This is a genomic window from Arthrobacter sp. 05L417 (genome assembly GCF_056397865.1).
In genome coordinates this window covers 1-55524 of the sequence record NZ_JBFTOG010000003.1, presented here as the reverse complement: position 1 = coordinate 55524, position 55524 = coordinate 1, and the positions used below count along the sequence as shown (strand labels likewise).

The window sequence follows — 55524 nt, the reverse complement described above, 5'->3', positions numbered from 1 at the left end:
GAGCAGCCCGCCTCCATGCTGTCCACGGGCAATATCCGGAAGCTCTGGCTGCTCATGTGCACCGTCGCCGACACCCCCGTAGTCGCCATCGATGAACCTTTCAACGGCATGGATGTTCAAGGCATCGAGGCCCTGATCGGCGAGCTCGGCGAGTGGGCACAGCACAAAGTAGTCGTCCTTATCTCCCACACGGTTCCGGAACAGCTGGCCGTTAGCCATTCCTTCGTCTTCAAGCAGGAGTAAGCAACGTTGTAGACAGAGACCCACAACGCCGGATCACTCGGAAAGCCGTTTCTCGCGAAACGGAGACGAATCCCGGACAAGGTCGAAGAGGGCAGTGCGGGACGGGCTTCCCGTCTTGCGCAGCGCGTTGGAGATGTGGCTTTCGACGGTCCTGATACTGATTCCCAGATGCTCGGCAATCTCAGGGTTGGAGCGATGACCTGCGAGGGCTGCTATCTCAATTTCCCGGACCGTCAGGGGCGAGTAGCTTCCGGAACTAAACGCGACAGGCTCATCCGGCGATGGAAATCGTGTCGCGAAGATGGAGTACGCCCGGTCCATCGCGGCCGCACCGATGGTGTCGTCCACGAATGCATACCGCTTGAAAGCACCGCGGAGCAGCATCCGTACCTGGTAGAAATCGGCGTCGGGCTCGTAATGCTCGAGCAACGCGCCCAGCATTTGGTGGTCGTCCTCCACCACGGCAGCGGCAATTGCCAAAAGCTGATCATGTGAAGTGGAGGGGGCATACTCTTTCAAGGTCTGCCGAAGGAGTTCGAGTACCTTGCGGCCCGGGAGAAGGCACGTGAAGAACAAGGCGGAATAGATCGCCTCGAGGACATAGCCACGTTCGAGCTGCCGTTGAATGAGTTTCGCGGCTTTCCCGTCGAATACAGCCGGGATGAGGGGCCGCGCGGCGACGAGCTCGTAGACTCCTCTCGCGGTCCCGGGGAGCGGGCCGATCTCTTCAGCTTCGCGCCGCGCCTGGGTGGCAAGCGTCGCTGCAGGCAAGATCGCGGACGTCGCCGTCCTCAGTCCGGCGAGCCTGAGCATGGCATCGTGGAGGGAAGCCACCAGGAAGCCTGGCCGCCCCATGGCAAAGACACTCCCCATGAGGTACTCGGCGTCGTCGAAATAGCCGCGGTAGATCAAAGCCTGGGCGGCCACATAAGTGTTGGTAATCATCCCGAGTTGGTCGAGGTTGCGGCGAGCTTCTGCGCGCTGGTCAAGCGCAAAAACAATTGACTCCTCAATCCGCCCCGAGCTGAACAAAGCCATACCGCGGATGAACGGTTCGATTCCCGGAATGCCTCTTAATCCGCCTGAAGTAGCGATGGCTTTGAGCGCGGCAGACGGGTTGAATCGGTAAAGTTCCAGAATGCCCCGGATGCTGGATATGACACCGCTCTCAGGGTGACGATCGTGTAGCCGCGCGAAGATTTCGTCGAGATTCTCCGGCATTCGGTCGTAGGACGCCACGAGGAAATGCTCCGCCGCTTCGGCTTCGGCGGACCATTTGGGACGTTCCGCCCCGAAGCTCCTGAGGACGGCGGCTGCAGAATCCAGTCCTTTGCCTTGATGGATCGCCCAAAGCGCTTTGGTAAATGCCAGGAACAGGAGATCGCAGGATTCTCCTTCCGAGGTCAAGGTCTGGGCAAGGACACGCTCAATTCTCGATGCGTCGATAGGAGAGCCCCAGTAGACCATCAGAAGTGCCACGGCATTCGATACCGATCTGTCGGCATTCCACAGCTCGTAGCGCTGACGCTCCAGGACGGAGATTTGCTCATGAAAATGGCGCGCCGTGGCTGCGTCGTCGGAGCTCCGTTCAAGGCGCAGCGCGGCCAGAACCCTCAGCAGCGAATCGGCCGAGTTGACGTCAACGTGGGATTCCTGTGGCAAACCACTGAGGGCTCGGGCGATTCGACTCTTCAGGACCCGCCTGCTTGTGAGCACTCTTTGACCACGGAAGTAGTCGGCCAGGACGGGTGGCGTGATCGAAGCGCAGACCGTGTTGTGGAGATCCTCAATGACGGAAACGAGGCCGCGCTGTTCGAGCCTGTCGAGAACGTCGGAATGGACTACCTGTTGCAGCACATCGAGGGGCGTCGTCCCGGCGATGGCCATGGCTTGAAGGCCCGTGAGTTCGTCGGGTTCAAGTCCTTCGAGGAGGGATTCGACCGTGCCATGGAGGTGCTCATTCCACAGAGTGTCGCCCGTCATGTGCCATTGACCATGGTGGAGGACAATCAAGCCACTGAGCGAAGCCGTTTCCGCGATACGAACCACAAGCCGCGGGTTCCCTGCCGATTTCGTCAGGATCCGGGCAGTGGTGTCGGTGTCCGCCGGAGCTCCCAGAATGTCGGTCAGGAGCTCGTTCACCTGCTCGTAGCGAAGCGGATTCAGCTGAACCCTGGCTTCCGGGCCGGGGCTGAGCACCGCAGGCTGTGCCATCGAGTAGATGGAAGACTCGCTCATGGTGACGATCATGGGCCGTTTTGTCCGACGCCGGACGGCGTCCAGAACCGCTACAGTCTCCGTGTCGACGAACTCGAGGTCGTCGACTACGATCACGCGCTCCCCCGGCCTGGAGAGGCGGCTTGCCAGGGTGTCAGCCACACCCAGAACTCCCAATTGCCCTATTCGAATATCCAGGCTCAGGCTATGTATTCCACCAAATGGTATTCCGCGATGTGAGCGGAGTCCCGAAATGGAATAAACCGTTGCTCCGGTATTTTCCAGATCGGCGATAGCTTTTTGTGCGACACTCGTGCGACCGCTGCCAGGCGCGCCGACAATTCGAACCATCATTCCGCGAGCAACGTAGTCCAGCGTTCGCCGAACTTCTTGATCGAACACTCGCGATCCAACTTTCTCTGATGCGCTGATCCAGCACTCTCCGGGCCCTGGGTGGCGCGAGGTCCAGCCGATTCAACTGTTTCCTGCCCAAAGCGGGGCGTTGGCAGGCGGACTCCCAGGCACTCCGACGGAATCCCCCCCGGGGTGCGCTGACGAACCTCGTTCCAAGGGAAACCGTAAAGTCCGAAACCGCCGTCTAAGTGTCGTTTTGGCGAAACTCAGTGTGCGCGGGGAGGCGTCTACGTGTGCCGACGTGGGGTTTTGTTCCGCATCTACGTGTGCGCCGATGAAAACTCAGTGTTCCCCCGGCGTCCAAGGAGGTGAGGTTTGGCAGTGGTTTCTCCATGGCTCTCCTGGTGGTGGTCTCTTGTTTACGACGCTACGGGGGTTTCGTGGCCGCCTCTAGATCGAACCTCGCGCATGTGGATATTTATTCGAATCTTCTTTTCTGATATCGAACACAGTTTCTAATCTGAGTCAGGCGCCCTGATTCTGAAGACCCTGCCAAGAGGCCCTCTCAGCTATGTGGACAACTCCTTCTTTTCTCGCATTTCAGATGCTAAGATCTGCTGACATTTGCATCAAGAACTGAATCATGGGGGCAATAAATGAATACTCGCGCGCCTGAAAACAATGGGGCAATAAAGCACGCGTCGCACGACTTCTTGAAATCCCGCAAAGCTATTTTCAAGGTCTTTGCCATCGTCACATCAACAGCCGCAGCGCTCTCCCTTGCCGCATGCGGCGGAGCCGGCCCAACAACCTCCCAAGCGGGCGTCACGCAATCTGCGTCGGCATCCGCATCGGCGACACCCACCCCAACCCCGACACCCACCGCGCCGAAGTCCGTGTCGTGCGTGACGGAGAACGCAACGGAGAGCTATTCGCCGAAGGAATACATCTGCACAAAGTCCGACGCCGGCGCTTTGGTCTGGATGGAACGCTCAGAGTCCAAGAGAGTGACGGACGCTCGCGCCGCAGCGGCGGCGAAGGCGGCGGCGGACAAGGCTGCGGCCGACAAGGCGGCTGCTGACAAGGCCGCTGCTGACAAGGCTGCGTCCGATGCAGCGGCAGCTCAGGCTGCGGCCCAGGCGAAGGCAGACGCCGATGCTGCCGCAGCACAAGCGGCGCAAGCAGCCGCAGCGGCGGCGGCCGCAAAGCAAGCGGCACCCGCAGCGCCGTCGGGCTGTGACCCCAACTATGCCTGGGCTTGCGTTCCGATTGCTTCAGACGTCGACTGCGCGGGAGGAAAAGGCAATGGGCCTGCCTATGTGCGTGGCCCGGTGAAGGTGATCGGGACTGACATCTACGGTCTCGACAACGACGGCGACGGCATCGGCTGCGAGAAATAGGGGTTATACGACAAAACGTGCGTATGGGAAGGGCTTGCTTCCCAGTGTTGGCGGGTGAAGCTGGTTCCTCGATCTATGAACACCGTCGGATTCTGCTGGATCATTCTCTCCGCCGAAGTTGCCCCTCCCGTGATTCCGCGGGCCCGGAATTTGTCCATTCGAATGATTGGGCGGAATCCGTCATCTCAGCGGAGACGCTCCCGGGGCGGACATGACCCGCCCGGGACCGAGCGCTACAGCAAAAGCTGGGCGACACGCCAAATCCCTGTCGACACCCGTATTCAGGTGTCGACAGGGATCTAGCGCATCTCCAGGTTATTTGCGCGTCGCGAAGTGCTTCCTAGTCACCCCAACCCAAAAACAGGGCACAAAAAAGCAGGGCCGGTCAATGACCGGCCCTGCTTTTTGAAATCCGAAGCTTAGAGAGCCTGGATGTTTACTGCCTGGGGACCCTTGGGGCCCTGCTCGACGTCGAAGGAAACCTTCTGGTTCTCTTCGAGGGAGCGGTAGCCGCCCGAGTTAATTGCGGAGTAGTGAGCGAAAACGTCCTGGCTGCCATCCTCCGGGGAGATGAAGCCGAAGCCCTTTTCGGAGTTGAACCACTTGACGATACCTGTAGCCATTTTTTCAGTTTCCTTACTGAAGGTGGAGGTTGTCCCGACTGTCGGGCCTCCGGTGTGGGGTGTTCTCCACCGTTACTTCAGAAGGTCGCGGTTGATGAACCGCGGGAACTGCCTGAACTACCAAATGCCAAACACAACAACAGCTACAAGCATACAGGGCTTTGGGCGGATGGCTACTATTTCTCAAAATCCTTCATCTGCCGCGCGCCGCGAACTGGATCTCCTGCGGTCTGCGGCAACTACCGGTCGAAGCCAGAATCCCGACAAGTGCTACGATTGCTACGGAGGTAATGATGACTACGATCCCGCACCGCGAACTTCGCAACAACAGCAGCAAGATTCTGGAGCGCGTCAAAAACGGCGAAATCATCGATGTGACAAATAATGGGGAAATTGCGGCCACACTCATTCCGCCTTCCGCCTCGCCGTTCGAAAGGCTGCTGCAGTCAGGCAGCGTCCGCCCTGCTGCTGAGAGTCCCGTGGATTTCAGGCTCGTGACCCGGATCAAGAGTGAGATGGGCACCGCGGACATGCTGGCAGACCTGCGTGGCGATCGGTGATCACTTATGTGGACTCCTCGGCGATCCTCAAGCTTCTGGTCGACGAACCGGAATCTGTTGCCCTCGCTGAGTATCTTTCGACGTCCGCGGCGACAGGACACCGCCTCGTAGCTTCGATGCTGCTCTATACGGAGCTTCATTGCGCGGCGCGGCGACGGGGACTGGGCGCAGAGCCGGTCAACACCGTCCTGAGCGGCATCAACCTGGTAGACATTGCCCGTTCCGATCTGATGTACGCTGCCGCTCTTCCCGGCAGGCTGCGGAGTGCAGACGCGATCCATCTGGCTACCGCGATCAGGCTCCAAACTGATCTGCTGGTGGCCTACGACGGCGCGCTTCTCGCCGCTGCCCTTGACGCCGGCGTCACCGTCCTCGCCCCCGGAAAATAGTCCTTCCTCCCCCTCCCTTGGCGCCCCAAGCGGCGTAGAGTTCCGCCATGGAGCCGATTCGGGTGGTCCTTCTTCCGGGGAGCGTTCTTCCCGCCCAACCCGCCTATGGGGCGCTGATCCAAGCGCTGGGTCCCGACGTCGACGCCGTCGCGAAGGACCTGGAACTGTACGACGGCGATGAGCCGCCACCGGGCTGGAACCTGGACACCGAAATCGAGGGCGTCCTCCGCGAGGCCGACGCCCGCGGCTGGGAAACGTTCCATCTGCTCGGCTATTCGGGCGGCGGGGCAGCGTCTTTGGCGTTCGCCGCCAAGCATCCACAGCGACTGCTCAGCCTCACGCTCCTGGAGCCCGCATGGGCGGGAAGCTGGGACTGGAGTCCCGCGCACACCCAACTCTGGAACGAATACGAGGCGCTGGAATCGCTGCCGCCTGATCAGTTCATGGCCGCGTTCATGAGGCTGGGAGTGAAGCCCGACGTCGTCCTTCCGCCACCGCCCGAAGGCGGACCGCCGCCGTGGATGGCCAAACGGCCGGCGGGGATCAGGGCGTTTCTGCGGGACTTCAAGATTTACGACCTGGACAGGGCGCGGCTTGCCGCGTTCGACCGGCCGGTGTTCTTCGTCCTTGGCGGCCTGAGCAACCCGGACGACTATGGCGAGGTTGCCGAGCGCTTGTCCACGGTGTTCCAGGACTTCCGCCTCGAAGTGTTCCCGGACCGCCACCACTTCGATCCCCCGCACCGGATCGAACCCGATCGGCTTGGAGCGTTGCTGCGGGAGCATTGGGAACGTGCGGATCGGGTTGTCTAGGACACACGCCCCCTCAGCGGACTCGTCGCGGATCGCCCGCTGCGAACATGCCCGGGTTGATCATTGATCGTTACCGGCCGAGTGAAGCATCCTCGTCGCTGCAGCCCTCACCCGGTTTCGAAGTTCGTCGGGGCGATCGATCACCACCTCGCAGTCGAGCGCCGCAATGACGGACGGTAGCCAGTCGAGGTTCTGGGCGTGGATCTCTGCCCGATGCCAGGGCAGGGAGTCTGCGCTCGCTTGCTCTGCCGCACGGTCCAGTCTTTCGAGTCGAGCAACACTGGGCGGCAGGTGTGCCCGGATGTTGTCCTCGGTCTCTCGAATTCGCAGCACGACCTGCCATCGATAGTCCGCATCGGCGAAAAGGTCCAGGAGGCGACCTTCCACGGGTTGCTGCGGCGGCTCGAAGGTTCCGGGTATCGACCGAGCCGTTCGAATCCGGTCTACCCGGAACGTACGTTCCTCCTGCTTGTCTATGACGAACGCAACGAGATACCACCGGTCTGAGTGCGCGACCAGGCCATAGGGGTGGATCGTCCGCCGCGACGGGACGCCGTCGCCGCTAAGGTAGCGCACGTCGAGGACGCGTCGAAGGTTCACGGCCTCCGCCAGGGTCAACATCACGGCAGGGTCGGGAGCGGCTCCCCTGTGCTGGGATGTACGCGTCATCACCCCGAGCAGGGTGTCGATCCGCTTCGCGTCAGCGATCGGCAATGCTCGTTTGATCTTGGACAGGGCAGTCTGTGCGGCAATCCCGGGTTCGTGTGACGCCGCCTTCGCACGGGCAAGCCCAAGAAAGACCGCGACCACTTCCTCATTGCTGAACATGAGCGGGAGGACGCGCTGGCCGGGCGCGAGCCGGTAACCGCCGTAGCGCCCTCGCAGCGTTTCGACGGGCAGTCCCAGATCGTGCAGTCGCGCCACATCTCTGCGAACCGTCCGCTCGTCAACGCCGAGGCGTTCTGCCAGCTCGGCAACAGTGCGCAGCTGCGCTGACTGCAGAAGCTCGAGCAACTGCAACGCTCGCGCGGTTGTGTCGGCCATGACACCCATTATCGCCAAAATACCGGGCAGTTTTCGCCCGGTATACCCGGTACCGTCATGTCCATGGCTAGGTTCGTGGGCCGAATTCACGTTCACAACAGGAGGAGACAGCAATGCAGTTGACAGCCACCCGCATCATCACCGACGACGTCGACGCGCTCGTCGCGTTCTACGAAACAGCCACCGGAATCACGGGCGTGCGGCTTCACCCGTTGTTCGCCGAGCTTCGCACCCCATTCGGCACGCTAGCCTTCGCAAGCACAGCCACAGTGCCGTTGCTCGGAGACAATGCCGCCGAGGCTCGCGCGAATCACAGCATCATCTTGGATTTCCTCGTCGACGACGTCGACGCCACCTATAAGGCTCTTCAGGATGTCGTCGAAGTGTTCGTCAATAAGCCGACGGACATGCCCTGGGGTAACCGTTCTCTCCTCGTCAGGGATCCGGACGGAAACCTGATCAACTTCTTCACACCGATCAGCGAGGTAGCACAGGCCCGATTCGACACTCCTCGGCTCCCATGAAAACATCAGGTTCCCGCATATAGACTCATCGCAACGTCGCCCTGCCATGGGCGGCTCGGCCAGCCTGAGGGATACGGCTCGATGAGTGAAGTGAATATGCCGGCACAACCGCCGGTTTTGGACGTCAGCAACTTGCGGGTCGCCTATGGTGCGCGGACCGTCGTCGACGGCGTCAGTTTTCAGATTCATCGCGGTGAGATCTTCGGCCTGCTGGGTCCGAACGGTGCAGGGAAGACGAGCACACTCAGCGCCATCGAGGGCTTGGTCAAGCCGAAATCCGGGCGGCTGCTGGTGGACGGAATCGACGTTCAAGAAGAGCCTCTGGACGCGAAAGCTCGCCTCGGGGTGCAACTGCAGTCCTCCAGTTTCCAGGCCGAACTGACCATTCAGCAGATCGCAAGGCTCTACGGCGGGCTTTACGGAGTGAAACTCTCGCGTGAGCAGATCGGTACGAGCATGCGGGCCATCGGACTCGAACAAGAGCTGGGCAAGAGATTCAAACAGTTATCGGGCGGGCAGCAGCAACGGCTCGCACTGTTCATTGCCACCATCCACAACCCCCTTCTTCTGCTCCTCGACGAGCCAACCGCCGGGCTGGACCCGCAGGCGCGCCGAGGACTGTGGCGTCGCATCGAGGAACTCCGGGGTGAAGGCAACAGCATTCTTCTCACCACACACTCAATGGAGGAAGCGCAGGCCGTGTGTGACCGGGTGGCGATCATCGACCATGGGGCGCTTCTCACGGTTGGAGAGCCATCGGAGCTGATCGACAAGCACAGGGAGGATCCGCGGGTGCTCTCAGTAGCCCACGGCGCTCCCACCCTGGAAGACGTCTTCATAGGGCTGACAGGAAGTGAGATCCGTGACTAACGCCAGGGTCGATACCGCCCGCCCGCCGCTCGGCTTGGCGATGGGCTCGTTGCTTCGCGCGGACTCCATTGTGATGCTCAACAGCAAGACCTCACTTGTGTTGAGCGCCCTGCTGCCGATCGTGATCCTCGTGGCCACAACCTTCGGCAAAGGGCAATCGCGGCTAGGCGGATCCACCCTCATCGTCGGTTTGGCCTTGACCCTTGGCCTGCTCACGTCGTGCTTGCTCGGGTTCACGCTGGCCCTGGCACACGACCGGGACATCGGCGTGCTGCAAAGGTTGCGGGTCACGCCGGCACCGAACTGGATGATCATGACCAGCCGCCTCATCGTGCAGGTGGCCACCAATCTGATCGCTTCCGTCATCGTGGTAATCGTCGGTGCAATCGTTCACGGCCTGACACTGAACGTTGGCCAGTACCTCTTGGTCATCGCCGTCGCTATTCTTGGGGCCGCCGTCTTCCTGGCCATCGGACAAGCGCTCGTCGGCTTGATCCGGTCCACCAACGCCATCAGCGCGATCGGCCGGCTGCTCATGATCGCCCTGTTGCTTCTCGGCGTCCTCGGTGGAACCGGCATCCTCGGCGACACGATCAAGGAAATCTCAGACTGGTCTCCAGTCGGAGCCCTCATGACGCTCTTTTCGGACGTTCTGAACCAGTCGGCATGGAGCGGCCAGGACACCGGCTCGCTCGTGGCGTGCGTCGCTTATGTCGCGGTGTTCGCCTTCATCGGAATCCGCTGGTTCCGATGGGAATCGCGGTAGGGCCCCTACTTAGGAAATCGAAGCCCGCTTCCGATGCTTCGCGCTGGTTGCGATCCAAGCCACCGGGCCGATGGACTACTGGCGACGGCCCCGGCATTAACGCCTCACGCTGAGGCTGGCTCCCACGCGAACCCGTCCGGGTCCGTGAACGGGCCGGCGTCGCTGCCGATCGCGAGCCGGTGCGATCCGGTACCGTCGGGAGAGACGCCGGCGTCCTTGGCGAGGGCGCGGCGCGCGTAGAGCCCGAGCTGGACGGGACTCGACGGCATGGCGAACTCGACGTACTTGCCGAAGCTCTTCCCCACGGAAAGGCCCCGGTCGGCGTAGAACCGTTTGCTCGCCGATACGTCCGCGACCGCCACCAGGAGCACTATCTTGTCGACCTCCCGGGTGGCGGGGCCGCTGTCCTTCTTCGCCGACGTCGCGACCTTCCAGATCGTGCCATCCGGAGCCTGTACGACGCCGCCGTAGCCCCACAATGACTTCGCCACCGGCTTGAGCGTCGTGGCGCCGGCTTCCACAGCGGAATCGATGAGGCTGCTGACGGTGGACGGTTGCGACACGACGAGCGACAGCGTGAACCCCCGGAAGCCGTCAGTAGGAGCATCCGAGGCCCGCACGCGCACCCGCGGGCCTAATCCGAAGGCGGCGTCGTAGAAAGCGGTGGCGGCCGCGGGGTCAGGAACTTCGAGGGTGACTGATTCGATGGCGGTCATGGCAGGTCCTCCAGTGAGTGGGTTGCTTTGTGCTTTCGACTTTATGCCGGGGCCCCACCGACCGCTTCTCCGATCCTGACCGATTCTATTGGCTGGCCGCTTGCAGCGAAGCGACGCATGTCCTCAACATGGCCTGAAGCTGTTTCTGTTCGTCGCCAGTGAGGCCCGAGCGCATGGTGTCCTCCACAGCCTTGACTGCAGCACTGGCGGCTTCGAGCTGCTGGCGGCCATGCGCCGTCAGTTCAGTCGGCAGTATCCGGCCGACCGAAGCCTCGGTTGCGCGAGAAACAAGACCCTCACGCTCCAGCGCTTGCAACAGAACGTTCATCGACTGTCGGGACACAAAGGCGCCTCTCGCGAGCTCGGAGTTGGATAGCCCCGGCCGCTGGGCAAGGAGCTCCAGGCATGCGTAGTGGGTGATGCTCATGCCGAGCGGCCGCAACACACTCTCCATTGCCGTGCGAAGCGCACTGGCCGCCTCCTTAAGGAGATATCCGAGCGATGTATCGAGGCTGACTCCTGTGACGTCTTGACTCATGTCAATATTCTGACATATCCTTAGTGTCAACTAACTGACACTAAGGAGCTCCTCATGCCGGCCACCGGACCCGACTTCATTTCAATTCAAGTACGCGACCTCGAAGCATCTGCCGCTTTCTACCAGCAGCACCTCGGGCTGACCCGTTCCCCAGCGGGGCCTCCGCACGCGGTGGTATTTGACACCAAACCGGTCGCGTTCGCGGTCCGGGAGCTGGCACCGGGCGTCAGCCTTGCCTCCACGCCACAGCCCGGCCTCGGCATCGGATTGTGGTTGCACGCCACGGACACGCAAACGATCCATGACAAATTAGCGGCAGCCGGTACCGAAATCGTGGTCGAACCGTTCGACGGCCCATTCGGGCGTACCTTTACCTTCGCCGACCCCGACGGCTACCAAATCACCCTCCACGACCGCGCCTGACCCGCGCAAGCGGTGGCCCTTCGGACCGGCAAACTGCGCCGCCGGCGGGGATGCCCGAAGGATCGGTGCCTGCTGGATTCATTCCATCAGTTCACTCAGTCGGGACCGGAGGTAGCGTCGTTCGGTGTCGTTCTCGGTGAGGATTAGCGCCTCTTCAAAGGCAACCCGGGCCTCGTCGAAACGGCCCAGCCGGGTCAGGAAGTCGGCACGTGCAGCGGCAAGATACGGGTATCGGGCGAGTCGCGGTTCGGCTCCGAGCGCATCCAACTCGGCCAAACCTTCCGCGTGGCCGACCGCGAAGCCGAGGGCGATTGCCCGATTAAGTTTGACGACCGGAGAGGACCACGTCTCCATGAGCAGGTCGTAGAGACCCAGGATCTCCTGCCAGTCAGTGTCGGACCACGACTTGCTCTCGTCATGGACGGCAGCAATCGCCGCCATGAGGGCGAAACGGCCCGGCGGCCGTAGGTTCAAAGCCTCGCGCAGGAGCGCTACCCCTTCATCAATGGCCGATCGGTCCCATTTTGATCGGTCCTGGTTCTCCATCAGCACGAGTTCACGGTGCTCATCGAGCCGCGCGCCCCTGCGGGCCTCGGTGAGCAGCACGAGTGCGAGAAGCCCGGCGACGTCGCGGTCGCCGGGCAGCAGGACGCGCAGCATTCTCGCCAGCTCATGGCCTCGTTCGGCGAGATCTCTGCGCATCAGGTTCGCTCCTGATGGGGCGGTGTGCCCGGTCGTGTACACCAGGTAGACAACGGACAGCACGCCGTCGACACGCTCGCGCAGCTCGGACGCCGCTGGCACACGGTACGGGATGTGCGCGGCCGCGATCTTCTTTTTCGCCCGAGTAATCCGCGCAGCCATCGTCGCCTCCGGGAGCAGAAACGCGCGCGCGACGTCGGCCGTGGACAGCCCGCACAAAAGGCGCAGCGTCAGGGCGACCTGAGCGTCAAGCGCGAGGGCGGGGTGGCAGCACGTGAATATCAACCGCAGCCGGTCATCGGTGATGTCTTCCGTCTCGCGGCCGGGGTCGTCTAGCAACTGCACCTCCGGGTCGAGAAGTTTGGGGAGCGCCCGCTGTGCCGTCGCGGCCCGTCGGTGCATGTCCATTGCCCTTCGCCGCGCGGTCACGGTGAGCCACGCTCCAGGGTTCTCCGGGATGCCACGCGTTCCCCACGTCGACAATGCGCTGGCGTACGCATCTTGTACGGCTTCTTCCGCTGTGTCGATATCACCTGCAATACGCATGGTGGCCGCCAACACGAACGCCCACTCCCGACGGTGCGCCTCCGCGACCGCAGCAGCGACCTGTGAGCTGGCGGCCGGCATCAGCTTGCCACTCGCACGGGCCGAACCTCGACTCCGGCGCCGGCGGGAACCTCCTTGGCGATCTCCAGCGCCTCATCGAGGTCGGCGGCCTCGATCAGGTAGTAGCCGCCAAGCGTCTCCTTCGACTCGGCGAAGGGGCCGTCCGTCACCGAGAATCCACCGGACCCGTCGCGCCGGATGGACGTCGCCGTCTCCGCCGGCTCAAGTGCGGCCCCGCCGAGCAGAGACCGCCCACGGCGCTGCATGAACGCTTGGTAGTCGGCGCTGACCGTCTCGCCCGCGACTTCTTTCGTAGCCACCTCATCCTGGAAGATCAGGACCAAATACTTTGACATTTCGCAGTCCCTTCGTCTGAACTTTGATTTGGGTTTTCGCTCCATCAACACCGAACACCTTGCGGGTTCGGCTCTTCGACACGATTTTCAGTGGGCCGGCGCATTGGCATACGAGGCGACGAGCCAGCGCCCATCCTCTCGAACCAATACCCACGTGGCAATGACTTCGCGGTCGACGGGGAGTTGGGCCTCTCCCGCCATGAGAATGCCGGCCCTGCTGACTACGATCGCCGTGTGGCCACCGATAACCCGGATACTCAGAGGTTCATCGACCGCCCGGGAACCTTTGAGCGGACCTTGGAAGCCGGCGGCCATGGAACTCCGGATTTCCTGCTTGTCGCGGTGATACGCCCGCGGCATAACCACCGTGGCGTCGTCCCGATACGATGCCACGAAAGCATCCGCATCATTGTCTGCCCATGCGGCGTAGATCTCGCCGAAGAGGCTGCGGACCTCGTCGGTCGCCTCGGACTGAGCGTCGGTGGGCTCGTTCTCCAACATTGGCCTGTTCCTTTCGTCGCTGTCAGTAGGGCCTTCCATTCGGGCCCTTACTTATACGACGCGCGCCACAAGCACAGATCGACAACTGTGACCAGACTTTTACACGGAAACCGCAGCGCCTGCCCTCCCCGTCAGTCAAATCAGTCCAGGCAGAGGCACAAAGGATGACCCGCGGGGTCGAGGAACACTCGGAATGTCGTTCCCGGTTGGTGTTCGTGTTTGGTCGCGCCGAGCTCGAGCACAGCCGCCTCAGCCGTGTCGAGGTCCTCGACCACGACGTCGAGGTGCATCTGCTGCGGGACGTCCTGGCCGGGCCATTGAGGCGCCCTGTAAGAGTCGACTTTCTGGAAAGCCAGCGAATCGCCGTACTCGGCGCGGACGGACCACCAGTCGTCGTCGTTCCTCTCGATCTTCCACTCAAGCAGGGCGCTGTAGAACTCGGCCAGGGTCTTGGGGTCGGGACAATCGAGTACGACAACGGGGAAGCGTGCGATAGCCATGGCCAACACTCTAGGACCGTTTCCGGAGGATCGCACCAAGTTTGTCCGTCGGAATTGCGGTCCGAATTAGCGGTACCGCGTGGCGAGTTCCGGGCTCTGCGCTCGGAAAGCGGCGAGGTCTGCTTGGAAGACTGCGTCGAGGACTCCGCTTTCCTCTACGCCCGGGGCGCAGACGGTTTCGCCCAGTTCCAGCCCGCGCAGGCTCGCAGTGACGACGTCGGCGGCGCTTATCCGCGGCATCAGGCTCAAGTCCATGCCTTGGCGTTCGTGGAACTCGGTGGCTACCACGCCCGGGCAGACGACCTGCACCGTGATTCCGGTGCCCTCCAGCTCCGCGCTGAGTGTCTGGGACATCGCGACGAGGTACGCGAGGCTCCCGCCGTAGACGACGCGGCGGGCATCTGGGTGTGCGGGGCGGGGCCGCCGAAGGCGATCATGCCGGACACGTTGATGATCGTGCCCTCGCCACGTTCCTGCATGCCCTCGATGACTGCGCGGCTGAGCATGGTGGGAGCGAGGACCTTGACGTTGACGAGTTCCGTGGCCTTGTCGGCGGGAAGTTCGGCGAAGGTGGGTGTCGATGCCGGAAGCGCGGCGAGGTTCCTGTAGAGATCCGAGTCGAGCGTGGTGTGCCCGTGGTCGTCGGTGACGTAGACCTCGAACGTGAAGGTGCTGTCGTCGTGGTCGAGCGTGAACTCGATCGTGGGGTTCTTTACGGAAATTGTCCCCTGCGAGACGATTCGGCCGTACTTCTGCTCCGGGACACTGAGATCCGTGCCGTGCTGCGCGGGGTCACGGATGAAGTATCGGACCGTGTACGGCGCCGACGGCAGGGACCGTATGGTCGGGAAGAAGGTGAAATCCCTCGTGCCGGTCGCCGGATACACCATCGCACGCCATTGGAAGGAGGTAACGGCGGGGGTGAGCGCGTCGTCGAGGTCGCGGGTGCCGGTGCGGTTCGTTTGGGCGTCGACGCTGCGGTTGTCGAGGTTGCTGCGGCTATGGCCCAGGGCTTTGGAGACAGGTCCGAGTCCGACGCCGAGGCTTAGACCGAGCCCGATCGAGACGACCGGAAGGAGGATCGCCCACATGAGCGCACGGCGCCGTAGGCCCGTGCGTACAGCCTGCCGGTGCATCGAGAGTGTGTAGGGTACGACGCCGGCGGGCATGGTTCTCGAGTAAGGGCTGCTGCCCGCGCGGGTCCAGGCCTCAATATACGCGGCGCGCGGCGGTAAGGGAGCTTCCGTGCCTCCGGCCGGGTTCCAGTAGGACAGGAATGGAAGTGGCAGGTCCCGAAGCCGGTCGTACAGGTCCTTGGTGGTGAAGGTCGGCACCATGCGGTACTGGACTCCCCCGCGAGTGGCGTAGTGGTGTAGGTAGGCGTGGAAGTCTTCAAGCTGCATGCGTGAGACACGGACCTGGACGAAGAATGCCTTCGTCACGATCGCCTCGTCCCGTGTGAGCGTGACCCACTCCCCGGCATACCAGAGCAGGACAGCACCCGAAATCGCCGAAATTACTGCTCCCGCCAGGATGAGCGCCTCGACCCAAAACGGGATGATCGTCTTGTCGCTCTCGTTGACGAGGATCGAGCCAGCCACCGCTGCCACAGCGATCACCACGAGTCCACCACCTAGGACCGCACCAGCCCAACGCGGCATCCGTAGCGCGCGAATCTGGGCTGGAAGGTCATCCTCGCGGAAGTGATCATCGGAATTCGGAACGAACATCGCTACCCCCAACATCCAACGGGAAAGGCCCCGAGCACGATGCTTCCATAAGCTGCCCCAGCTGGTTGGGCGATTGACGAATCTTGGGCAATTCTTAGACAAAACCTTGCACTCGCGTCTCGATGCCCGTGCTTCAGGCTCCCGCACCTGAATCTCTGGGCGTAAAGTTCTGCCAAGGGACCGGAAGGATCGCTCATGGAGACTGCCCCGCCCAGACCCGCTCAACAGAACAGAGCGGCACAACAGAACCGCCCCCTCGAAATCGATACGCTCGTTGTCGGTGGAGGCCAAGCGGGACTGGCCACGAGCTACTTTCTCAGCCGGGCCGGCGTCGAGCACTTGATCCTTGAACGGCGGGCCGCGCTGGGTGGCGCGTGGCAGGATCGCTGGGACGCATTCGTGCTGAACACGCCGAACTTCTCGCTGGACCTGCCGGGAATGCCATATACGGGGCCGGAACCGGAAGCGTTCATGGCGCGTGACAACGCCGTGGACTATTTCCGCGACTACGCGCGGAGGATCGACGCCCCGGTCCGGACCGGCACGGACGTCACGTGGATCTCGACGTCGGATGGCTGCTTCAGCGTTGAAACGTCCGACGGCGGCTGGCGGGCACGCAATGTGGTGCTGGCGACCGGCGCGTATCAAATTCCGAAGATCCCGGCACTAGCGGCCGGACTCCCAAAGAGCATCCTGCAGCTTCACACGCACGACTATCGCAATCCGGAGCAGCTGCCCGACGGCGCCGTGCTGATCGTCGGAACCGGGCAGTCCGGTGGGCAGATCGCGGAGGACCTGCTCGCAGCCGGGCGCGAGGTGCATTTGGCGGTGTCGACGTGTCCGGAGGCGCCGCGCCGGTATCGCGGGCACGACATCCTCTATTGGCTCCTGCAAGCTGGAATCCACGGGCCCGAGTACGGGATCAACGCCCTGACGGTCGGGCAGTTGCCCTCCCCCGCGGCCCGATTCGCCTGCAACCCCTTGCTCTCCGGCACCGACGGCGGCCACGATATCCACCTCCGCGAACTCGGCCGCCAGGGGGTCCGGTTGCACGGGCACCTGGAAGCAGCCGACGACGGCGAGCTCACCTTCACGGACGACCTCCCCGAACGCTTGGCAACAGTCGAGGCCGGGTTCGGCCAGCGCATGGGCAGGGCCCTCGACGCCTACATCGCCGCCGCGGGCATCGATGCACCTGCGGCTTTGCCGGCGCCGGTGGACGATTGGCTTCCTGTCGCCTCGCCGGCGCGGGTCAACCTGGCCGCCGAGAACATCACCTCGGTGCTCTGGGCCACCGGTTACCAGCTCGCCCTCAGCTTCGTGGACATTCCTGTGCTGGACGCATGGAGCTACCCACGACATGTCCGCGGCGTCACCGAATGTCCGGGCCTATATGTGGTTGGGCTGCCGTGGTTGACAGGGCACTACTCGTCGATAGTCGGCGGGGTGGGCGTGGATGCGGAGTATGTTGCGGGGTGCCTGGCAGGGCGGTGAGCTCGACCGTCAGAGACCCGCCTGGCTCACTCCGTACTCTGCCTGCTCCGGCGTGTAGCCCTCGAAGATCAGCTGGTCGACCAGCCCGGAATGGGAGAAGGAAGTAAATCCTAGGTAGTCCTTGGCTTTCTTAGCTGCCTGCTGGTTCCAGTCGACTTTCACGCGATCCACGGCCCAGGTTGCATCCTCCGTGGAATACTTCTCGAACTCCAGCTGGCCGATCAGTCCGGTGCGCGAGAAGGCACTGAAAGAAAGGTAATCAGCAGCTTTCCGCAGAGCGTTCTGCTGACTGACTGTCCCGGCTGCCGCTTTGGCGGCCGCCTCGGCCTGAGCCCTGGCGGCGGCGGCGTCGGCATCAGCTTTCGCTTTGGCTGCGGCGTCAGCGTCGGCCTTCGCTTTGGCGGCAGCGTCAGCATCGGCCTTCGCTTTGGCGGCAGCGTCAGCATCAGCCTTCACCTTTGCGGCAGCGTCAGCATCGGCCTTCGCCTTTGCGGCAGCATCAGCCGAGGCCTTAGCAGACGCCTCAGCCGAAGCCTTAGCAGACGCAGCGACCTCAGCCGCTGTAGCCGCCGAGGGGGTGGCGGCAGATATGTTCGGTGCGGGGGTGGTCGAGGCAGACGTTTGGACGGCGCCCGCTCGGCTGCTGTTCAGGATGATGCTCAGGAGGATGAAGGCGGCGGTGACGATCAGCGCCACCTTCTTGTGCTTGTCATAACCGTCCAACGGACGACCCTGTTTGTCGCGGGTCTTGTTCGCCAACAGGAGGATCAGGTCGACGAGAGCCCAGATGCCGAGGCCGCCGAAGGTGAACAGCTTCAGGATGCCGGTACCGACTTTGCCGAGGTAGAACCGATCCACGCCGAAAACGCCGAGGAGCAGGGAGAGGAGCCAAGTAACGAGGAAGGACTTGCTACTGATGCCGTATCCGCCAAGGGCCGGGCCCCCCAGATAGGGTGCCGGTCCTGCGGGGGTCTGCCCGTAGGGCGGCTGCGGCTGCGGCTGCTGCGGCGCGCCGAAGGGGTCAGCTGAACTCATTGAGGTTCCTTTCAAAGGGACGCCCTTGAAGCGGGCTTCCACGTGGGAATGGTGGGTGCGAGGGTTTGTCATCCGCTGGACGGGTTACATCCGTGATTCGATGAGGATCGGCGCTGAGAGAGGCGCGCTATGGTCTGCCCATGTGTCGTATTCCCCCCCCAGAAGTACGTCTGCGCTTTATCCGCGCGTGTTTAAGCATGCGTCGATACCTGCTTCACTTGGCGCAGTATTTGCACAGGACTCGAACAGGCTTTGCACAGGTAATAACCTGGGCCGAAATGGTCCCCGCTTCCCGCCAAGAAACAGGCAGGACTAGTCAGGCGTCGAGGGGATTTTCCTCATTCCTAGTCTTCCGGGTCGACCGCGTGATTGGGCCGGATGAAATAGGTCTCCAAATCAGGATCGCCCAGTATTTCACCGATCAGGGATGCTGAACCTCCGATAAACACCGAGCGAGCATGGATGTCATTAGCGACGCACCATGTTCCATCGAGAGGCAGCCAGTTCAAGGGCAGACGTCCGGCAGGATTCTCCTCGATGGATTCCAGCGCCAGTTCGAGCGGTCCCCGCAACACATGAAGTCCCCGACCAAGGCCATTCACAATGACGGGCGAGGTTCGAACTTGGCTTTTGAGATCGCTATATCCCTCCCACACCAAAAACAAGCATTCAGGTGGCGGCTTGGCACCCTTGGATAACTTGGAAACCAACCGCTTGGCAACTGCGGAATCAACAGAACCGTTCTGGGGTTCGTAGACTTGATTCGGGTCGGGGCCGCACGCGGCGACGATGTCGCTCCATTGGGTGGCGCCGTCGACCTCAAGGTGATCAGCAGCAAGCTGTGACCAGCGCAGACGTCGCCTATCTGGCGACGTAGCGGGATTCAGCACCCGAGCATAAGCGCGATACGCCGGAGGGATTAGGCCGGCCAGCGATCCCATGGGCTTCCCGATGGTCTGCTGCAGGAACCAACGGATGCGCGATTCCGAGTCCCTGGGGGCGCTGCGCTGATCGCCGGGACCGGGCAGTCGGGCGTTCAGAATGCCAAAAGTTGCGGCAGTTGCCTGAGTGGTCATTCATTATTTCCGCGACTATGCCCAGAGGATCGATGCCCCGGTCCGGACGGGCATGGACATCACTCGGATCGCGACGTCGGACGGCGGCTTCAGCGTGGAACTTCTGGCGGAGCTCCATGCGCCCAAAACTGGAATTTCCAAAAGCCAAGGGGCAACACGTCCGCAGCGTCACCGAGCAACCGGGGCTGTATGTGCTCGGGCTGACGTGGTTGCCAGGGCACTACTCGTCGATCGTAGGCCCGGTGGGCGTGGATGCCGAGTATGTTCCGGGGCGAGTGGCGGGCGGTGAGAAATGGTTGCAGTAATCCCCCCCGTCATCGTGCATTTCATCGTGCGGGTCTTGCGTACATGGTCTAGGCCAGCAATTCCGCGGAACATGGCAGCGGGCTTCCGCGGCACGGTGATCGACCGGCTAACGGGCGGCACTACGCCAAGATTCGAGGGGGACCGTTCGATCCCGGCATAAGTGATCTGGTGACGCTCTTGCGAGAGCGTGCTGTGTTTCCGCCCAGTCCAGGGCAGGAAGTTCGAGGACGCCGACAGCGGGACCATTGGCTTGTGTATCCGGTGACCTACATCCGGAACCTCGGCGGCAGACCTGCCCGGGGCGCTAAACCCGTCGACGTCTGCAAATCAGCTACAGGACGCCACAAGATTATCGCGAGCCTACTTCAGGCCCCGGGCTGCGAACACCTGCTCGGTGGTTATCAGGAGAGGGCCTAGGGATCTGCGGGCCTCATCAAGGGTGTCAGGTTCGGGAAGCCGATCTTCAAACCACGACGGAAGATCCCGGTGCTGCAGGAGCGTCGATGCGCTCCCTACCGGTTGCGCTGTCCAGATCGGCGCGAGGGGATCCGGCAATTGGTGGCCGGGACCAAGGACCTGGACACCGTATGCGTCCGGTATCTGCCGCGCCAAAAAGTATGTTGCGAATTGGGAATCACTGAGGTGCGGCCGCGCAGGCCAGTCATAATCCTGGAAGACCTGCCATGATCCAATTCCAAGTCTTGCCCGCTTAACGCACCCGTACTCGATCTGATCAGCCAGGGAAGCCAGCAGGTCGGCCAAATCCTCCACCGCGGGCTCCCAGCGACGATCGGGATCAAGGCGGCCAAACTGGACGGTCCCCCACGCCTCGAATGCAACAATCCTGATTTCGTCAGGCCCGTTGACGCAGGCAAATGAAGTCGACGTGTAGGGGTCCCACCCGGTTTTGAGTACGGCTTTGCGCTGGCCGGCTGTGCATTTCACATGGGACCAGGCCGTGCTCACGTAATGGGTACCGGAAGGTAGCTGGCACCATTCAAGGGCCACGTCGATCAGAGCGTCCATCAGCTCAACCGGCACAATCAGTCGGTTGATGGCTTCGTAGTCTGTTTCGCCGATCAAACGCACCCCGGCTGCAAACCCAGACATATCCAACCCGGGGCGACCGACGACCCGGTGCTCCCGCGGAAGAGCCCGGAGGGCTCCGGTTACGCCTTGGGCCTCGATGCCGGCGGCCAAAGCTTCCAAAAGAGATCGCGCTCTTGCCGTCGAGTCCGCACGGTGGATGGCAACAATGGGGCCCAAAGGGTACGGTGCGACACCACCCTGGCCCGCCCCGGCTGCAGGCAGGTCCATTGTGGCAAGAACCCGTTCGAGAAGTGCAACCGCTTCGGGCTCGGGAAGGTCCGATTCGAAATAGGTCCGAAGGATCGGAACATCCACCCACGATTTCAGGATGGCCTTGGTGTAAACCTGAACAGATTCCATGAAGCCTCATCCCATATCGAAGGAGTAGGTGCCGCTGTTGTTGTTCATTCCAGCATCCCGCCCCCGGAGGCGCCATAGCCTCCTGCACCTGGGACTAGTCGAATGGGCTAACTGCTCCCAACGGCACCAGCTACGCCTACAACGCCGACGGCCTCCGCACGCCCGCCACGGGCACCGCGTTAGGTGGGGCGTGTACAAGTCAGGTATCTGTGAACGTGTCCCTCGTCAGAGGCGCACACACGTACCTGATTGCCGCCCAATCCGCGACGCAGATGTCCCGGTGAGGGATCCCTTTGCGGGATGCGTGGGTCACGGTGCCGTCGACAAGTGGGCTGCAGAGGAAGCTAAGAACAGTTGCAGACGGTCTACCACACAGTCAGTGCTTGGCGGGCAGCGTCCATGATCTGGGCGCCAATGACGTCCCGTTTTTGCGGCATGTCGTCCCAGTCATCCATGAGAGCAACCAAATGATCCAGTTCCGTGGGCTGCCCCAGTACCAGCCAACCCTTCCCGAAGACCAGACCCACACCGGTGCGCGGCGCCAAAGTGCCGCCAACAATTTCACTCAGCCAGCTTCTAACCAAGATGCGGCGGGCAACGCCGTCGTCCTCAAATGGCTTCCCCAATTCCTTCCTGGCTTGGATCCATAAGTCCCTGGCTCCCCGCGGATCATTTGGCGGGTATCCAGCCAATTCCCGGAGCGCCGGGGAATCGTAGCCACCGACAAGCAAATTTGCCGCGACATCCGGATATTGTTCGCTGGGCAGCAAGCCAACCTGATCCCGGAGAAACACCAGTCTCACGCTCTCAATCTCCTCGCCGCTCATGAGCAAATCGTAATAGCAAGAGCCGCCATCGTGTCCCGCAGGGGGATGCTGCTGGACACTCCAATGTTTACGGAGCCAAAGCACGGTGAGATGCTGATCTCGGTTCCATCAACTGCAAGCAACGACTAGGAGTCATCAAGATGCCGCTTGAATTCTTGGAAGTCCTTGCTTGGGTCATTCCCATCGTTGCTGTCGCAGCTGCAGTGGCTATTGTGTGGATTCGGGTCAAACGTCGAGGCCCCTTTCCTGGTCCTTACAAAAAAGGGATTCACATCCGACGCAACGACTGAACTGAATTCCCTACCTAAGGTCAAACGGGACAGTTTCCGCTTCAGCGTGGGTTGTCCCGCAAGCGATCCCCATCCGGGCGGATCGCCTGCGGGGAACAGGATCGGACAGGAACGTCACAATCGCCTTCCCCGACCAAGCCGGTACGGTGGTGTGAGAGCACCTTGAGGTGGATTGGAATGAGATGGAGATGCAGCCGGAATTCAGGGGAGGGCTCGCTGTCCCCGGAAAGTTCCGGGCGGGCACGCCTTGGATCCTTCTCGTGCCGACAAAGGCGCAGCTGGAGTTCCGGGCGCGGCATGGGCTAGGCAGGTTCTTCGGCCCATGGAGACTGGAGCGGGATGATGTCAGTCTGGTTTACCGGACGATGAGGGGCCTAGATACTTTTCACGGTCTGGGATTCCTGCGGCGGGACGGAACCTGGTGGACATTCTGGACCTATCACCCCGACGAGGTACTGGATTGCCTTGAGGAGCTTGGCTACCCGATGGATCCCAGAACGCGTCAGGGGCAAGGCCGATTCTTTGCCAGGTGAGTCACCGCAACGCAGCCCGCAAAGGGATCGGCTATCGGGCGGAGTCTTCTAATGCTGCACTCAAGGTCAGGATCTCGTCGACAACGTTCGCGAGCGGAGCGGTGGCGTCGATAGCGATGCCACCTCGCGGAATGTCCGCCTTCGTGCGATGCAACCGGAGTATGAGGTCCCGTTGCGCTTGCCGGCCCTGTCCTCCCCACTCGTCCTCCTGCCGGTCGTCGAGCCGGCGAGCCAAGGTTTCGGTGTCGATCTCGAGCACGAAGACGCCGTTGAACAGGTCAATAAACTTCGCGAAGTTTCGCGATCCCCCACAGAAGAATGTCACCGCCTCGCGGTGATCTGCGACGAGCGCCTTCACTTTGTCGACCCGCCAAAGGTGGTGATCGTGAACGGCAAGACCAGTGATGTCCTCCATCGGTGCCCCGGTTTCCGGATCACCCTGGTAGGCGAGTTCGCGATCGCCGTGAACGACGTGGTAACCGCGTCTTGCCAACTCCTCGCACACAGAGGTTTTCCCGGTTCCGGAACCTCCTTCAATGAGGAAGTTTCTGCTGCCCATAGTGAATGGTAGTCAGACACCGCACCACGCGAGCGTTCGAGGATCCTTCACCGGGCACCCAAACCCACCTGCACATTCCGGCGCTGTCATCGTCGCATGATCCAGTCCACGGGGTAGCCGAGTTCCTCGAGAGTTAGGAGCAGCGGTTCCGGAGGTGACGCATAGACATAGATCTCAAAGCCTTCCCCGCGGATGTGGATTCGCGTGGAAAATAGTCCGCGTGTTGTGAAAACCTCGAATACCTGTTCCCTGCCGAAGTGCCATGGCCCGAAAATGAGTCCAAGACCGAACCGAAACCTAAAATGGAGTTCCTCTGAGGTCGCGCTGAGTTCTACGAGCGGTATCGTGGCTCGGATTGTCCGGTACTCGATGCCGACATTACATCGATAAGGCTCCATCGGTCTTCGGCTCCCCGCTCGGCTGACTGAGTTCGCCAAAAGTACTGCCTCGTGCTCCTGCGCGCCATTTCCTGCGGAGTGCGGTGACCTCTTGCCGAGAGCCACCAGGATCATCCAGAGAGCCAAGGCCGCAGCGCCGACGAGTATGAGGGCGCCGCTCACCTCGGCAATCGCCGACGCCGGCTCGTGGCGTCTCCACGCGAACCAGGAGACGCCCATGAAGCCAAGCCAATAAATGAGGAACGAAAAACCCAAGAGCGGCATGGCCGGTGCGGCTTCACTCAATCCCTTGAGGTCGTTGCGCCTGAAGAGACTCAGAATCTTCCCGTAGTCCGGGGCGGGACCGGTCAGGGAGTTCACCGCGAAGATGAGACCGAGGATGACTGAAGCCCCGAGCCCGAAAGCCAGCAGCCCGAGGCGCCCTGACGGTGGAGCCATCGCGGATAGGACCGCGGAGGCGCTGCTGGATAGCGCATCTGTGATGATCACACCCAGGATGGTCAGGTTGGCCGCGGCGCAGACGCCGACGGCGACCCGCCCGATCACCGGAGTTGCCCCGACGTCTGACTCTGAGTCCCCCATGGCTGAAAGTGTAGGCCTCTGCACCGGTGGAGGATCCTGCACCGGGCACTACGAGTCGTGGTCAGGGAGGTTTGGTTCATGCTTGTGGGGCCTAAAGATCTGCAGGCTCCACGGCAGCCATCGCAAATGGCCACGCCGACCGAATTCGAGGCGGTCCACTACGCCCCCCCCCGCAACTCCTATGACTGCGGCACGGAACCTGCGCCGGTTCAGACAGACCCCCGTGAGTCGACGGATACAACCAATTAAGGTGAGCGGACGGATACAACCAATTAACACATCAAACTCTTGACCGGGTGAGGATCGCACCCTTAGAGTCTTCTGATATATGAGTCATATTTCACATTTGGCAGCAGTGATACATGACGACTCCGAAATCATCTCGCGAGTCCTGCGCCGCCATATCGGCTGGCGTCAAGCCGGTCGGCATCGTCCACCGGTCACTAAGGGCTGCGGCTGTCCGTGCGTCTAGGAAACGGCGTCAGCGGTTTGCGCTGAAGTCAGAAGGGAACAAATCTCAATGATCAATCCGACCGGGACGACGGCCTCCGTCGACACCTCCAAATCAAGAGAGACCAGCTCCAAGTTCAAACGCCGCTTCATGGTGCGGCTTGTCTCTGTCTTCATCGGCGGGATGTTCCTCGATGGTTACATCCTCGGAATCATCGGCCCCGTCAGCGGACTCATGCGGTCAGATCTCCAGCTCGACGCACTATCTCTGGGCATGATCGCTGCAGGCCCGCTGGTTGGTATCTTCGTCGGCTCCCCGCTGGCCGGCTGGGCTACTGACAAGTTCGGACGCAAGCCCATGTTCCTCGTGGACATGGGCCTGTTCCTGGTCGCCTCAGCGGCCCAGTTCTTCGTAACCTCCGGAGAAGGGGCCGTGATCCAGCTGGCCATCATCCGGTTCTTCATGGGTGTCGCGATCGGCGGCGAGTACTCAATCGGTGGGCCATTGCTATCAGAGTTCTCCCCTCCAAAGCTCCGCGGGCGATTGCTCGGGCTGACTCTGATCGCCTGGTACGTCGGTTTCATGATGGCATTCATCATCGGCACGCTCCTGCACGACGCCGGCACCCCATGGCGCCTCGTAATCGGCACGAGCACGATACTCGCATTCGTCCTGTTCCTCGCCCGCATGGGCCTCCCCGAATCGCCGAGCTGGCTCATTACGAAGGGACGGCGTGAGGAAGCACTCGCGATTGCACGCAGATACGTCGAATCGCCCCAGATGCACGACAGCATCACCGAAGAGATCGATCTGAGGATGATCCAGGAGGCCCAAGCCGCGCAGAGCAGGACCAAACTCAAGGGCGCTTCCTTCGGGATGCTGTTCTCGAGGCAGTACTGGCGCACCACCCTCTTCACCTCAGGTTTTTGGTTCTGTGCGGTCACTCCGTACTTCGCGATCGCGACCTTCGCCGACGACGTGCTCAACCAATTCGGCTTCGGCGGCTGGACCGGTGGAGTCGGCCTGTCCGCACTTGCGGCCGCGGGCGTTGTCACCACCGTGCTTCTGATTGACAAGCTCGGCCGTCGAATTCTCACCGTGCCCGGGCAGTGGCTCTGCGCAGGCATCCTGCTGATCATCGGAGGCTGGACGAACGCACCAGCGATCCTCGTGCTCGCCCTTTTTCTCGCCTTCTCCTTCTTCAATGCCGGCTACACCACGATGACCCAGGTCTATCCGGCCGAGGTATTCCCCGGCCACCTGCGCGGCATCGGCATGGGCTTCGCCGCCGCCTTCAGCCGCATCGGAGCCGCACTCGGCACCTTCGCCCTGCCATGGGCGATCAGCAACATCGGCCTGGGCCCAAGCATGGTCGTGGCCGCCGCCGTCGCATTACTCGGCGCAGCCCTCTCGCAATGGCTCGCGCCTGAGACGAAAGGGCGCACCCTCGCCGAGATCTCAGCAAACTTCTCCCACTGACACCGGGACTGCCGGTTGGGGGCCCGCCAGTCGATCCGGCCCGTGCTCCACGCCGGAGCCCAGAAGCTCATCGACGCCAACGTCCATGACGGTGTTATCGACTCGCTCGGCCAGGTCGATCGTGACGTCGTCGAGCTCCGGGCATTGATCGGCGACAGCCAAATTGGGTTATGAGTGGTTTTAGGCCAGCTACTTTGGCCAGCCTCTCTGTTGTTAGGGCGGGTTTCGGCGAGGCCGGCACCGCGTTCGAGGTGCTCGGCGACGAACTGAAGATCCAGGATCAGTCTTTCGTTCACAGCGTGATCACGTGGCCGCGAGGCGAATTCGACATTGAGTTCGCTGCCGTGGAGCTCACATTCACCCTGCTAGTAGTGAGGATCGTGCGGCGGCTCTTCGCACGCGAAGAGCCGCCCGCGGCGTCTATCAACCAGTGAAGGACACTGAATCCGGACGCAAGTGTCCGGTAAAGGATCCCTCAGCGTGCGTATCCGCGACGGGTTCCAGGACCGGCCACTTGGATTCCGCAAATGATTTCTGACCTTGAGGCTTCCGGTGGTGGCACGAGTACTGCGATCACCTAGAGTCGGTTGCGCGCGGTTACGGGGACCCGCCCCAACCGTTCACGACCGACTCGGGATCACCGACGCCGGCTGGATCCATCAACGCCTCTGGGCGTGACGTCACCGCAGACTGCAACGTCTGTCCCGGTGAGGGATCCGCTGACGGGTGGGGTCACTGCGCGTCCTTGACAATACGGTCAGTTGCCGGTCAGCTAGCGTTGGTCGAACGGCGGCAAAAGCCCGCGCGGAAGCAAGCAAAAAAGATTCTTCCGTTCGTGTCGATCCGACCTCGCGCCGTTCGACCTGTGGGTGAGAAGGTCGAAGGGCGGCCTTCCAGGATCAAGGAGCATTCGATGGCCAAGTACATGCTGATCATGCGTCCCACGGACGAGTCCTTCGCGAACTTCGCGAACACAGACTTCGCCGAAATCATGGATGCCATGGGCAAGTTCAACGACGAGTTGATTCGTGCCGGTGTCCTGCTGGCGGCCGAAGGCCTGGACGATGCGAATGAGGGCGTGGTGGTCGACTTCACCGGCGAGACGCCGGTTGTCACCGATGGCCCGTACGGGGAGACCAAGGAGCTGTTCGCCGGCTACTACATCCTTGATGTCGCGTCGAAGCAGGAGGCCGTCGAGTGGGCCAAGCGGGCGCCGCTCACGGCGGGTAGCAAGACCGAGATCCGCCGGGTGACGACGATCGATGAGTTCCCGCAGGACAACCAGTGGATCCAGAAGGAACGCGCGTGGCGCGAGCTGACCGGGCAGCTCTGACCCGACGGTGAGCAGCGCAGAGGCGCGGGGCGCCGTCGAGGCTGTGTGGCGGATGGAGTCCGCCCGCATCGTCGGCGCCCTCGCCCGTTATACGGGGGACTTCTCGCTGGCCGAGGATCTCGCGCAGGAAGCCCTCGCCGAGGCGCTGGTGTCCTGGTCCGTAAACGGGGTGCCGGCCGAACCGGCAGGGTGGCTGCTGACCACGGGCCGCAGTCGTGCCATCGACGCCTTCCGGCGGCGCGCCGGTCGCGACGAACGGTACGCCGTGCTCGCCCGCGGCCTGGACGACTCAGCACCCGGGGCGGACGTGCTGTTCGACCCTGACGCGATTGAGGACGACGTGCTCGGGTTGATGTTTATCTCGTGCCATCCCGTGCTGTCGAAGGAGGCACGGATCGCATTGACGCTGCGGGTGGTCGGCGGACTGGGCAGCGACGAGATCGCCAAGGCGTTCCTGGTTCCGGTGGCGACGATCCAGGCACGCATCACGCGGGCCAAGAAGACGTTGGCGGCCGCGCGGGTGCCGTTCGCTGTGCCCGAACGGCAGGAGTTGACCGAGCGGCTCGGCTCGGTGCTTCAGGTCATCTACCTGATCTTTACGGAGGGCTCGTTTGCGTCGGGCGGCGAGGAGTGGATCCGCACGGATCTGGCCGGCGAGGCGCGCCGGCTGGCCAGCGTCCTGGTGCGGCTCGCGCCCGAGCCGGAGGTATTCGGCCTGCTCGCGCTGCTGGAACTCACGGCGGCCCGTTTCCCGGCCCGGCTCGATGCGTCCGGCAACCCGGTGCTTCTGGAGGACCAGGACCGGAGGCTGTGGGACCAGTCGGCGATCCGGCGCGGACGTGCGGCGCTGGCGCGGGCCGTGGGGGCCGGACGCGGGCTGGGCGCATACGGCCTCCAAGCCGCCATCGCGGAGTGTCACGCGGTGGCGCGCTCGGTTGCCGAAACGGACTGGCAGCGAATCGTGATCCTCTACGAAGCCCTCGGACGGCTGACGCCTTCGCCTGTCATTGAACTCAACCGAGCGGTCGCAGTCGCGATGGCCGCCGGTCCAGCGGAGGGTCTTGAACTGGTAGACGCGATCTCGTCACGGGGCGAACTGACCGGCTCGCATCTGCTCCCCGCAGTGCGCGGCGAGATGCTCACCCGGCTCGGTCGCCGCGACGAAGCGCGGTCCGCACTCCTGCAGGCCCTTGAGCTATGCGGGAACGCCGCCGAACGCGCGGCGCTCGAGCGCAAGATCGACGGCGTCAGCCGACCATAAAGGGACCCGCTAGGCGCGATGGATCGCAGCGGTGAGTGGTGTGGCTCTGTCAACGGTTTGTGGCGGCATGCACGCCGGGTGTAGATCCTTCAACGCACGGGTGACGGCTACGGAGCGGTCACGAAACGGCCTCTGGGTATGGTCAGCGCGCTGTCGCGACAAGTAGGAGCACGAACGCTGTGACGATGATCGCGACGCGGGCATAGTGCAGGCGGTCCCAGCGCTGCTGTTGTTCCCGCCAGTCGGCCGGATGGTCGTCGGCCGTCCAGGTGACCGAACGGTTGTTGATAGGAACGAGCAGCGCGACGGACATGATGATGCTCACGGCGAGCAGTGCTGCCGCGACGAGTGACAGCGCAGCGGTCGGCGTACCCCAGGTGACAGCAGTGAGTGCTGCGATGAGGACCAGGGATCCGATGTACCAGAACGGCATCGCGCGTCCCAGCATTCGGCCGCCGTCTGCGCGCGCTTCGAGTGACGCGCCAGCCGGCAGCCGCAGCAGGATCGGATTGATGACGAACGCGACAGCGAACTCCACCCCGACCATGAGGCCGAGGACGGTCGCGGTGACGACGGAGAGAACCGGGATCATGACATTCCCCTCTAGTTAGCAATGCTATTTTTTCTAGCGGTGCTAACATAAACCCATGGAGACCCAGAGCGCAAGAGGAGGACCGATGACTGGACCCACGGCCCGGCAACGACGCAGCGACGAGCGGCGCAGGCGCATCCTCGATGCCGCACAAGAGCGCGCCGATGCCGAGGGCTGGACGGCCGTGACCACCCGGCACCTCGCGGATGCCATCGGATACACCCAGCCGGTGCTTTACCGCCACTTTCCCGGCGGCAAGACGGAGATCATGCGGGTCATCGCATTCGAGGGCTTCGTCGAGCTGACGCGGTTGTGCCGCTCGGCCGTCGTGCACACGCGCGGACCCCGCGCGATCGAAGCCGTCGCCGTCGCGTACCTGGACTTCGCCGCCGCGCATCCGGCTGTCTACGAAGCGATGTTCCAGCAACCGATCGAAACTCGCTTCGCGAGCGAGGACACCGAGCCTGAACTGCGAGCAGGATTCGAGGCCCTTGCCGATGCGGTTCGCGATGACGGCGATGGAACCAGGACCGAGGTGTTCTGGGGTGCCCTGCACGGCATCAGCCAACTCGAACGCGCCGGACGCATGCGTCCGGAAGGCCGCTCCCGACGCATCTCGGAACTCGCGGCCTGCTTCAACCAGGACGCCCCATAGCCGAAACGGCCGACGTCCGGCACCAGTTGGGCTAGTGAGTGTTTCCGCATCTGAACAGCAATTTGGCGTAGCCGAGGGTGCGCCGACCTCGTTCCGCATTGAATGAATGGGACTTCGAAAGAGCGGCATTCCTTGGCGGATATGTTTGCCACCATGGACTTCTTGATTGGGGCGTTGGCGATACTCGGTGCGCCAGCTGGCTTGGCGGGCATTTGGTACTGGTCGTCGCGAAGGCATCGACGGAGCGGCGGCAGGCGGAGAGGTAGAGGAGAGCTGCTCGGAATCGCTGATGAAATTTTTCGCCCTCAAACGCATCAGGCCCAGCAGATACAAAGCATCCAAAATGGGCTCCCAGCTCCGGCGTTGCGATGTCTTTGGTGTGCTTTGCCTGGAGGCTGCTGCCGTGCGCTGTGCGCAGGAGCGCATCGAGCTGCTCGTCATGCGCGCCGGCGGTCGACCAACCTCGTTGACGCTCCACTTCACTCTTGCCGAACGAGAACTCGCCGGCATGCTGGTGGACGGCGATCACCGTCCCTCTGGCGGGCGCTTCAGGGCTCAGAAGCAGGCATCGGACGGTGTCACCGTCGCTCGTGTCCACTTCGATCCGTTCCCGGGCGACCGAACCAACAGTGCCAAGCGCCCGACGGCGCACGGCCGTCGGGCGGTGAAGCTCAGGTGGGTCCAAGCCCAAGAGCCGACGGCCCATTCGCGCTCCTCTGACACGTCTTCCATGAGCCCATCGTCTCAGCCGGTCGGTGCTTCGGTCGCAGGCAGCCCACGCTGAGGGATCTCTCACCGCGACGGATCGCACGGCCGGAGCTGCGCCGGCATCGGAAAGGGAAGCGTGAAGTGCAGCTTAGGTGCGTCCACGGCACCCCAGTCGTCCTTCATGACTTTGATTGCTTCGGGAGAGACTTCGGTAAGGCGCACCGCTAGCCAGCGTCCGTCGTCGAGCAGGAGTTCATACGCCTCAGCGAGATAGCCTATGCCCGCTGCGTCTAGCGCTTCCTCGGCGGTCAGCCAGTCGACAACCTCAGTTCGTCTCCGGCCGAGCAAGTCCACGGCGACAAACCCATCGTCCTCGATGACTACCCATCCGAGAAGCTCGCGGTCTCCACTGCGACGGTGCTCGATCCAATCGGAGTTCATCCGCTCAGCCTAGCCTCCGCCTACCCTGGACCCCGATCCAATCCCGCCAGCATGCCAATGACAGGCCAACCGCTCTGGGTGAACCCGAGTGGCCCCATCTGCAAGCCCCATCATCTTCCGTGCACCTTGCCGACGGACACCCTACAGTTGGGATTTGCAGCCCAAGACATCGCCGTAAGCCGGTCCCGCTGGGACGTGGTCTCTGTTACGTTCGAAACATGCTCATCGTGCTGCGTGGTAACTCCGGCTCAGGGAAGAGCACCATCGCGGCAGTGCTACAACAAGCTCTGGGCTGGCCGACTGCCATCCTCAGTCAAGATCATTTCCGGCGAATCGTGTACCGGGAGCGGGAACAGGAGAGCCTCGCCCACGCAGACCTTCTCGAAGCCGCGGCAGCTCACTGCCTCCGCGCAGGGCATCACGTAATCCTTGAAGGCATATTCAATGCGGAGCGGTATTCAGCGATGCTCGAACGCATCGCGGCGCAGAGCAACGACGCGAGGTTCTTCGCCTTCGACCTCACATTCGATGAAACCGTCCGCAGGCACGCGATGCGGCCACAAGCAACAGACTTCAGCGAGGATGAGATGCGGGCCTGGTACCACGGCTGGCAGCCGTTATCTTTTGTGGGAGAAGAGCGCATCAACGCGTCGGAATCGCCGGACCAGATCGTCGAGCGCATTCTCGGCCCGTTTACGGTCTCTTACTAACCGGTCGGCCCGCGGAGCCCCAGGAAGGACACTTCTTGGCGCTAGAGTTCGGTCCATGATCGTTTGGCTCAACGGCACCCACGGGGCGGGAAAGACGACGACGAGCGCGCTCGTGCAGCAATTGCTGCCCGACGCGCGCGTCTTCGATGCTGAGAAGGTCGGTGAGGTGCTCATGGACATCAAGCCCGGACTTCCTGCAACGGACAACTTCCAGCACTGGGAGCCGTGGCGAAGTCTCGTTGTCGAAACGGCTCGGCGCGTGCTCGAGTTCACCGGAGGCACACTCGTAATGCCGATGACTGTCCTGGTCGAGAGCTACTGGAGGGAGATCAGCGATGGTCTTACTGGGCACGGCATCCCGATCCAGCATTTCGTGCTCCACGCCGACCAGGCCACGCTCCGCGACCGGATACGGAACGACACAGACCTCGGCCCCTCGACGTTCCGCTTCGCGTACTTGGAGCCATACGCCGAGGCGGCTCGCACCTGGCTGCACAATGAAGCCGAGGTCATCGACACCACACACATCACACCGGACCAAGCCGCACGCCAGATCGCAGCTTCGGTGCTTGGCCGCTGAGAGCGGTTCAGACGGATCAACTGCCGCACGGCATCAAGGCGCGTGGGGCGCCTCCTGCTGCCTACTAGGCAGGCGGTTCACCTCCGATTCATATGACGACACTACGGTTTCCACGTGAAGCGCTTTTTTGGGCACCCCATGACCTTGTGGCCGTCTATGCGGAACCGCCTGCACATCTACGCATTACCCGACTCTGACCTCCGATCGGCACTGGAAGAACGTCAGCGCGTCCTGGAGACGTTCGACTACTGCTCCATCCAGCCAGCCGACTACCTGCATGCAACAGTGCAGCAATTCGCGGTTACCTCCGACGAGGTCAGCGCCGAAGAAATGGATGCCTTCATGGCCAGGCTTAAGAGCCTCGCCGCCGAAACCAAGCCGTTCAGCGTCGATCTGGGCGAGCCGGAAGCGGATGACTACTCGCTCGGGGTCAGGGGGACCAATACGTCATCATGGGCGAAGCTAACCGCGGCGGTCCGCGACGCAGCTGCCGATACCATCAACAAGAGCCAGCCGCTGCCTAACGCCCCCTTCAGGCCCCATCTCACCCTGGGCTACGCCGTCGCCGAAGGCAGTACCGAACGCATTCAACAAGCGTCCGATCAGCTGAGGGCATCTGCGCTGCCACCGCTGACCATCAACGAGGTGCACTTGATAGCCGTCCACCAGGACGTCAACCGGGGCACCTTCACTTGGGACACCACGTCTCGCTTCCATTTCACCGACCAGCCCTCTGCCAAGTAATCGATGCAGCGCCCCCTGGCTTCCGCGGTGGGCATGCTTAGGGACCGTCAACCAGACAGACTTCAGGCCGGATTTTTGAGCGAATACAGTTTGAGAGTGAATTTCCAAGCGTTCAAGCGCTTCATCGACCTTACGCCTGCTCATGCCGATGCACAGCCTTTCATCCAGGTTGAAGAACAGAGCAGCGACTACGAATCTGGGGTCGCCAGCATCGGGGAGGAACAGTGGCGAATCCGCACCGCCCGGATCACACCGACGAAGCTCGGCGCCTTCGTCGCGGTCTGGAAGCGCGGCGACGGCGGATCGACCCGCCCATTCACCACCGACGAGTCGATGTCTGGACTGCTCGTGTTCGTAGAGGAGAAGGAACGGTTCGGGGTCTTCCAATTCACCGCGGCGCACCTGAGCTCGCTCGGATACGTCAGGTCCGACCTGCATCCCGGCAAACGCGGCTTCCGCGTCTATCCCGCGTGGTGCACCGACCTGAATCCTCAAGCGTCACGCACTCAGCGCGCGCAGGCGGATGCGTTCTCCGAGCTTCCTTCGAGTAATGAGTCGCGGACCCTAACTAAAAACGGTCGCGCACTTCAACAGCGCCCGTAAGCCCGTCCTGTAGGGGCACCTCTCTGAGCCCTGTTGACGGGGTGGGGTCGGCACGGCAGGCTGTGAGGACATCTACGGCAGGGGGACCACGATGAAGCACCCGTCGTACACGGTCGCCGTGGCGGTTGTGCTCGGGTTAGCCCTTGCCGGTTGCCAGCCCGCCGCCGGGCCGCTCACGGCGGGATCGCCCGCGGCAGCCCCAAGCCCCTCGCCGACCGAGCTCGCGGCCATCATCCAGGCAGCCGTCGAGGATCGAAACGGTACAGTCCTCGACACTCCCCCTGCCGCGAGCCTTGCCGGAGGGCAGGCGACGGCGGCCTACCTGTCCAAGCGCGAGCGGGACCTCTCAAAGGTGGCCCGTTCGAAGGCCAGATTCAAGGCAATGGGCTTCTGGTACACGTCATTTTCGACCAAAATAACGGTCGAATCGGTCGAGGTGACTGGGTCGGAGGCGAGCGTCCGGTTCAAGGAAATGACCGAGGAATACCAGGCCTCGACGGCGAATGGGCCAAGCCGCATTCCGTCGGGCTACTCGCTACCTCAAACCGCGACGTTCCGGTCCTCTGGGAACGGCTGGCAGCTGGACAGCGTCGCCCCCAACGTGCACGGGGGCGGCCTGCCGATGTCCGTCGTCGATGGCTGAACTTCCCCGTGGGTACACTTCAGGGGGGCTCATCGAGTCCTCGAAGAATGGTCACAAAATGTAGGCGCTGACAGGGGGACAGGCGTGGGCGGGAATTTAACGGACACCGAATGGGGCGAGCTCGGCCCTGCGCAGGCGTGGAACGCCGCAAAACGGTATGCGTCGTTGGGAGACCGGAGCCGTGCGCAGAGGGCCAGCATCGTGGTTTCCGCCACCGTCTCCCTGACACTTGCTTCCCTCGCCGGCATGGTTGTCGGCCGCGGTCCGGTCGCGGCCATAGCAGGGACGGAGCGCGCGTACCGCGGGTTGGCCGTGTTCAGGGGTCTGCTCGCGGCAGCCATCGGCATTGCACTCGGAACCCTCGTGTCCACGACTGTTCCCGCCTCGAGCAGTTTCGCGGTGATCGTGGCCCTCGAGTTGATGATCATCGGCTCGATGGCGGCCGTCTTGCCCTCTCTCAGGTTCCACCGATCGCGTGGCCTTAGGCTGAATGGGCGGAGGTGGAAAAGAAGCCATGGAGTCAGACATCTGTGGATCGTCGGCGCCCTGGTCCACGACCCGGAAGCCACCGTCGACGATCTCGAAGCCGCGTTGCGGACCCTAGTACCGGACCTCAGCCCCGGTTGGGCATCCATAGTGTTTACGACCACAGAGGTACAGGTACAGGCATTGCAGCGCCTCGGGTTCGGCCGCGCCAGCGAGAATTCCGGATTGATGTATCGCACGGGCGCAGCAGCCCTGCAGCCCAGCAAGTGAGCACCCGTCGGCGGGTAGGCGTGGACGCGGGGCGCGTTTCCGGGCGGTGAGGTTAACGGGACTCCTCAACCAACCTCTTCGCTCGGGGCCACGCCAGTCCACCAACAACAGCTGCTGCACCTGCCGAAACAAGATTCGTCCACCACGGCCACTTTGATTCCGATCCCGAGGTCAAGGCCAAAAGGATCAGCAAAGTCGAAACCCCGGTTATACCGGCGGCGGTAGCTTTTTCAAGATGACCTCGAATTTTGGTCAGGCGAACGACGCTAAGGGTCAACACAGCGATAATGCAACCTGACACGGCACCCAGCGCCGTCCCACCAAGCCCGCTGAGTATCGCCAAGCCGGGGCCGCCAGTGCCGACCAAGAGAAGAACCACCAACACGTATGCGCATCCGAACCCGGCACCGAATAGTAGTCCCCTGTTTACTGATCTGTTCAACGTTTTCTCCGACTCTGGCCCCCGTTCAGAATGGTGCAACACTCAAAGCCTAATGCCGGCTTCATCCAAGTCTGGTGAGGGAACTGACCCGGAAATGACTCGTTCCGCGCTTCATTGGCTCACATCGTTTTGCTTATCCCTTTCCTAATCCTCCGCGACGAACGTGTGATTGGGCCGGATGAAATAGGCCTCCAAATCAGGATCGCCCAGTATTTCACCGATCAGGGATGCTGAACCTCCGATAAACACCGAGCGAGCGTAGAGGTCATTAGCGATGCACCATGTTCCATCGAGTGGCAGCCAGTTCAAGGGCAGACGTCCGGCAGGATGGTCCTCGATGGATTCCAGCGCCAGTTCGAGCGGTCCCCGCAACACATGAAGTCCCCGACCAAGGCCATTGACAACGACGGGCGAGGTTCGAACTTGGTTCTTGAGGTCGCTATATCCCTCCCACACCAAAAACAAGCATTCAGGTCGTGGCTTGGCGGCTTTGGATAGCCTGGAAACCAAACGTTCGGCAACGAGAGAATCAACTGAACCGCACTCGGGTTCGTAGACTTGATTCGGGTCGGGGCCGCACGCCGCGACGATGTCGCTCCATTGGGTGGCGCCGTCGACCTCAAGGTGATCAGCAGCAAGCTGTGACCAGCGCAGACGTCGCCTATCTGGCGACGTAGCGGGATTCAGCACCCGGGCATAAGCACGATACACGGGAGGGATTAGGCCGGCCAGCGATCCCATGGGCTTCCCGATGGTCTGCTGTAGGAACCAATTGATGCGCGATTCCGAGTCCGATTCAAGGCGATCCATCAAAGCAACACTCCTCCGGGCCCACCACCGAAAACACGGTGGTTCTGCCCACGCAGTCTTTCAACTGGCCAGCTCCCTGACATCCTCCCTGGGTATGAAACCGTCATCGTTGAATATGCAGTTGAAAATGCACTTTACGATCATTGGCTGCTACTTCGGCAGCTTTTGCGAATGCCAAAAGTTGCGGAAGGGCATCCCCGGTAGAGCGCCGGTCACGCCGAGCGCTTTTGCAGTGTCGGCGTTGGCGTATTCTGTGGGCATTGCCCCGTCCCACTGTCCTTGTTTGACGAGGGGCACGGTGCCCCGTCGCTGGCAGCCCGCATCCCGCCGTCGTATGCTGCATGCAGTCCTAGGCTTTCGATCCCTTACCCCGGAGCACGCACATGCAGATCCCCAAACCGTCCGACGCCGACAAAGACCGCTTTCGCGCGGTGGTCCCGGAGCATCCCGACGTCGTCGTCAAGCCGATGTTCGGCAACCTGGGCGCCTTCGTGAACGGCAACATGTTCGCCGGACTGTTCGGTCCGATGATCGGCGTCAAGCTTTCCGACGCCGACAAGGCAGCTCTGGAGGCCGGCCACCAAACGCTTCCATTCGGCCCGGAAGGCCGCGCCATGGGCGGCTACGTCGGCCTGCCCGAAGCCTGGAACGGCGACGAAGAGCAAACAGCGGAATGGGTCGAGAAGGCGTTCGCCTACGTTGCGACTCTCCCGCCGAAAGCTGCGAAACCGCGTTCGTCGAAGACGTAACTGCCGCGACGGTGATGCCACCGGCGCGCACAAAGGTTCAGAATCGGGAAGTGTGGTCTTCAATGAGTCCGCTCGCCGCGATCTCACGGAAGGCATAGATCCCGCGGGCCGCGGCGTCCGTATCACGGAAAGGGGCGGAGACAGCAAGCTCTTTTCCAAACTCGTCAACCAGCCTGACCCTGCACCGGCCTCCGTTGTCGGTGAACACTTCAAAATGTCCGGCCATCAGAGAAGTTCTCCCCGACGGCGTCCAGGAGCAAGCTTGGGCAGTCCGGGATGCCCAGTAGCCGGGCTGCCACTGGGCGGTTGATGTTTTCCCGATTCCCGTCGTCGCTCCAGTTCGCCCGTCACGAGGTCGAGCAGTGCCTGAGCTGGTTCGGAGAGGCGGTGCGTTGCGGCCGGGCGGGCAATTTCGTCGCAGTGCAGAAGCACGCGACGGATGCGTTCCAATTCGCGCGTCGGCACGGATGGCCACCGCCGAAACAGTTGTTGAACTGCGCTTTGCCTGGGTAGGTAGCCCCGCCAAGGATCACTGGAGGGCGCTTGCGTGAAAGGCGCCCCGCGCCGTGCAGTGCGGACATCGGGGTGGCCGACCCCTTGACCATGAAGGTGGGGGTGACTGGGTTGAATAGGTGCCATGACTGACCTCCTCGTACTAAATCGAGAAAGCCAGCTGCTTGACCTATTTCCAGCATATAAAAAGTGACTTAGGTCATGTCAATCGATTTGACTTTATTTCGGACAGTAGCAGGGCCGTGACATTGCGCCGATGATTGCGATGGATCTCATGGGGAGCTGACTCCTTCGAGTTGCGGGTTCCGGGAGTCGGAGTCGGGTCGTCGAGTGGCGGGCCGGGCCACCATGAGGAGGCCGACGAGGGACAGGAGTGCCCCGGCGATCATGATGGCTGCCATGGGGACGGCTGTGTCAGCGCCACCCAGCCCTGCGATCGGCGCGATGATGCCGGCCGTGGTCCACTGCACAAGACCCAGGACGGCGGAACTCGTGCCCGGGTGCGCCGGTACTTCGGCCGAGGCAAGGGCACCGCCATTGGTATTGATGAGCCCCTGGGCCACCATGAGGGCGAAGAAGCTGCCCATTGCCACGAGCAAAGGAGTGCCCCACCAGAGTGCGCCGGCCAGCATCACGACACCGGCCGCCAGGGCGATGATCTGCCCTGCGAGGATGACCCGTCGGGTGGGCACCCGGCCCGCCAGCCGCGCCGAGACGAGGGCGGCGATGGTCATCCCGCCAGCGTTCGCGGCAAAGACGATGGAGTACGCCACCGGTGACAACCCGTTCATGTTCTGCAGAATGAACGCGGACGTGGCGACGTAGGCGAACAAGGCGATGAATGCCGAAGACGCCACCATCACGTATCCAACGAACCGGCGGTTCGCCAGGACAGTGCGCGCCGCGTGCCCGAATTCACGCAGTCCGCCGGCGTGACGTTTCCCGGGCGGAAGGGATTCCGGCACGACGAACAGGGCACAAAGGGTCATCAGGATACCGAGGGCCGCCAGTGTCCAGAAGGTCATCCGCCACCCGGTCAGCTGCAGGATGACCGCGCCCAGCAGAGGGCTGATGATCGGCGCCACGCCCCCGATGCCCATCACGATGTTGAGCACCCTGACCAGCTGCGGACCGTGGGCCAGGTCCACGATGACGGCCCGGCCGATCACCATGGCCCATCCCCCGCCAAAGCCCTGCAGGAACCGGGCAACCATCATGAATCCGATGCTCGGTGCCAGGGCGCAGCCAACCGTCGCGATGGTCATGAGTATCGTGCCGGCGACAAGGGGCAGGCGCCGGCCGCGTTGGTCGCTGAACGGACCACCGACCAGTTGCCCGAGTCCCATCCCGGCAAAGAAGGTCGTCAGAGTCAGCTGCACCGATGACGCCGAGGTGCCGAATTCTTCCGATACCCGTGGGAACGCCGGGACGTACATGTCGGTGGCAAGCGGTGCGACGGCGGTGAGGAAGATGACAGTGGCGACGAGTGCTGCCGGGACCGCGCCCGACGACGGCGCCTTGGTTGCGAGTGGCGTGCTCACGGGCGGAGCAGCACTTTGATGGCCCGACGTTCGTCCATGGCCTTGTAGCCTTCGGCTGCCTCTTCAAGGGGAAGTTCGAGGTCGAAGACCTTCCCGGGGTCGATCTCGCCGCGGAGGATGAGGCCGATCAGTTCCGGCAGGTAGTCCCGGACGGGGGCCGGTCCGCCGTGCAAGTGGACGTGCGAGAAGAACAACTCCAGTCCCGGGAGCTCGACGTCATGCGAGACACCGACATAGCCCACGTGCCCACCCGCGCGGGTGGCACGGATGGCCTGCATCATCGATTCCTGGGTACCGACCGCCTCGATGACAGAGTGCGCACCGAGGCCGTTGGTGAGTTCCTTGATTTTTGCCACGCCCGCGTCGCCGCGCTCCTCGACGATGTCCGTTGCGCCGAACTCGCGGGCGAGGGCCTGCCGGGAGGCATGACGGGACATGGCGATGATCCGCTCGGCACCCATCTGTTTCGCGGCCAGGACGGCGAGTAGTCCCACGGCGCCGTCGCCCACGACGGCGACCGTCTTACCCGGCCCTGCTTCCGCGGCCTGGGCACCGAACCACCCGGTGCCCAGGACGTCGGACGCGGCCAGCAGCGAGGGGACCTTGTCGGCGTCCGGCATTTCCGGCGTGGCAACCAAGGTGCCGTCGGCGAGGGGCACGCGCATGTAATCGGCCTGGGCGCCGCCGACACCCTCGCGGTGGATGCACCCGGTCTGGTACCCGGAGCGGCAAATCTCGCACGTGTTGTCGGAGGCGAAGAAGGACCCGACGACGAACTGGCCCACCTGGACGTTCCGCACGTCGGCGCCGATCTCCTCGACGATGCCCACGTACTCGTGGCCCATCGGCCTGGGCGCCTCGATGCTGTCGGCTCCGCGGTAGGGCCACAGGTCCGAGCCGCATACGCAGGCTGCGACCAGTTTGATGATTGCGTCCGTCGGCTTCCGGAGGGCGGGCTTGTCCCTTTCCTCCACGCGGACGTCTCCGGGGGCGTACATGATTGTTGCGCGCATGCGCTGGTGCTCCATTTCATCGAATGCTTGACCTTCGATTCCATGAAACCCGCATCGTGCAGGCGTAGCGAGGGCTCTGTCGAAACGGGTTATGACAGAACCTCCCAACCGTTCCTGGTTACGCCGTACCGTTTCCTTATGGATAACCGAGCCGAGGTACGAGAGTTTCTGGTCTCCCGCCGAGGACGCATCACCCCCGAGCAGGCAGGCATCGAGCCCATTGGCGGCCGGCGCCGCGTGGCCGGTCTCCGAAGGGAAGAAGTCGCCCGTCTCGCCGGCGTCAGCATCGACTACTACACCCGCCTCGAGCGTGGAAACCTCACAGGGGTCTCGGACAGCGTCCTCGACTCAATCGCCCGGGCCCTTGAGCTTGACCGCGCCGAACACGACCACCTCTATGACCTGGCACGTGCGGCCGGCCCCTCTGCGCGGAGACGACCCGCGAGCCCACCGGCGTCGGCCGTGCGGCCCGTGATGCAGTATCTGCTGGACGCCATCACCGGCGCCCCGGCCTTCATCGGCAACAACCACATGGACATCGTTGCCGCCAACGCCCTCGGCTACGCCCTCTACTCCGAGATGTACCGCGGCCCGGCACGCCCCGCGAACCACTCGCGCTTCATCTTCCTGGACCCCCGCGCCCACAACTTCTACCCCGACTGGGACCGTGCAGCGAACGTCAACGTCGCGATTCTGCGCCGCGACGCCGGCCGGAACCCTCACGACAAAGACATCGCAGCACTCGTTGGCGAACTCTCCATGCGCAGCGAGGAATTCCGCACCCGCTGGGCAGCACACAACGTCCGCCGACACTACTCAGGCACCAAGTTCTTCAACCACCCCGTGGTCGGGCTCCTGGAACTGACCTACCAGGCCATGGAACTCGAGGACGACCCCGGCCACACCCTGACTGTCTACCCCGCCATTCCCGGCAGCCCCTCGGAAGAAGCCCTCAAACTCCTCGCCTCCTGGGCGGCGACCGAGAACATCGCCCAGTCCCCCAAGCCCACGCACGACCTGAGAACCAACTGAGGTAGACCAGGCGACTGCGGGTATCGCGCGAATCCAGGGCCTGCCGGTGACGTCAGAGAGAGTAGACCGTGTGAGGTTGAGGCGTACGACGTCGTCCGCCACCTGGGCGGTGACGTTCAGTCCCTCCGTGGTTCCGTCGCAGAGCCCGACGGCGCGGTGTCCCGTCCAAGCACGTAGACAGATGTAGACCCAAACACGTAGACGCCGGCTCTTCCACACTGAATTTTGCGATTTTCACACGGAGATTCGCCCAAAACGCACGGAGATTCGACCAAATCCACACTGAGACGGGTTTCGGCAGGTTTATCTTTCTCTCAGGACGGGGCGGTCAGCAGCTCAACAACTGACCAACCCTCCTAACCAAATTGGGTCAGATGCATCACTCTCTGACGGATATGGCTTCCGGGTCATGGGCAAGAACACCCGAGGGCTTGCTGGTGGAAGGTGGACGACTGCCCTATCCAAAGAAAATGAATCAATTCGAACCATCTGGGGGAACGAAATGAAGTTCAGAGGAAAACTGTTATCGACCGCGATGCTCGTAGCCGCGGGGCTTTTCGTGTCCGCACTCCCTTCCACGGCGGCCGAGCCGCCTTCGGACCAATCGGCGAGAGCGCTCGGCGCATTAGAACGGGCCGTCAAGCAATCCGAGACCGCACACCAAAACTCAGGCACAAGTTCCTCGTCTCTGTCATCTGGCGATGGGAAGCGCAATGTTGACTCGCAGTCGACTCTTGGGCGCTCACTTCGCCTCGTTGATCGAGGAACGGAAGCCGATCTGCCCGGTGGAACGCTCCAGATCCGCTTTCGCGATGATTCCGTTCAGGAAGCCGATGCCAGCAATGGGACCCTGACCGTATTCGGGTCGAAGTCCTCGGACTACAACTACGCGGCAGGTTCCGTGGACGGTCGGCTCGCTGGATACACAATCATCAACTCAGCTAACAGGAGCAGCTTCGAATACGAATTTCTTATTGACGGAGCTCCAGCCGTCCTCGAACCGCGAACCAATGGTGGTGTCGCGGTCTACTCTGCCGACGGCATACTGATCAACGCGATACTCCCGGCCTGGGCTGTGGATGCCACTGGCAAGGATCTGCCTACGTCTTACTCAGTCAAAGGAAACATCCTCCGACAGGACGTCAATTTGCACGGGGCGACCTTCCCGGTGGTTGCCGACCCACAAACGGCCTGTGACGCCTGGTTTTGCACAGTGGAATTCAATAGATACGAAACCAAGACCATCGCGGACAATGGATGGCAGGCAACTGGGTTCATCTCCCTCGGGTGCGGGATGCTGACGCCGGTAATGGCCGTGGTGTGCGGGGCGATTGGAGGGTCCGTCACTATTACTGCGTCGCAGGCGCATAACCAAAGCGAATGCCTAGGCATCCGGACTCCTCGGTTTGCTGGTCAGGTTTCCTTCCCTGTCATCTACAATGGCAGAAATTGCAGGTAAACAGGGCATGGGAGCCGTGAAATGATCACCGCAGAACAATCCCGCCACGTGATGCTTCACGGTTGGAGCGGCTTGCTGACGCTCGCAATAGCACTCTTGGGCGTGGCTATGATTTTCATTAGCCCTGTTCGCGAGTTGCTTGGACCGCTGTGGACCGGATACCCAGCGATAGTGTTTGGGTACATCTTTCTCGGGGTGCCGGCGATTCACCGCTACCGGTTACGGAAAACCGGTCAAAGCCGCTCTCTTTAGGGCTATCGGCAGCGCACCTCCAGAGTCATAAGCTGGCTATTCGTAATTAGGCATGGCAGGGAGGGTATTCCCGCCTTCATTCGGTGTAGAAGTCGCTGGTGATTCCCAAACCCGGTCGCGCCGATCACGATCGAATTCATGGCATCGCCTAGGAATAGGGACAGCCGGCCGTGACGGTCAGAAGAATAAGGATGGGGTCGGCAAACCGCCGGCCCCATCCGCCCATCCGCTAGCCCCGCGCGTCCGTACGGTCTTCGACGAAGTTCTTCCAGACGTCCGACGCTTCTTTGATTATCCGCCCGGCTGCCTGAAGCCCAGACGCTTGAGGACTTGGTCCGGTAAAGCGAAGCAGCCTCGGTGTTCTGCAACGGCATTGAGAAGGTTGGGCGGGCGGTTGATAGGGGGCGACGGCGGACTCTTCTACCCGGAGAAGGTCGCGCTGACCGACCACGGAGAGGCCCGCCTGCGAACACTGAGATTCGGCACTTCGCACACCGAGATGCTCTCGGCTTGGCATATTTTGCACTTGATGAAACTTCCTGAAGAAGGACAGTGGACATGAACCTGTCGGTCGTGCTGAGCCCAACTGATCCGGTTAACCCAATCGTCAGCGACGCCTGGGCTACTCCTGCCTTTGGCATCGTCCATTTCGTGTTGGTGGTCGTCGCGCTTGCATCGCTTATGGCGTCAAAATGGATTCCCACTCTAGTCAAAGTAGTGATTGCCGTCGCGATCCTTATGTTGCCGTGGGCAGGCTCAATTGCCTGGATTATCTATTCACAAGTGCAGCAGCGGGGGCTAAGAAAGCCGCACAGAAGAACGTAGAGAGGCCGGGTCTAAGGAGGACGCGGAATTGGGAGGGGGAAGACATGGTGGTATCAGAGGCCCGGCTGGCAGGTCGTTCCAAAGGATTGATCTGGGGAATTGTCGGGGCGTCTGTCATTGTCTCAGTGGTGTCTGCTCTTGTCTCGGGCATCCTATTGCCCAGGCTCCTCATGGCCGCCGGCATCGTCGCCCTTACCTGGACGATTGTTCGTATGAACGTCTCCATCGCCATAGCTGAGGAGAAAATCGTCCTACGCTGCGCCGTTCTGTTCAACCGAAAGACAGGAGCGAGACAATGTCGGCCAGACCTAAGTTAATGACCCCGAAGACCGTTTGGCGACGCCTTTATGTTTACGTCGCGTCGGTGGGCGGCATGTGGGCAGCGCAATGGTTGCTTCACTGGGCCACTTCGGGTTGGTCACCCAGGCCGACGCTAGCCAGCTTGGTGATGTTCAGCATCATCTTCCTGTTCTTCGTCCTTGCCATCAAACCAGGGATTCCTTGGCTCCCGACAAGAAAGAAGTAGCGCCGGCTAGCCCGGTCGGTCAGCGAATAGTTGGCGAAGCCGGCGACTCTTCCTCTGGCCGACAGGAAGTGCTTAAGTGTGCGTTAGAAGCCCTAACAAGTGGTCATCACTCGTGATGTCGCGGCTTCGGACCGGCTACGCTCGGTCTCCTGTGGGGTGATTCCGACCGGAGCTTTCCGGGCCGCACACCGAAGTTACGCGGCGGTCAGGGTTCTGTGCCGAATGTTCACTGCGAGAAAACCAGGGGAAATCATGCGGCGGAACGTGTTTGCGCGCTTAGTCTCGATCGCTACAGTTGCCGCCCTCGGCCTGGTGCCCCTGTTCTCTCTGCCAGCCAGGGCCGTCGGCGGTTTGGCGACAGACAAAGTGATCAGCACGCACCAGTCGTCCCCGTCTACGACCGTCGTTTCACCAACCTTCACCACGAGCCAATCAGGGGAACTACTGCTTGCATTCGTCGCCGCGGATGGCCCCGCAGCCACCGGATCCCAGCAATTCACCTCGGTCACCGGAGGCGGGCTCACCTGGCGTCTGCGTAAGCGGACCAACGTTCAGTACGGCACGGCTGAAGTCTGGCAGGCCGTCGCGAGCGGCATCCTCACCAATGCGGCTGTGACGGCCACGCACACGGGTTCGTACCAGGCATCGATAACAGTCTCCACTTTCACTGGTGCGGACACCACGACCGACGGAGCGGTCGCGGGGGCCAGCGGCGCCACCGGGGCTCCCTCCGCCGCGCTCACGACAACCCGCACCGGCTCCTGGATCTGGGGTGTCGGCAATGACTGGAGCACGGCCACAACCCGCACCGTCGGGACCGGCCAGACCAAGGTCGACGAGTTTCTTGCCAGCAGCGGTGATACATTCTGGACACAACGTCAGTCCTCCCCCGGCACATCTCCAGCGCCACAGTCGGTAACGATCAATGACACTGCTCCTACCACCGACATGTGGAATCTGTCGACAGTCGAGATCCTGCCCGCGGGAACGTCGGACACTACGCCTCCCACGGTCAGTCTCACGAGCCCGGCCAATGGTTCCACCGTCACCGGCACGATAGCCGTCACTGCGAGCGCCAGCGATGATCAGGGCGTTGCCGGCGTCCAGTTCAAGCTCGACGGCGCCAATCTCTCGGCAGAGGCTACGGCGTCGCCCTACTCGGTTCAGTGGGATACCACCGCAGTCGGCAACGGCAGCCACATACTCTCGGCCGTCGCCCGGGACGTTGCCGGCAACACCGCGACCGCGAGTCCAGTGACTGTAACGGTGAGCAACTCCGGCGGCGACCCCGCCGTCGTCGGTTCGTGGGGGCCAGTCCAGGCTTGGCCCGAGGTTTCCATCCACGCGGCCCTGACCAATACCGGCAAGGTCCTGACGTACCAGGGTGACTTCACGCAGGGAGGCCAGCAGTATCTCCTGGACCCTGTCACGGGCAGCTACATCCAGGTGCCGAACGCTGCCGTAGATCTGTTCTGCTCCGGGCAGGCGGTACTTCCCGACGGCCGCATTCTGGTCGTGGGTGGAACAGCTACGAGCGGCGGACTGGGGATTCGTAATGTCGACGCGTTCAACCCAGGCACCGAGGCTTGGCAGGTGCTCGCGCCAATGCATTACCCCCGGTGGTACCCCACCGGCACCACCCTGGGCGACGGCAGGATCCTCGTGACCTCCGGTGCGAACACCAGCTCCACGGACATCGTCCAAATTCCTGAGATCTATGACAGTCAGCAGAACGCCTGGAGCGACCTTGCCACGGCCAGCAAGAACATCCCGTACTACCCCTTCATGTACCAACTCCCGGACGGGCGCGTGCTTCAGGCCGGCGCCTCTGAGCAGGCGACGTCGACGCTCGCCCTCAACGTGGCCACACAACAGTGGAGCACCATTGATAGCCGCGTGATTGATGGCGCGTCCATCACCAACTACGCCCCCGGCAAATTCATGAAGGCCGGGTCTTCCTCGGATGGTGGATTCTCGGGCTTGTCATCGAACACTGCATTCACCCTTGATATGAACCTTCCGAACCCGACGTGGCAGCCGACCGCGTCAATGCAGTATCCCCGCAGCTTCGTAAATCTGACCAACCTGCCCGATGGTACGGTCCTGGCCACGGGAGGCGGCACCGACAGGTCCGGCCACGACGACGCCAATGCCGTCAAGCCAGCCGAGATCTGGAATCCTGCGACGGGCACGTGGACCACTGTGGCAGCGTTGACGGCGCCACGCCTCTACCACTCCACGGCACTGCTCCTGCCCGACGGCCGGGTCTTCGTCTCGGGCAGCGGCGGTGACACGGGCGTGACGGACCAAAAGAGCTATCAGATCTACTCGCCGTCGTACCTGTTCAAGGGTGCCCGACCGACGATGGGTTCAGTTCCGGCCACCGTCCAATACAACGCCAGTACCTTTGTCCAGACTCCGAACGCAGCGGATATCCGGTCTGTCTCCCTTATTCGCACCGGTTCGGTGACCCACTCCTTCGATCAAAACACCCGCGCGTTATCGCTGCCCTTCTCCCAAGCTTCCGGCGGATTGAACGTTCAGATGCCGTCAAATGGCAACTACGCCCCGCCGGGCTATTACATGCTTTCCATCATCGACGGCAACGGTGTGCCCTCGGTGGCATCCATGGTCCGCTTCCCCGCTCCGTTCGAGGACACAATCGCCCCCACCGCCCCCTCCAACCTGTCAGCTGTGGGCAGCGTCGGGCAGGTGGACTTGAGCTGGACCGCATCGACCGACAACGTCGGCGTCGCCAAATATGACATCTACCGCTCGACGACGTCCGGCTTCACGCCCGGGCCTGCAAACCAAATCGCGCAGGTGAACGGATCAACCACCACTTACCATGACGCGGGCGTAGCTGTGGGCACCTACTATTACCGGGTGAAAGCGGAAGACGCCGCATCGAACCTGAGTCCATCCTCGAATGAATCCCAAGCCACGGTGTCAGCCGATACGACTGCTCCGACGGCCCCCACAAACCTCAACGCCGTCGCCGGTTCCGGCCAAATCTCCTTGGCGTGGAATTCCAGCACCGACAACGTCGGCGTCACCCGCTACAACATTTCCCGCAACGGGACACCCCTTGGCACCGCCACAGGCACCTCTTTCGTCGACGGAACGGTCATCGCAGGCACCACCTACAGCTACACCGTCACGGCGCAGGATGCGGCCGGCAATGTCAGTGCTCCCTCGAACAGCGCGACGGCGACAGCGTCCGGCGCGCGGGCCATCACCGTCGACAAGCTCGTGACCGCCCATCAGGGCACCAATGCCGCCACAGTCAGCGCCGGCGGCCTCACAACCACGGGAAGTAACCAGCTCATACTTGCCTTCATCAGCTCTGACGGCCCCAGCAGCGGAGGGAGCGCATCCATACGATCCGTCAGCGGCGCCGGCCTGTCCTGGACGCTCCGCCAGCGCACCAATGCCCAGGCCGGCACGGCCGAAATATGGCAAGCCGTCGCACCCGGCCCGCTCACCAACGCCACCATTACGGCAACTCAGAACTCGGGCTCGTGGCAGTCAGCCATGACCGTCGTGGCATTCAACAATGCCGACACCGCCCAGGGCGCCACAGCCGGAGGCAGCGCCGCGACCGGAGCGCCGAGCGCCAGCCTCACCACCACCCGCGCCGGATCATGGGTTTGGGGCGTTGGAACTGACTGGAACGCTCCGTTGGCCCGAACCGTCGGGCCAGCCCAGACCCTGGTTGACCAATACTTCCCCCCCGCCGGCGATACCTATTGGCTGCAGCGCCAAACCGGACCAACAACAACCAGCGGCACCGTGGTCACCATCAACGACACCGCCCCCACCACTGATCGCTGGGACCTGGCTCTCATCGAAATCCTCGCAGCTCCATAGGGGCCCGACATTTGCCGGGTGAGCGTCCGGCGTGCCAAAGTATTGAACCGATCCGCGCTGGCCGGACTGGTCTGAGGCTGTGAAGGGCATGCCCATTCCTTCGGTGGTCAGCACCCCTTTGATCGCCGGGCAAGAATGCATCGGCGTCTTGAAGATCTACTCGAACGTCGCTGGCGCTTTCGTCGAGGACGCAGCCCGGGCTGGAACTGTTCGCCGCCCCGGCTGCAACGTTGCTTGCGAATATCCAGGCCAGCGAAGCACCACACCGCATCAGTGAAGCCTTTTCTGAGTCCCTCCACAGTCGCGACTTGGTCAACCGGGCCTGCGGCATCTTGACGCAGCGCCGCTCTTTGACCGTTGATATGGCCCTTGCCGAAAGGCGGGAACGAAGTGAAGTTCAGAGGAAAACTGTTATCGACCGCCAAGTTCGTAGCCTCGGGGCTTTTCGGATCCGAGCTTCCTTCCACGGGCGGCTGAGCTGCTTTCGGATCAATCGGAGAGAGCGCTCAGTGGATTGGAACGAGCCGTGAAGCATTCCGGGATCGCACACCAAAACTCAAGCACGAGTGCGGCGGCTCTACCATCTCTCGAAGGGAAGCGCACGATCAACTCGCCCTCGACTTTTAAGCGCTCAATTCGCCTCGTTAATCAAGGAATGGAAGCCGATCGAATTCAATAGATACGAAACCAAGACCATCGCGGACAATGGATGGCAGCCAACCAGGTTCATCTCGCTCGGGTCCGGGTTGCTGACGCCGGGAATGGCCGTGGTGTGCGGGGCGATTGGAGGGGCTGTCACAATAACTGCGTCGCAAGCGCATACAAGGCGAATGCCGAGGCATCCGGACGCCTCGGTTTGCTGGTCAGGTTTCCTTCCCTGTCATCTACGATGGCAGAAATTGCAAGTAAACAGGGCATAGGAGCAGTGAAATGATCACCGCAGAACAAGCCCGACAGGTGATGCTTCATGGTTGGAGCGGCTTGCTGACGCTTGCAATAGCGCTCTTGGGTCTGGCCATGATTTTCATTAGCCCGGTTCGCGAGTTGGTCGGGCCGCTGTGGACCGGATACCGGGCGATAGTGTTTGGGTACATCTTTCTTGGTGTCCCTGCGATTCACCGGTACAGGTTAGGAAAAGCCGTCAAAACCGCTCTCTTTAGGGCCATCGGTAGGCAACTCCAGAGTCATTGGCTGTCTATTTGCGATTAGGCAAGGGTGGGAAGGTCTTCCGGCCTTCGTCCGGCGCGGAAGACACTGGTGAATCCCAACCTTCCCTGGACCATGACGATCGCACCGATCACGATCGAATTCGTGGCACGGCCCAGGAACAGGGACAGCCGGCCGTGATGGCAGCATAAGGACGGGCCGGCGACCTGCCGGCCGCGTCCCGCCCATCTGTTAGCCCGATGAGTCCGCACGGCATTCGGGCAGAATTCTTCCCGATTGGGGAAGTCATGATGACATCAGGGGCACAGCTGGCAGGTGCCAATCGCCTCATCTGGGGAATTGTCAGCGCGTAAGTCTTCTCTGACGGATATGGCTTCCGGGTCCTTAGCAAGAACACCCAAGGCTTGCTGCCGAACAACCGCCGATGGATCGTCTCAACCGCCCATCCCAAGAACGTCACACCAGCAATTCGAGCTCAAGGTGACAAACTGCATTATCCAAAGGCGAATAATCGGGCAGCCGGACCCCTCGGTTGCCCGTCAGATATCCTACGCCGTCATCTACAATGACAGCAATTGGAGGTCAATGGCATAGGAGCCTTGAAATGATCACTGCAGAGCAATGCCGACATGTGATGCTTCACGGTTGGAGCGGCTTTGACGATTCTTGGCCCCAAACCGCTCTGGGTTCAGCAAGGCGGCCCAGCCCGCTTTTGCAATTCCGGCACAGGAAATTTCAAAAAATGTGGGCGGTGGGTTTGCTGGCGACAGAGACTCTCACTAAAGGAGCACAAGAAGGTTCGTTCCAGAATCCCAGCGGACAACTTTACTGGCGGTCAAATGTGAGATGACGTGGTCGAGAAGACTCATAAACTCATCGTCTCTACTGTTGTACAAAGCACCGGCAAGGTCGGGTTCATCGTCTTGGGTGACATCCAACCCCTGCTTCACCAGCGCCACGATCAGCAGTCCGTCGAGGGTCAAGTCAAACTTTGGGGCAACATCGTTTACAATGCGATCTCCAGCCTCACCCCATCCCCCCGTGACCGGCTCATCATTCGCGAGCAACACAGGAGCTAACGAGAGGAGCTTGCGCATGAACGTCCGGATCCTCGGCCAAGGCAGATTATCGAAGTCTTTTAGCCCTGCTGTTGACTCAGCGTTGCGAACGGATTTAATTGCCGTCTCAACTACGCCAATCGGGTTATGCTGACCCTCGCGGGCAACCTTGCCGATCTGCCTAATGATTTCCAAGCGAACCTGCTGAAAGGGACCCATCCGCTGGTCCCTCAACGCAGTTATGAACTCTTGGGACCGCCCCTTTAGTTTCTCGGACGCGGGAAGGTCAGGAACTGTCATAATGGGCTGAGGAGGGATAATCGCCTGAGCAGGCTGGGGCCCTCTGAGTTTATCCGCCAGAGACTGGTAGCGGCTGCGGCCCGAGTTGGTCAGCACAATCAAGTCGTGAGCAGGTTGGCCACTCTTGTTGCGGGGCTGCACGTAACCTAATTCTGCAGCGACTCCGATGATGGTCGAGATGAAGCCCGTCCGTGCGGCGTATCCTCCGGTGTCCTTTTGAAACCTAGCATCCAGCAGCGCTAGCTTGGCGCGGAGTTCGGTAATGTGCACCTTGCCACTTCCGGCACCGACGACCCTCACAACGAAGTCCGCGGCTTCCTGTTTGGACATAAACGAGTTTTGCCAAGCTTTCACCGCCTCGCTCTTGGAGCCCACGGCCCCAAGCTTTCGGTACTCCACCGTGCGACCGCCATCAAGCCGCTCCGCTAATGACTCGAACGGAGCCCAGTAGGACGTGACGGTTAAAGCTTCCCCGGGCCGAGAAGCGCCATTGACCTGCTCCTGGGCCCAGTTGAGAAATGCCTCTTCTTCCCGGACGACGTCATGGGGAACTAGCCACCAAGTCAGACGCGAATCCTCGAGGACGTGCTTCTGCTCCTCGCGGTGAATGACATGTATTTGATCATCACGAGCAACGCTCGTCAGAACTCTTTCGAGGGTCGCCGGCTCGGAGGCAAAAGCAGCCCGGGTTATATCTACAATCCAACGCACGGCAACTCCTCAAAAAAACACTAGGGACCCCTAGTCAGGGATCCCTAGTGTAAGGCTTTGTGAGCGAGCAACGCACTAAGTACGAGTGTTCGTGTCGCCATCTTGACGGTAGGCCCACTGCAGAGCGGCTCCTACCAAAACGGACCAAAGGACAGCAGTCGTTTGGTCAGGATAGATTCTTGCTAAGTAAGCAATCGCAATTAAAAGGACTGCAACAACCAGAATTTGGTTCTTACTCATGATCGCACTCGTTCCGTTTAGAACTGGATGCATGAGCTTGATGCGTTGCGCTTGAGGCATATGACTTGCGGCTTATGGCTTCCCGCCTGTTGCATGAGCATTGTGCATATGGCTTGAGCTTACGGCATGGGCATATTGCCAGTGATCAACGTAGCAACAAGGAAGACTATAGCAAACTCCACTTTGTTCGTACAGCGCGCCTCTCTACCCACATCAGCACCAGGGGGCATGAAGCATGCAGTGACTCTCAAACCCGCCGCCAATTCCGCACCGTCCAACGTCTGTCCCGGGCAGCCGGACTCGAAGGACAGATCGGCCCTCCCGTTCCGAGCATCTGATGCCTTTACTGGATGCTACTTGGGCTCTGCCCTTTCAGAAGGCTGAGGTAATGGAAGAGCGTCAGTAGTAATCAGGCTGCCTGCCATGACGCGCTTGAGGAGTTGATCTTGAACGGGAGCGAGGCGAACGGTGTGAGTCAGGACCTTCACGAGATCGAGAAGCTCTCCATTCCAATCATCGTTCCAGGTCTCCGGGCGAATCGCGTCCAATGGTTGCGGCTTGGTAGCTGCAAGACCAGAACCCTTGCGTGTTCGGAAAGCGAGCCATTTCTTTACCACCTGCCATCTTCCCACCGAGAATTCCCACACCTCCTTCTGAACTCCGGCTAGACGCCCAGTTCCTACGTTCAAGGTTCTTGATTCTTCGTCGTAGGAAATTTGGCTCAGATCCTCGGGCACGGTTTCAATGTCGCAGTCCCATTGCAGGCCAGCGACGCCAGGCAGCGCGGAACTCCGACCTGCCGCGTCATCGCCCAACCGCTCGGCATACGTCTGAAGCCAGAGTAGCTTCTTTCCGACTTCAACTGTTTCGCCGAAGAGTGAAGGGTCCGCGGTTAGTGGCACCCTGGCCCCGGCGGTTACGAGTTCTTCCGCGAATAGCTCTCGATACCCGGGGTGAGCCAGCAGGGCGAATGCGTAGGCAGCCAGATCCTCTGGTTCTACCTCAACGCCGACCTTATCGCTAAGGACTTTGAGGAGACCCTTGGTGACGTTCGGCATCGTTCCCTCCGCATCCCTGTACAGGGGCATAATGTCCTTGCCTCCACGCCCGTTGAAGAAGTGGAGGTCGGGCACGTCTGCGGTAACAGTAAGAGCCGGCCCCTCGCCGAGAGGCGTAGTAAATGAGCTGGCCATGTATATCTGCTTGCTCGAACGGCTTTTCCAAAGTGACGGGCTGTCGGTCTTTGCAAGACGGCGATCTTCCAACGCCCACTGTCGATCAAAGCTACGGAACCCGTAGCGAACGATTTTCTCAGAGTGACTCCCGGGCAGAAGCTCAGAAAGCTTCTTCGTGTATCCCGTGACCTTCGTGTGGATATTCCGTCCGCTCGTGCCCGTCACAAAATGAGCAGCTCTTTCGGCTTCATCCGTTTTGGACATCAACAGCGCCCAACGCTTCTCGATCAACTCGGGCTCTGGAGCTATTGGCCAAGTGCGGCCGTACTTCGAGCCCGGTTGCTGCCAGGGGAACATGTCCGTCATCAAGGGCAGCGCGAGCCAAGCGTCCCCGCTGAATGCCGGAATCAAAGAACTGGCTTGCGAATCATCATGCGTAGACCAAGCATCAGGCTCCTCCAACGGGTTCCTGGCTGACAACACCTGAGTCAGCTTCTCCGACCGGGTGCCTTCTATGCGCCGATACTTAACTACGGCTGGAGTCGCTCCCGTATCACCTCGGCGGAAGAGAGTAACGATTGCGACCGGTGTCTTGATGGCAAAGACGTTCTCGTCGTCATTTGCTCCTCGCCCTTCGCCACCGAGATCCACAATCCACATCTCGTCAGCATATTTTCGAGCGAGATCCCTGAGCCCAACGAAAGCCGGGCCATTAAGCCAAGAAGACGCGGTTATGAAGCTAACGACAGCAGGTTCGTTTGGCCGCTGCTCAAATGCTTTCCATATCGCCCAGCGCCAGAAGTACACGTAGTCGTTGTAAAGGCTGGCCTGTGCAGCAAAGATAACTCCGGCCTGCTGCGCGGGTTCAATCACATCTAGGAAGAGGGCCCTGCCCTTGGCTGGGTTAACCACCCACTTTCCATCTGCTGCTGTGCCTCGGAGGTATGGAGGATTACCAAGACAGACCGTGACTGGTTGATCGCTCTTAACCGTGCGTGCACGCTCCCTCTCCTGTGCCAGCACCTCCATGTCCCCCCAAAGCGTTGCGGGCGCCGGTGCACCGGCCGGATCATCCAATGTGTCAGTCAGGTAGACGCGTACATTGCCTTCAGGGAGCATTGCCCCACTCAACTCGGCAAGTCTTTGACCGATTCGCAAATGAGCCACGGCGTATGGTCCGGGTAGAAGCTCGAAAGCGAGAAGATTACTGACGAGATGCTTGGAAGCTTGGCGCGGGCCGGCCGGCCCGCGTTCTGCGAGCGCGACCTCGGCCGCACGATCGATAACGGCAAGCGGGTAAGTCCCAGACCCTGTTGCTGGATCGAGAGTGATGACGTTCTTATCGGCGAACCCTAAGCGCTTCTTCATGATGTTGCGCAGGATGTAGTCCACGTGATTAACCTGCATCCGCACTACCGCTGTGGGCGTGTAGTACACACCGGCCTGCTGTCTGGCCGCAGGGTCGTACTTCGCGAGGAAGTCTTCGTAGAACCATAACCATGGCTCGCCACGGCTATCCTTGCTCTTTGCAATCGCCCGATTATCGACAGCGGATACTAAACGCTCAATGGCACCAATCTCAGCTGCAACTTCGGCGTAGAGCCCTTTGACCTCCAAAACTGGGCCTAGCGAAGCTGCGAGTACGGCGTTGCTGCTCTTGAGTGCGTCCCGCGCTTCCTCTAGAGAAATTCGGTTGTCGGTGTTTTTATCCGCCCCGCCGCGCAGCGCTGCGATGGCGAGGCTGTAAGAGACAACTTGAGCGAGGTCGCTGGCAAACTGCTTGTTGTCGGCGTTTTCGTGTACATGGGCTGACCATACGTTCTTGGCCTGCATTATCGCAGCCCGGGCAGACCCTGGTTCGAGCCCAGCGCTAAGCCGCTGCCTGAGCATCCGAGCGAGGGGCGCAAGCCTGTCGGCGAGTTGCGAAACCTTGGTGATTACAGGAGGCCGCATGGACACGAACTTGCGGAGCAAGTCCGCGAATCCTTGCGAGTCCCAGTCACTCGCGGGCTCGGATGGCAGCTTGGCCGTATCTATGATCTGGCCGAGCTGGTACAAATAGGCTTCTGTGCCGTTGGAGACGATCAGGGAGTCAAGTACGGAGAGGCGCTGCCACTGAATCCGTTCCCTTCCGCGCCACTGGCTGCCATCTAGGGAGTGTCCGGGCGCCTTAAGCTCAATCCAGCCGCACGCGGATTTGTTCAGTAGCGCAGCAAAGTCTGGTCGAACGCCGCTGAGCTGAGCCTCGCGTAAGAGTTCAAGGCTTCCCATGTTTTCGCTCTGGGCCGTGGCGATAAGCAGGTCATGTACCGGTGGTTGGGTCCCCGGAGAGTAGTCCAGTGTTTGTGTGAGTTTCGTGTCCGAGAATGGACGCAGGAGGAAATTCACGAATCATGGCACGCAGACATACCCCTGAGCAGGTCATCGCCAAGGTCCGGCAGGGCCAGAAGATGCTCAACGAC

At 61.7% G+C, this 55524-nt stretch carries 56 protein-coding genes and 1 pseudogene (1 of these 57 only partly in view); 31 read left to right on the top strand and 26 right to left on the bottom strand.

Translation table 11 applies throughout. The annotated features are described in order from the left end of the window. Nucleotides 1–243, top strand: the final stretch of a protein-coding gene (locus tag AC1DJW_RS03635) for an ABC transporter ATP-binding protein (protein ID WP_284751845.1). Its footprint begins 390 nt before the window's first position; the window shows 243 of its 633 coding nt (coding positions 391–633); its start codon lies beyond the left edge, outside the window; its stop codon occupies nt 241–243. 33 nt (nt 244–276) lie between these two features. Here the strand turns inward: AC1DJW_RS03635 and AC1DJW_RS03630 are convergent, their stop codons facing one another. Next, nucleotides 277–2622 carry a helix-turn-helix transcriptional regulator gene (locus AC1DJW_RS03630; RefSeq protein WP_390279436.1) on the bottom strand — a complete coding sequence of 782 codons (2346 nt, stop codon included), beginning with the start codon at nt 2620–2622 and terminating at the stop codon, nt 277–279. 905 nt (nt 2623–3527) lie between these two features. On the opposite strand from AC1DJW_RS03630, the gene AC1DJW_RS03625 reads away from it, so the two are divergent. Next, nucleotides 3528–4214, top strand: coding sequence for a hypothetical protein (locus tag AC1DJW_RS03625; RefSeq protein WP_476900760.1), 687 nt, complete (start codon nt 3528–3530; stop codon nt 4212–4214). A 419-nt stretch (nt 4215–4633) separates the two neighbouring features. Here the strand turns inward: AC1DJW_RS03625 and cspE are convergent, their stop codons facing one another. Beyond that, nucleotides 4634–4837, bottom strand: coding sequence for a transcription antiterminator/RNA stability regulator CspE (cspE, locus tag AC1DJW_RS03620; RefSeq protein ID WP_028266315.1), 204 nt, complete (start codon nt 4835–4837; stop codon nt 4634–4636). 290 nt (nt 4838–5127) lie between these two features. On the opposite strand from cspE, the gene AC1DJW_RS03615 reads away from it, so the two are divergent. From AC1DJW_RS03615 to AC1DJW_RS03605, 3 genes are read left to right on the top strand one after another with little or no spacing between them, the layout of a single operon-like run. Continuing rightward, nucleotides 5128–5397: a type II toxin-antitoxin system Phd/YefM family antitoxin gene (locus tag AC1DJW_RS03615; RefSeq protein ID WP_476900759.1), complete on the top strand. Its 270-nt coding sequence runs from the start codon at nt 5128–5130 to the stop codon at nt 5395–5397. After that, nucleotides 5394–5786, top strand: coding sequence for a type II toxin-antitoxin system VapC family toxin (locus AC1DJW_RS03610; RefSeq protein ID WP_284751841.1), 393 nt, complete (start codon nt 5394–5396; stop codon nt 5784–5786). Before AC1DJW_RS03615 ends, AC1DJW_RS03610 begins: the two co-directional genes overlap by 4 nt. A 47-nt stretch (nt 5787–5833) precedes the next feature. Further along, on the top strand, nt 5834–6598 hold the full coding sequence (locus AC1DJW_RS03605; RefSeq protein WP_284751840.1) for an alpha/beta fold hydrolase: 765 nt from the start codon (nt 5834–5836) through the stop codon (nt 6596–6598). A 60-nt stretch (nt 6599–6658) separates the two neighbouring features. On the opposite strand, the gene AC1DJW_RS03600 is transcribed toward AC1DJW_RS03605, so the two are convergent. After that, entirely contained in the window at nt 6659–7642 is a 984-nt protein-coding gene (locus AC1DJW_RS03600; RefSeq protein ID WP_476900758.1) for a helix-turn-helix transcriptional regulator, read from the bottom strand. 113 nt (nt 7643–7755) lie between these two features. Between AC1DJW_RS03600 and AC1DJW_RS03595 the strand changes: the two genes are divergently transcribed. The 3 genes from AC1DJW_RS03595 (at nt 7756) to AC1DJW_RS03585 (ending at nt 9802) form a co-directional block, all read left to right on the top strand. Continuing rightward, the gene (locus tag AC1DJW_RS03595) at nt 7756–8166 is read left to right on the top strand and encodes a VOC family protein (RefSeq protein WP_476900757.1); all 411 of its coding nucleotides are present in this window, start codon (nt 7756–7758) and stop codon (nt 8164–8166) included. A gap of 81 nt (nt 8167–8247) precedes the next feature. Then, nucleotides 8248–9036, top strand: coding sequence for an ABC transporter ATP-binding protein (locus tag AC1DJW_RS03590; protein WP_476900756.1), 789 nt, complete (start codon nt 8248–8250; stop codon nt 9034–9036). Then, a complete protein-coding gene (locus tag AC1DJW_RS03585) occupies nt 9029–9802 on the top strand; it encodes an ABC transporter permease (protein ID WP_476900755.1) in 774 nt (257 codons plus the stop codon). The genes AC1DJW_RS03590 and AC1DJW_RS03585 overlap by 8 nt, the downstream gene beginning before the upstream one ends. Nucleotides 9803–9906: 104 nt before the next feature. On the opposite strand, the gene AC1DJW_RS03580 is transcribed toward AC1DJW_RS03585, so the two are convergent. After that, the gene (locus tag AC1DJW_RS03580) at nt 9907–10518 is read right to left on the bottom strand and encodes a VOC family protein (RefSeq protein ID WP_284751835.1); all 612 of its coding nucleotides are present in this window, start codon (nt 10516–10518) and stop codon (nt 9907–9909) included. Between the two features lie 85 nt (nt 10519–10603). Beyond that, on the bottom strand, nt 10604–11056 hold the full coding sequence (locus AC1DJW_RS03575; RefSeq protein WP_476900754.1) for a MarR family winged helix-turn-helix transcriptional regulator: 453 nt from the start codon (nt 11054–11056) through the stop codon (nt 10604–10606). Nucleotides 11057–11110: 54 nt separating this feature from the next. Between AC1DJW_RS03575 and AC1DJW_RS03570 the strand changes: the two genes are divergently transcribed. After that, on the top strand, nt 11111–11479 hold the full coding sequence (locus AC1DJW_RS03570) for a VOC family protein (RefSeq protein WP_476900753.1): 369 nt from the start codon (nt 11111–11113) through the stop codon (nt 11477–11479). A 78-nt stretch (nt 11480–11557) separates the two neighbouring features. Here the strand turns inward: AC1DJW_RS03570 and AC1DJW_RS03565 are convergent, their stop codons facing one another. The 6 genes from AC1DJW_RS03565 to AC1DJW_RS03540 all read right to left on the bottom strand — a co-directional run bounded on the left by AC1DJW_RS03565 (nt 11558) and on the right by AC1DJW_RS03540 (nt 15874). After that, on the bottom strand, nt 11558–12808 hold the full coding sequence (locus AC1DJW_RS03565) for an RNA polymerase sigma factor (protein ID WP_476900752.1): 1251 nt from the start codon (nt 12806–12808) through the stop codon (nt 11558–11560). Then, nucleotides 12808–13143, bottom strand: coding sequence for a YciI family protein (locus AC1DJW_RS03560; RefSeq protein WP_284751831.1), 336 nt, complete (start codon nt 13141–13143; stop codon nt 12808–12810). Before AC1DJW_RS03560 ends, AC1DJW_RS03565 begins: the two co-directional genes overlap by 1 nt. An 87-nt stretch (nt 13144–13230) precedes the next feature. Further along, nucleotides 13231–13644, bottom strand: coding sequence for an SgcJ/EcaC family oxidoreductase (locus tag AC1DJW_RS03555; RefSeq protein WP_284751830.1), 414 nt, complete (start codon nt 13642–13644; stop codon nt 13231–13233). Between the two features lie 140 nt (nt 13645–13784). Further along, a complete protein-coding gene (locus AC1DJW_RS03550) occupies nt 13785–14144 on the bottom strand; it encodes a VOC family protein (protein ID WP_284751829.1) in 360 nt (119 codons plus the stop codon). A gap of 66 nt (nt 14145–14210) precedes the next feature. Further along, the gene (locus AC1DJW_RS03545; RefSeq protein ID WP_476900751.1) at nt 14211–14498 is read right to left on the bottom strand and encodes a hypothetical protein; all 288 of its coding nucleotides are present in this window, start codon (nt 14496–14498) and stop codon (nt 14211–14213) included. Beyond that, complete coding sequence (locus tag AC1DJW_RS03540; protein ID WP_476900750.1) at nt 14426–15874, bottom strand: hypothetical protein; 1449 nt, start codon at nt 15872–15874, stop codon at nt 14426–14428. Before AC1DJW_RS03540 ends, AC1DJW_RS03545 begins: the two co-directional genes overlap by 73 nt. 195 nt (nt 15875–16069) lie before the next feature. Between AC1DJW_RS03540 and AC1DJW_RS03535 the strand changes: the two genes are divergently transcribed. Beyond that, the gene (locus tag AC1DJW_RS03535) at nt 16070–17368 is read left to right on the top strand and encodes a flavin-containing monooxygenase (protein ID WP_476900749.1); all 1299 of its coding nucleotides are present in this window, start codon (nt 16070–16072) and stop codon (nt 17366–17368) included. A 9-nt stretch (nt 17369–17377) separates the two neighbouring features. Here the strand turns inward: AC1DJW_RS03535 and AC1DJW_RS03530 are convergent, their stop codons facing one another. Together AC1DJW_RS03530 and AC1DJW_RS03525 are read right to left on the bottom strand one after the other, a co-directional pair. Further along, nucleotides 17378–18403, bottom strand: a complete 1026-nt coding sequence (locus tag AC1DJW_RS03530) for an Ltp family lipoprotein (RefSeq protein WP_476900748.1) — start codon at nt 18401–18403, stop codon at nt 17378–17380. A gap of 344 nt (nt 18404–18747) precedes the next feature. After that, a complete protein-coding gene (locus tag AC1DJW_RS03525) occupies nt 18748–19479 on the bottom strand; it encodes a hypothetical protein (protein WP_476900747.1) in 732 nt (243 codons plus the stop codon). A 116-nt stretch (nt 19480–19595) separates the two neighbouring features. Between AC1DJW_RS03525 and AC1DJW_RS03520 the strand changes: the two genes are divergently transcribed. After that, entirely contained in the window at nt 19596–19784 is a 189-nt protein-coding gene (locus tag AC1DJW_RS03520) for a hypothetical protein (protein WP_476900746.1), read from the top strand. 361 nt (nt 19785–20145) lie between these two features. Here AC1DJW_RS03520 and AC1DJW_RS03515 read toward each other — a convergent pair whose 3' ends face one another. The 4 genes from AC1DJW_RS03515 to AC1DJW_RS03500 all read right to left on the bottom strand — a co-directional run bounded on the left by AC1DJW_RS03515 (nt 20146) and on the right by AC1DJW_RS03500 (nt 24423). Further along, nucleotides 20146–21234, bottom strand: a complete 1089-nt coding sequence (locus AC1DJW_RS03515) for a hypothetical protein (protein WP_476900745.1) — start codon at nt 21232–21234, stop codon at nt 20146–20148. A 365-nt stretch (nt 21235–21599) separates the two neighbouring features. After that, entirely contained in the window at nt 21600–22061 is a 462-nt protein-coding gene (locus AC1DJW_RS03510) for a hypothetical protein (protein ID WP_476900744.1), read from the bottom strand. Between the two features lie 854 nt (nt 22062–22915). Continuing rightward, nucleotides 22916–23443 (bottom strand): AAA family ATPase, encoded by a 528-nt coding sequence (locus tag AC1DJW_RS03505; RefSeq protein WP_476900743.1) that lies wholly within the window; start codon nt 23441–23443, stop codon nt 22916–22918. Nucleotides 23444–23529: 86 nt separating this feature from the next. Further along, the gene (locus tag AC1DJW_RS03500) at nt 23530–24423 is read right to left on the bottom strand and encodes a hypothetical protein (protein WP_476900742.1); all 894 of its coding nucleotides are present in this window, start codon (nt 24421–24423) and stop codon (nt 23530–23532) included. A gap of 520 nt (nt 24424–24943) precedes the next feature. On the opposite strand from AC1DJW_RS03500, the gene AC1DJW_RS03495 reads away from it, so the two are divergent. From AC1DJW_RS03495 to AC1DJW_RS03475, 5 genes are all read left to right on the top strand, one after another. Then, the gene (locus AC1DJW_RS03495) at nt 24944–26353 is read left to right on the top strand and encodes an MFS transporter (RefSeq protein WP_476900741.1); all 1410 of its coding nucleotides are present in this window, start codon (nt 24944–24946) and stop codon (nt 26351–26353) included. Nucleotides 26354–26368: 15 nt separating this feature from the next. Next, nucleotides 26369–26527, top strand: coding sequence for a hypothetical protein (locus AC1DJW_RS03490; protein ID WP_390279389.1), 159 nt, complete (start codon nt 26369–26371; stop codon nt 26525–26527). Further along, nucleotides 26524–26787, top strand: coding sequence for a hypothetical protein (locus AC1DJW_RS03485; RefSeq protein WP_476900740.1), 264 nt, complete (start codon nt 26524–26526; stop codon nt 26785–26787). The genes AC1DJW_RS03490 and AC1DJW_RS03485 overlap by 4 nt, the downstream gene beginning before the upstream one ends. A gap of 479 nt (nt 26788–27266) precedes the next feature. Next, complete coding sequence (locus tag AC1DJW_RS03480) at nt 27267–27686, top strand: YciI family protein (protein ID WP_306962323.1); 420 nt, start codon at nt 27267–27269, stop codon at nt 27684–27686. A 7-nt stretch (nt 27687–27693) separates the two neighbouring features. Continuing rightward, nucleotides 27694–28947 carry an RNA polymerase sigma factor gene (locus tag AC1DJW_RS03475; protein ID WP_476900739.1) on the top strand — a complete coding sequence of 418 codons (1254 nt, stop codon included), beginning with the start codon at nt 27694–27696 and terminating at the stop codon, nt 28945–28947. A gap of 142 nt (nt 28948–29089) precedes the next feature. On the opposite strand, the gene AC1DJW_RS03470 is transcribed toward AC1DJW_RS03475, so the two are convergent. Then, on the bottom strand, nt 29090–29539 hold the full coding sequence (locus AC1DJW_RS03470; protein ID WP_284751815.1) for an anthrone oxygenase family protein: 450 nt from the start codon (nt 29537–29539) through the stop codon (nt 29090–29092). Between the two features lie 85 nt (nt 29540–29624). Here AC1DJW_RS03470 and AC1DJW_RS03465 point away from each other — a divergent pair, with 85 nt between their 5' ends. Next, complete coding sequence (locus tag AC1DJW_RS03465) at nt 29625–30194, top strand: TetR/AcrR family transcriptional regulator (protein WP_476900738.1); 570 nt, start codon at nt 29625–29627, stop codon at nt 30192–30194. Between the two features lie 289 nt (nt 30195–30483). After that, nucleotides 30484–30978: a hypothetical protein gene (locus AC1DJW_RS03460; protein ID WP_476900737.1), complete on the top strand. Its 495-nt coding sequence runs from the start codon at nt 30484–30486 to the stop codon at nt 30976–30978. An 8-nt stretch (nt 30979–30986) separates the two neighbouring features. On the opposite strand, the gene AC1DJW_RS03455 is transcribed toward AC1DJW_RS03460, so the two are convergent. After that, nucleotides 30987–31343, bottom strand: a complete 357-nt coding sequence (locus tag AC1DJW_RS03455) for a hypothetical protein (RefSeq protein WP_476900736.1) — start codon at nt 31341–31343, stop codon at nt 30987–30989. Between the two features lie 218 nt (nt 31344–31561). Between AC1DJW_RS03455 and AC1DJW_RS03450 the strand changes: the two genes are divergently transcribed. From AC1DJW_RS03450 to AC1DJW_RS03425, 6 genes are all read left to right on the top strand, one after another. Next, nucleotides 31562–32053 carry an AAA family ATPase gene (locus AC1DJW_RS03450; protein WP_476900735.1) on the top strand — a complete coding sequence of 164 codons (492 nt, stop codon included), beginning with the start codon at nt 31562–31564 and terminating at the stop codon, nt 32051–32053. Nucleotides 32054–32108: 55 nt separating this feature from the next. Further along, on the top strand, nt 32109–32633 hold the full coding sequence (locus tag AC1DJW_RS03445; protein WP_476900734.1) for an AAA family ATPase: 525 nt from the start codon (nt 32109–32111) through the stop codon (nt 32631–32633). A gap of 114 nt (nt 32634–32747) precedes the next feature. After that, entirely contained in the window at nt 32748–33377 is a 630-nt protein-coding gene (locus tag AC1DJW_RS03440; RefSeq protein ID WP_476900733.1) for a 2'-5' RNA ligase family protein, read from the top strand. A 96-nt stretch (nt 33378–33473) separates the two neighbouring features. After that, nucleotides 33474–33980 (top strand): MepB family protein, encoded by a 507-nt coding sequence (locus AC1DJW_RS03435; protein ID WP_476900732.1) that lies wholly within the window; start codon nt 33474–33476, stop codon nt 33978–33980. A gap of 91 nt (nt 33981–34071) precedes the next feature. Next, complete coding sequence (locus AC1DJW_RS03430) at nt 34072–34623, top strand: hypothetical protein (RefSeq protein ID WP_476900731.1); 552 nt, start codon at nt 34072–34074, stop codon at nt 34621–34623. A gap of 84 nt (nt 34624–34707) precedes the next feature. After that, complete coding sequence (locus AC1DJW_RS03425; RefSeq protein ID WP_476900730.1) at nt 34708–35379, top strand: hypothetical protein; 672 nt, start codon at nt 34708–34710, stop codon at nt 35377–35379. A 586-nt stretch (nt 35380–35965) separates the two neighbouring features. On the opposite strand, the gene AC1DJW_RS03420 is transcribed toward AC1DJW_RS03425, so the two are convergent. Next, on the bottom strand, nt 35966–36631 hold the full coding sequence (locus AC1DJW_RS03420) for a hypothetical protein (protein ID WP_476900729.1): 666 nt from the start codon (nt 36629–36631) through the stop codon (nt 35966–35968). 383 nt (nt 36632–37014) lie between these two features. Between AC1DJW_RS03420 and AC1DJW_RS03415 the strand changes: the two genes are divergently transcribed. Then, a complete protein-coding gene (locus AC1DJW_RS03415; protein WP_390279375.1) occupies nt 37015–37380 on the top strand; it encodes a TfoX/Sxy family protein in 366 nt (121 codons plus the stop codon). Between the two features lie 37 nt (nt 37381–37417). On the opposite strand, the gene AC1DJW_RS03410 is transcribed toward AC1DJW_RS03415, so the two are convergent. The 3 genes from AC1DJW_RS03410 to AC1DJW_RS03400 form a co-directional block, all read right to left on the bottom strand. Continuing rightward, the gene (locus AC1DJW_RS03410; protein ID WP_284751806.1) at nt 37418–37606 is read right to left on the bottom strand and encodes a YegP family protein; all 189 of its coding nucleotides are present in this window, start codon (nt 37604–37606) and stop codon (nt 37418–37420) included. 559 nt (nt 37607–38165) lie between these two features. After that, nucleotides 38166–39434 carry a multidrug effflux MFS transporter gene (locus AC1DJW_RS03405; protein ID WP_476900728.1) on the bottom strand — a complete coding sequence of 423 codons (1269 nt, stop codon included), beginning with the start codon at nt 39432–39434 and terminating at the stop codon, nt 38166–38168. Further along, the gene (locus AC1DJW_RS03400; RefSeq protein WP_476900727.1) at nt 39431–40447 is read right to left on the bottom strand and encodes a zinc-dependent alcohol dehydrogenase family protein; all 1017 of its coding nucleotides are present in this window, start codon (nt 40445–40447) and stop codon (nt 39431–39433) included. The genes AC1DJW_RS03405 and AC1DJW_RS03400 overlap by 4 nt, the downstream gene beginning before the upstream one ends. Before the next feature lie 138 nt (nt 40448–40585). Here AC1DJW_RS03400 and AC1DJW_RS03395 point away from each other — a divergent pair, with 138 nt between their 5' ends. The 5 genes and pseudogenes from AC1DJW_RS03395 to AC1DJW_RS03375 form a co-directional block, all read left to right on the top strand. Further along, nucleotides 40586–41479, top strand: coding sequence for a helix-turn-helix transcriptional regulator (locus AC1DJW_RS03395; protein WP_476900726.1), 894 nt, complete (start codon nt 40586–40588; stop codon nt 41477–41479). Nucleotides 41480–41888: 409 nt separating this feature from the next. Then, complete coding sequence (locus tag AC1DJW_RS03390; protein WP_476900725.1) at nt 41889–42938, top strand: hypothetical protein; 1050 nt, start codon at nt 41889–41891, stop codon at nt 42936–42938. 810 nt (nt 42939–43748) lie between these two features. Then, on the top strand, nt 43749–44015 hold the full coding sequence (locus AC1DJW_RS03385) for a hypothetical protein (RefSeq protein ID WP_476900724.1): 267 nt from the start codon (nt 43749–43751) through the stop codon (nt 44013–44015). A gap of 778 nt (nt 44016–44793) precedes the next feature. After that, complete coding sequence (locus tag AC1DJW_RS03380) at nt 44794–48411, top strand: galactose oxidase-like domain-containing protein (protein WP_476900723.1); 3618 nt, start codon at nt 44794–44796, stop codon at nt 48409–48411. Nucleotides 48412–48472: 61 nt separating this feature from the next. Next, nucleotides 48473–48688: pseudogene (locus tag AC1DJW_RS03375) on the top strand (hypothetical protein); the annotation flags it as partial. A 354-nt stretch (nt 48689–49042) separates the two neighbouring features. Here AC1DJW_RS03375 and AC1DJW_RS03370 read toward each other — a convergent pair. Then, nucleotides 49043–49210 carry a hypothetical protein gene (locus tag AC1DJW_RS03370; protein ID WP_476900722.1) on the bottom strand — a complete coding sequence of 56 codons (168 nt, stop codon included), beginning with the start codon at nt 49208–49210 and terminating at the stop codon, nt 49043–49045. Between the two features lie 131 nt (nt 49211–49341). Here AC1DJW_RS03370 and AC1DJW_RS03365 point away from each other — a divergent pair, with 131 nt between their 5' ends. Further along, nucleotides 49342–49620, top strand: a complete 279-nt coding sequence (locus tag AC1DJW_RS03365; protein ID WP_476900721.1) for a hypothetical protein — start codon at nt 49342–49344, stop codon at nt 49618–49620. Nucleotides 49621–50357: 737 nt separating this feature from the next. Here AC1DJW_RS03365 and AC1DJW_RS03360 read toward each other — a convergent pair. After that, nucleotides 50358–51647 carry a hypothetical protein gene (locus tag AC1DJW_RS03360; RefSeq protein ID WP_476900720.1) on the bottom strand — a complete coding sequence of 430 codons (1290 nt, stop codon included), beginning with the start codon at nt 51645–51647 and terminating at the stop codon, nt 50358–50360. 593 nt (nt 51648–52240) lie between these two features. Continuing rightward, the gene (locus AC1DJW_RS03355) at nt 52241–54895 is read right to left on the bottom strand and encodes a type ISP restriction/modification enzyme (RefSeq protein WP_476900719.1); all 2655 of its coding nucleotides are present in this window, start codon (nt 54893–54895) and stop codon (nt 52241–52243) included. Between the last annotated feature and the right edge of the window lie 629 nt (nt 54896–55524).

Coding starts and splice junctions, on each gene's coding strand:
- cspE (WP_028266315.1), bottom strand. CDS start 4,837: ATGGCTACAGGTATCGTCAAGTGGTTCAACTCCGAAAAGGGCTTCGGC.
- AC1DJW_RS03615 (WP_476900759.1), top strand. CDS start 5,128: ATGATGACTACGATCCCGCACCGCGAACTTCGCAACAACAGCAGCAAG.
- AC1DJW_RS03605 (WP_284751840.1), top strand. CDS start 5,834: ATGGAGCCGATTCGGGTGGTCCTTCTTCCGGGGAGCGTTCTTCCCGCC.
- AC1DJW_RS03600 (WP_476900758.1), bottom strand. CDS start 7,642: ATGGCCGACACAACCGCGCGAGCGTTGCAGTTGCTCGAGCTTCTGCAG.
- AC1DJW_RS03595 (WP_476900757.1), top strand. CDS start 7,756: ATGCAGTTGACAGCCACCCGCATCATCACCGACGACGTCGACGCGCTC.
- AC1DJW_RS03590 (WP_476900756.1), top strand. CDS start 8,248: ATGAGTGAAGTGAATATGCCGGCACAACCGCCGGTTTTGGACGTCAGC.
- AC1DJW_RS03580 (WP_284751835.1), bottom strand. CDS start 10,518: ATGACCGCCATCGAATCAGTCACCCTCGAAGTTCCTGACCCCGCGGCC.
- AC1DJW_RS03575 (WP_476900754.1), bottom strand. CDS start 11,056: ATGAGTCAAGACGTCACAGGAGTCAGCCTCGATACATCGCTCGGATAT.
- AC1DJW_RS03570 (WP_476900753.1), top strand. CDS start 11,111: ATGCCGGCCACCGGACCCGACTTCATTTCAATTCAAGTACGCGACCTC.
- AC1DJW_RS03565 (WP_476900752.1), bottom strand. CDS start 12,808: ATGCCGGCCGCCAGCTCACAGGTCGCTGCTGCGGTCGCGGAGGCGCAC.
- AC1DJW_RS03560 (WP_284751831.1), bottom strand. CDS start 13,143: ATGTCAAAGTATTTGGTCCTGATCTTCCAGGATGAGGTGGCTACGAAA.
- AC1DJW_RS03555 (WP_284751830.1), bottom strand. CDS start 13,644: ATGTTGGAGAACGAGCCCACCGACGCTCAGTCCGAGGCGACCGACGAG.
- AC1DJW_RS03550 (WP_284751829.1), bottom strand. CDS start 14,144: ATGGCTATCGCACGCTTCCCCGTTGTCGTACTCGATTGTCCCGACCCC.
- AC1DJW_RS03545 (WP_476900751.1), bottom strand. CDS start 14,498: ATGTCCCAGACACTCAGCGCGGAGCTGGAGGGCACCGGAATCACGGTG.
- AC1DJW_RS03540 (WP_476900750.1), bottom strand. CDS start 15,874: ATGTTCGTTCCGAATTCCGATGATCACTTCCGCGAGGATGACCTTCCA.
- AC1DJW_RS03535 (WP_476900749.1), top strand. CDS start 16,070: ATGGAGACTGCCCCGCCCAGACCCGCTCAACAGAACAGAGCGGCACAA.
- AC1DJW_RS03530 (WP_476900748.1), bottom strand. CDS start 18,403: ATGAGTTCAGCTGACCCCTTCGGCGCGCCGCAGCAGCCGCAGCCGCAG.
- AC1DJW_RS03525 (WP_476900747.1), bottom strand. CDS start 19,479: ATGACCACTCAGGCAACTGCCGCAACTTTTGGCATTCTGAACGCCCGA.
- AC1DJW_RS03520 (WP_476900746.1), top strand. CDS start 19,596: ATGCGCCCAAAACTGGAATTTCCAAAAGCCAAGGGGCAACACGTCCGC.
- AC1DJW_RS03515 (WP_476900745.1), bottom strand. CDS start 21,234: ATGGAATCTGTTCAGGTTTACACCAAGGCCATCCTGAAATCGTGGGTG.
- AC1DJW_RS03510 (WP_476900744.1), bottom strand. CDS start 22,061: ATGAGCGGCGAGGAGATTGAGAGCGTGAGACTGGTGTTTCTCCGGGAT.
- AC1DJW_RS03505 (WP_476900743.1), bottom strand. CDS start 23,443: ATGGGCAGCAGAAACTTCCTCATTGAAGGAGGTTCCGGAACCGGGAAA.
- AC1DJW_RS03500 (WP_476900742.1), bottom strand. CDS start 24,423: ATGGGGGACTCAGAGTCAGACGTCGGGGCAACTCCGGTGATCGGGCGG.
- AC1DJW_RS03495 (WP_476900741.1), top strand. CDS start 24,944: ATGATCAATCCGACCGGGACGACGGCCTCCGTCGACACCTCCAAATCA.
- AC1DJW_RS03485 (WP_476900740.1), top strand. CDS start 26,524: ATGAGTGGTTTTAGGCCAGCTACTTTGGCCAGCCTCTCTGTTGTTAGG.
- AC1DJW_RS03480 (WP_306962323.1), top strand. CDS start 27,267: ATGGCCAAGTACATGCTGATCATGCGTCCCACGGACGAGTCCTTCGCG.
- AC1DJW_RS03470 (WP_284751815.1), bottom strand. CDS start 29,539: ATGATCCCGGTTCTCTCCGTCGTCACCGCGACCGTCCTCGGCCTCATG.
- AC1DJW_RS03465 (WP_476900738.1), top strand. CDS start 29,625: ATGACTGGACCCACGGCCCGGCAACGACGCAGCGACGAGCGGCGCAGG.
- AC1DJW_RS03460 (WP_476900737.1), top strand. CDS start 30,484: ATGAAATTTTTCGCCCTCAAACGCATCAGGCCCAGCAGATACAAAGCA.
- AC1DJW_RS03455 (WP_476900736.1), bottom strand. CDS start 31,343: ATGAACTCCGATTGGATCGAGCACCGTCGCAGTGGAGACCGCGAGCTT.
- AC1DJW_RS03450 (WP_476900735.1), top strand. CDS start 31,562: ATGCTCATCGTGCTGCGTGGTAACTCCGGCTCAGGGAAGAGCACCATC.
- AC1DJW_RS03445 (WP_476900734.1), top strand. CDS start 32,109: ATGATCGTTTGGCTCAACGGCACCCACGGGGCGGGAAAGACGACGACG.
- AC1DJW_RS03430 (WP_476900731.1), top strand. CDS start 34,072: ATGAAGCACCCGTCGTACACGGTCGCCGTGGCGGTTGTGCTCGGGTTA.
- AC1DJW_RS03420 (WP_476900729.1), bottom strand. CDS start 36,631: ATGGATCGCCTTGAATCGGACTCGGAATCGCGCATCAATTGGTTCCTA.
- AC1DJW_RS03415 (WP_390279375.1), top strand. CDS start 37,015: ATGCAGATCCCCAAACCGTCCGACGCCGACAAAGACCGCTTTCGCGCG.
- AC1DJW_RS03410 (WP_284751806.1), bottom strand. CDS start 37,606: ATGGCCGGACATTTTGAAGTGTTCACCGACAACGGAGGCCGGTGCAGG.
- AC1DJW_RS03400 (WP_476900727.1), bottom strand. CDS start 40,447: ATGCGCGCAACAATCATGTACGCCCCCGGAGACGTCCGCGTGGAGGAA.
- AC1DJW_RS03395 (WP_476900726.1), top strand. CDS start 40,586: ATGGATAACCGAGCCGAGGTACGAGAGTTTCTGGTCTCCCGCCGAGGA.
- AC1DJW_RS03390 (WP_476900725.1), top strand. CDS start 41,889: ATGGGCAAGAACACCCGAGGGCTTGCTGGTGGAAGGTGGACGACTGCC.
- AC1DJW_RS03385 (WP_476900724.1), top strand. CDS start 43,749: ATGAACCTGTCGGTCGTGCTGAGCCCAACTGATCCGGTTAACCCAATC.
- AC1DJW_RS03380 (WP_476900723.1), top strand. CDS start 44,794: ATGCGGCGGAACGTGTTTGCGCGCTTAGTCTCGATCGCTACAGTTGCC.
- AC1DJW_RS03365 (WP_476900721.1), top strand. CDS start 49,342: ATGATCACCGCAGAACAAGCCCGACAGGTGATGCTTCATGGTTGGAGC.
- AC1DJW_RS03355 (WP_476900719.1), bottom strand. CDS start 54,895: ATGCAGGCCAAGAACGTATGGTCAGCCCATGTACACGAAAACGCCGAC.